This is a genomic window from Mycobacterium sp. E735 (genome assembly GCF_001666955.1).
Classification (GTDB): Bacteria; Actinomycetota; Actinomycetes; order Mycobacteriales; family Mycobacteriaceae; genus Mycobacterium.
Genome location: NZ_LZIX01000098.1, coordinates 1 through 48912 on the forward strand (window position 1 = coordinate 1; position 48912 = coordinate 48912).

Annotated in this window: 45 protein-coding genes and 2 pseudogenes; 20 read left to right on the top strand and 27 right to left on the bottom strand. The window is 67.2% G+C overall.

Annotated elements, in window-relative coordinates:
- Positions 1-14: 14 nt before the first annotated feature.
- Positions 15-449, top strand: a pseudogene (locus A5704_RS27505) (fatty acid synthase subunit beta domain-containing protein); the annotation flags it as partial.
- A gap of 60 nt (positions 450-509) precedes the next feature.
- Here the strand turns inward: A5704_RS27505 and A5704_RS08060 are convergent.
- From A5704_RS08060 to A5704_RS08070, 3 genes and pseudogenes are all read right to left on the bottom strand, one after another.
- Positions 510-2345, bottom strand: a pseudogene (locus A5704_RS08060) (fatty acid synthase subunit beta domain-containing protein); the annotation flags it as partial.
- 543 nt (positions 2346-2888) lie between these two features.
- A complete protein-coding gene (locus tag A5704_RS08065) occupies positions 2889-3611 on the bottom strand; it encodes a DUF1906 domain-containing protein (protein WP_067888373.1) in 723 nt (240 codons plus the stop codon).
- Between the two features lie 60 nt (positions 3612-3671).
- A complete protein-coding gene (locus tag A5704_RS08070; RefSeq protein WP_067760535.1) occupies positions 3672-4571 on the bottom strand; it encodes a MerR family transcriptional regulator in 900 nt (299 codons plus the stop codon).
- A 40-nt stretch (positions 4572-4611) separates the two neighbouring features.
- Between A5704_RS08070 and A5704_RS08075 the strand changes: the two genes are divergently transcribed.
- A complete protein-coding gene (locus A5704_RS08075) occupies positions 4612-5760 on the top strand; it encodes an aromatic ring-hydroxylating dioxygenase subunit alpha (RefSeq protein WP_067888376.1) in 1149 nt (382 codons plus the stop codon).
- 58 nt (positions 5761-5818) lie between these two features.
- Here A5704_RS08075 and A5704_RS08080 read toward each other — a convergent pair whose 3' ends face one another.
- Entirely contained in the window at positions 5819-7165 is a 1347-nt protein-coding gene (locus tag A5704_RS08080; RefSeq protein WP_067888380.1) for a secreted hydrolase, read from the bottom strand.
- 96 nt (positions 7166-7261) lie between these two features.
- Between A5704_RS08080 and A5704_RS08085 the strand changes: the two genes are divergently transcribed.
- Positions 7262-8728: an aldehyde dehydrogenase gene (locus A5704_RS08085; protein WP_067760529.1), complete on the top strand. Its 1467-nt coding sequence runs from the start codon at positions 7262-7264 to the stop codon at positions 8726-8728.
- 157 nt (positions 8729-8885) lie between these two features.
- On the opposite strand, the gene A5704_RS08090 is transcribed toward A5704_RS08085, so the two are convergent.
- The 5 genes from A5704_RS08090 to A5704_RS08110 all read right to left on the bottom strand — a co-directional run bounded on the left by A5704_RS08090 (position 8886) and on the right by A5704_RS08110 (position 13108).
- Entirely contained in the window at positions 8886-9335 is a 450-nt protein-coding gene (locus A5704_RS08090) for a MaoC family dehydratase (RefSeq protein WP_067760527.1), read from the bottom strand.
- Positions 9332-9805 carry a MaoC family dehydratase N-terminal domain-containing protein gene (locus A5704_RS08095; protein ID WP_067760598.1) on the bottom strand — a complete coding sequence of 158 codons (474 nt, stop codon included), beginning with the start codon at positions 9803-9805 and terminating at the stop codon, positions 9332-9334. The genes A5704_RS08090 and A5704_RS08095 overlap by 4 nt, the downstream gene beginning before the upstream one ends.
- A 56-nt stretch (positions 9806-9861) precedes the next feature.
- Complete coding sequence (locus A5704_RS08100) at positions 9862-10287, bottom strand: nuclear transport factor 2 family protein (RefSeq protein WP_067760525.1); 426 nt, start codon at positions 10285-10287, stop codon at positions 9862-9864.
- A 95-nt stretch (positions 10288-10382) separates the two neighbouring features.
- Positions 10383-11969, bottom strand: a complete 1587-nt coding sequence (locus A5704_RS08105) for an AMP-binding protein (RefSeq protein ID WP_067888383.1) — start codon at positions 11967-11969, stop codon at positions 10383-10385.
- Positions 11970-11980: 11 nt separating this feature from the next.
- Positions 11981-13108, bottom strand: a complete 1128-nt coding sequence (locus A5704_RS08110) for an aromatic ring-hydroxylating dioxygenase subunit alpha (RefSeq protein ID WP_156670260.1) — start codon at positions 13106-13108, stop codon at positions 11981-11983.
- 102 nt (positions 13109-13210) lie between these two features.
- Here A5704_RS08110 and A5704_RS08115 point away from each other — a divergent pair, with 102 nt between their 5' ends.
- Positions 13211-14497, top strand: coding sequence for a cytochrome P450 (locus A5704_RS08115; RefSeq protein WP_369807448.1), 1287 nt, complete (start codon positions 13211-13213; stop codon positions 14495-14497).
- An 8-nt stretch (positions 14498-14505) separates the two neighbouring features.
- On the opposite strand, the gene A5704_RS08120 is transcribed toward A5704_RS08115, so the two are convergent.
- Complete coding sequence (locus A5704_RS08120; RefSeq protein ID WP_046185638.1) at positions 14506-14697, bottom strand: ferredoxin; 192 nt, start codon at positions 14695-14697, stop codon at positions 14506-14508.
- A gap of 18 nt (positions 14698-14715) precedes the next feature.
- The gene (locus A5704_RS08125) at positions 14716-17100 is read right to left on the bottom strand and encodes a CoA transferase (protein ID WP_067760519.1); all 2385 of its coding nucleotides are present in this window, start codon (positions 17098-17100) and stop codon (positions 14716-14718) included.
- A gap of 99 nt (positions 17101-17199) precedes the next feature.
- Between A5704_RS08125 and A5704_RS08130 the strand changes: the two genes are divergently transcribed.
- Positions 17200-18021, top strand: coding sequence for a FadR/GntR family transcriptional regulator (locus A5704_RS08130; protein WP_067760517.1), 822 nt, complete (start codon positions 17200-17202; stop codon positions 18019-18021).
- A 10-nt stretch (positions 18022-18031) separates the two neighbouring features.
- Positions 18032-18751: an SDR family oxidoreductase gene (locus tag A5704_RS08135; protein WP_067760515.1), complete on the top strand. Its 720-nt coding sequence runs from the start codon at positions 18032-18034 to the stop codon at positions 18749-18751.
- On the opposite strand, the gene A5704_RS08140 is transcribed toward A5704_RS08135, so the two are convergent.
- On the bottom strand, positions 18714-19580 hold the full coding sequence (locus A5704_RS08140; RefSeq protein ID WP_067760513.1) for an LLM class flavin-dependent oxidoreductase: 867 nt from the start codon (positions 19578-19580) through the stop codon (positions 18714-18716). The two genes, A5704_RS08135 and A5704_RS08140, sit on opposite strands and share 38 nt — an antisense overlap.
- Positions 19581-19658: 78 nt before the next feature.
- Here A5704_RS08140 and A5704_RS08145 point away from each other — a divergent pair, with 78 nt between their 5' ends.
- From A5704_RS08145 to A5704_RS08165, 5 genes are read left to right on the top strand one after another with little or no spacing between them, the layout of a single operon-like run.
- Positions 19659-20732 carry an acyl-CoA dehydrogenase family protein gene (locus A5704_RS08145; protein WP_067760511.1) on the top strand — a complete coding sequence of 358 codons (1074 nt, stop codon included), beginning with the start codon at positions 19659-19661 and terminating at the stop codon, positions 20730-20732.
- A complete protein-coding gene (locus A5704_RS08150; RefSeq protein ID WP_067760509.1) occupies positions 20729-21826 on the top strand; it encodes an acyl-CoA dehydrogenase family protein in 1098 nt (365 codons plus the stop codon). Before A5704_RS08145 ends, A5704_RS08150 begins: the two co-directional genes overlap by 4 nt.
- The gene (locus A5704_RS08155; protein ID WP_197499217.1) at positions 21823-22980 is read left to right on the top strand and encodes an acyl-CoA dehydrogenase family protein; all 1158 of its coding nucleotides are present in this window, start codon (positions 21823-21825) and stop codon (positions 22978-22980) included. The genes A5704_RS08150 and A5704_RS08155 overlap by 4 nt, the downstream gene beginning before the upstream one ends.
- Positions 22977-23912 carry an acyl-CoA dehydrogenase family protein gene (locus A5704_RS08160; RefSeq protein WP_067760507.1) on the top strand — a complete coding sequence of 312 codons (936 nt, stop codon included), beginning with the start codon at positions 22977-22979 and terminating at the stop codon, positions 23910-23912. The genes A5704_RS08155 and A5704_RS08160 overlap by 4 nt, the downstream gene beginning before the upstream one ends.
- A complete protein-coding gene (locus A5704_RS08165; RefSeq protein WP_067760505.1) occupies positions 23909-25411 on the top strand; it encodes a class I adenylate-forming enzyme family protein in 1503 nt (500 codons plus the stop codon). The genes A5704_RS08160 and A5704_RS08165 overlap by 4 nt, the downstream gene beginning before the upstream one ends.
- Positions 25412-25420: 9 nt before the next feature.
- On the opposite strand, the gene A5704_RS08170 is transcribed toward A5704_RS08165, so the two are convergent.
- On the bottom strand, positions 25421-25828 hold the full coding sequence (locus A5704_RS08170) for a hypothetical protein (protein WP_231968929.1): 408 nt from the start codon (positions 25826-25828) through the stop codon (positions 25421-25423).
- 117 nt (positions 25829-25945) lie between these two features.
- On the opposite strand from A5704_RS08170, the gene A5704_RS08175 reads away from it, so the two are divergent.
- The 3 genes from A5704_RS08175 (at position 25946) to A5704_RS08185 (ending at position 28744) form a co-directional block, all read left to right on the top strand.
- The gene (locus A5704_RS08175; RefSeq protein WP_067760503.1) at positions 25946-26308 is read left to right on the top strand and encodes a hypothetical protein; all 363 of its coding nucleotides are present in this window, start codon (positions 25946-25948) and stop codon (positions 26306-26308) included.
- Between the two features lie 77 nt (positions 26309-26385).
- Positions 26386-27414 carry a hotdog fold thioesterase gene (locus A5704_RS08180; RefSeq protein ID WP_067760501.1) on the top strand — a complete coding sequence of 343 codons (1029 nt, stop codon included), beginning with the start codon at positions 26386-26388 and terminating at the stop codon, positions 27412-27414.
- Between the two features lie 124 nt (positions 27415-27538).
- Positions 27539-28744 (top strand): amidohydrolase family protein, encoded by a 1206-nt coding sequence (locus A5704_RS08185; protein WP_067760499.1) that lies wholly within the window; start codon positions 27539-27541, stop codon positions 28742-28744.
- Positions 28745-28748: 4 nt separating this feature from the next.
- Here A5704_RS08185 and A5704_RS08190 read toward each other — a convergent pair whose 3' ends face one another.
- Positions 28749-29243, bottom strand: coding sequence for a DUF421 domain-containing protein (locus A5704_RS08190; RefSeq protein WP_067760497.1), 495 nt, complete (start codon positions 29241-29243; stop codon positions 28749-28751).
- Positions 29244-29510: 267 nt separating this feature from the next.
- On the opposite strand from A5704_RS08190, the gene A5704_RS08195 reads away from it, so the two are divergent.
- Entirely contained in the window at positions 29511-29888 is a 378-nt protein-coding gene (locus A5704_RS08195) for a hypothetical protein (RefSeq protein ID WP_067888386.1), read from the top strand.
- On the opposite strand, the gene A5704_RS08200 is transcribed toward A5704_RS08195, so the two are convergent.
- From A5704_RS08200 to A5704_RS08210, 3 genes are read right to left on the bottom strand one after another with little or no spacing between them, the layout of a single operon-like run.
- Positions 29851-30150, bottom strand: coding sequence for a hypothetical protein (locus A5704_RS08200; protein WP_067760495.1), 300 nt, complete (start codon positions 30148-30150; stop codon positions 29851-29853). The genes A5704_RS08195 and A5704_RS08200 overlap by 38 nt on opposite strands.
- Position 30151: 1 nt before the next feature.
- Positions 30152-31645, bottom strand: a complete 1494-nt coding sequence (locus A5704_RS08205; protein WP_067888389.1) for a molybdopterin-dependent oxidoreductase — start codon at positions 31643-31645, stop codon at positions 30152-30154.
- Positions 31646-31658: 13 nt separating this feature from the next.
- Positions 31659-32159, bottom strand: coding sequence for an oxidoreductase (locus A5704_RS08210; RefSeq protein ID WP_067888392.1), 501 nt, complete (start codon positions 32157-32159; stop codon positions 31659-31661).
- Positions 32160-32379: 220 nt separating this feature from the next.
- On the opposite strand from A5704_RS08210, the gene A5704_RS08215 reads away from it, so the two are divergent.
- Positions 32380-34347: a SpoIIE family protein phosphatase gene (locus A5704_RS08215; RefSeq protein WP_067785207.1), complete on the top strand. Its 1968-nt coding sequence runs from the start codon at positions 32380-32382 to the stop codon at positions 34345-34347.
- Here A5704_RS08215 and A5704_RS08220 read toward each other — a convergent pair.
- The 6 genes from A5704_RS08220 to A5704_RS08245 all read right to left on the bottom strand — a co-directional run bounded on the left by A5704_RS08220 (position 34344) and on the right by A5704_RS08245 (position 40477).
- Entirely contained in the window at positions 34344-35585 is a 1242-nt protein-coding gene (locus A5704_RS08220; RefSeq protein WP_067888395.1) for an acyl-CoA dehydrogenase family protein, read from the bottom strand. The genes A5704_RS08215 and A5704_RS08220 overlap by 4 nt on opposite strands.
- A complete protein-coding gene (locus A5704_RS08225; protein ID WP_067784014.1) occupies positions 35582-36724 on the bottom strand; it encodes an acyl-CoA dehydrogenase family protein in 1143 nt (380 codons plus the stop codon). Before A5704_RS08225 ends, A5704_RS08220 begins: the two co-directional genes overlap by 4 nt.
- A gap of 89 nt (positions 36725-36813) precedes the next feature.
- On the bottom strand, positions 36814-37785 hold the full coding sequence (locus tag A5704_RS08230) for an alpha/beta hydrolase (RefSeq protein WP_067888398.1): 972 nt from the start codon (positions 37783-37785) through the stop codon (positions 36814-36816).
- Positions 37786-37929: 144 nt separating this feature from the next.
- Positions 37930-39078, bottom strand: a complete 1149-nt coding sequence (locus A5704_RS08235) for an amidohydrolase family protein (RefSeq protein ID WP_067888401.1) — start codon at positions 39076-39078, stop codon at positions 37930-37932.
- A complete protein-coding gene (locus tag A5704_RS08240; protein WP_067760480.1) occupies positions 39075-40112 on the bottom strand; it encodes an amidohydrolase family protein in 1038 nt (345 codons plus the stop codon). Before A5704_RS08240 ends, A5704_RS08235 begins: the two co-directional genes overlap by 4 nt.
- A gap of 5 nt (positions 40113-40117) precedes the next feature.
- Positions 40118-40477, bottom strand: a complete 360-nt coding sequence (locus A5704_RS08245; RefSeq protein ID WP_082950250.1) for a Rieske (2Fe-2S) protein — start codon at positions 40475-40477, stop codon at positions 40118-40120.
- Between the two features lie 151 nt (positions 40478-40628).
- On the opposite strand from A5704_RS08245, the gene A5704_RS08250 reads away from it, so the two are divergent.
- Together A5704_RS08250 and A5704_RS08255 are read left to right on the top strand one after the other, a co-directional pair.
- Entirely contained in the window at positions 40629-41855 is a 1227-nt protein-coding gene (locus tag A5704_RS08250; protein WP_067888404.1) for a cytochrome P450, read from the top strand.
- A gap of 9 nt (positions 41856-41864) precedes the next feature.
- Positions 41865-43022 (top strand): Zn-dependent alcohol dehydrogenase, encoded by a 1158-nt coding sequence (locus A5704_RS08255; protein WP_067760476.1) that lies wholly within the window; start codon positions 41865-41867, stop codon positions 43020-43022.
- A gap of 17 nt (positions 43023-43039) precedes the next feature.
- Here the strand turns inward: A5704_RS08255 and A5704_RS08260 are convergent, their stop codons facing one another.
- A complete protein-coding gene (locus tag A5704_RS08260; RefSeq protein WP_197508464.1) occupies positions 43040-43537 on the bottom strand; it encodes a cupin domain-containing protein in 498 nt (165 codons plus the stop codon).
- A gap of 166 nt (positions 43538-43703) precedes the next feature.
- Between A5704_RS08260 and A5704_RS08265 the strand changes: the two genes are divergently transcribed.
- Together A5704_RS08265 and A5704_RS08270 are read left to right on the top strand one after the other, a co-directional pair.
- Positions 43704-45029: an FAD-binding oxidoreductase gene (locus A5704_RS08265; protein WP_197508465.1), complete on the top strand. Its 1326-nt coding sequence runs from the start codon at positions 43704-43706 to the stop codon at positions 45027-45029.
- Positions 45030-45145: 116 nt separating this feature from the next.
- On the top strand, positions 45146-45676 hold the full coding sequence (locus tag A5704_RS08270) for a TetR/AcrR family transcriptional regulator (RefSeq protein ID WP_197508466.1): 531 nt from the start codon (positions 45146-45148) through the stop codon (positions 45674-45676).
- On the opposite strand, the gene A5704_RS08275 is transcribed toward A5704_RS08270, so the two are convergent.
- The 3 genes from A5704_RS08275 to A5704_RS08285 all read right to left on the bottom strand — a co-directional run bounded on the left by A5704_RS08275 (position 45648) and on the right by A5704_RS08285 (position 48810).
- On the bottom strand, positions 45648-46400 hold the full coding sequence (locus A5704_RS08275; protein WP_067888415.1) for an SDR family NAD(P)-dependent oxidoreductase: 753 nt from the start codon (positions 46398-46400) through the stop codon (positions 45648-45650). The genes A5704_RS08270 and A5704_RS08275 overlap by 29 nt on opposite strands.
- A complete protein-coding gene (locus A5704_RS08280; protein WP_082954804.1) occupies positions 46397-46837 on the bottom strand; it encodes a VOC family protein in 441 nt (146 codons plus the stop codon). The genes A5704_RS08275 and A5704_RS08280 overlap by 4 nt, the downstream gene beginning before the upstream one ends.
- A gap of 68 nt (positions 46838-46905) precedes the next feature.
- Positions 46906-48810, bottom strand: coding sequence for a YhgE/Pip domain-containing protein (locus tag A5704_RS08285; protein ID WP_067760470.1), 1905 nt, complete (start codon positions 48808-48810; stop codon positions 46906-46908).
- Positions 48811-48912 lie beyond the last annotated feature (102 nt).

Below are 48912 nucleotides of genomic sequence, written 5' to 3' on the forward strand. Positions count from 1 at the left end.
ACCTCGACGACCTGTTGCTGGCAACGTATTCCGAGCTGCGGTCGCGCTCCAACATCACCGTCTGTGTCGGCGGTGGAATCGGCACGCCCGAGCGGGCGGCCGAATACCTGTCCGGGCGCTGGGCGCAGGAGTACGGCTTCCCGCTGATGCCGATCGACGGCATCCTGGTGGGCACCGCGGCGATGGCGGCCAAGGAGGCCACCACGTCGCCGTCGGTCAAGCGGATGCTGGTCGAGACGCAGGGCACCGACCAGTGGGTGGGCGCCGGAAAAGCCGTGGGCGGCATGGCTTCCAGCCGCAGCCAGCTGGGCGCCGACATCCACGAGATCGACAACAGCGCTTCGCGGTGCGGGCGGCTCCTCGACGAGGTCGCCGGTGACGCGGAGGCCGTCGCGGCTCGCCGCGACGAGATCATCGCGGCGATGGCCAACACGGCCAAGCCGTACTTCGGCGACGTCGCCGACATGACCTACCTGCAGTGGCTGCAGCGCTACGTCGAGCTCGCCATCGGGGAGGGCAACTCCACCGCCGACACAGACGGTGATGTTGGAGCGCGACCGCAGCTCGGAATACGTTGCCAGCAACAGGTCGTCGAGGTCTTCCCAGGAGTGGTGGCCGCCGGCGCGCCCACCCTCGATGTGCATGATCACCGGCTTGGTGGGCACTTCGGTCGCGATCCGGATGACCGAGCGGATCTGCTCGACCGTGCCGGGCTTGAACACGACGTGGCTGATGCCGACGTCGTTCAGCTCCTCGATCAGCTCCACGGCGTCCTCGAGGTCGGGGATGCCGGCACTGATGACGAGGCCATCGATCGCCGCACCGGACTGACGCGCCTTCTGCACCAACCGCTTTCCGCCGACCTGCAGCTTCCATAGGTACGGGTCGAGGAACAACGCGTTGAACTGATAGGTGCGGCCCGGCTCGAGCAGCGTTGCGAGCTCATCGACGCGTGCGCCGAAGATCTCCTCGGTGACCTGCCCACCGCCGGCCAGCTCGGCCCAGTGCCCCGCGTTGGCCGCGGCGGCGACGATCTTGGCGTCCACGGTCGTCGGGGTCATGCCCGCGAGCAGGATCGGCGAGCGTCCGGTCAACCGGGTGAACTTCGTCGAGAGCTTGACCCGGCCGTCGGGAAGGCTCACCACCGTGGGGGCGTACGTCGACCACGCCCGCGCCACCTCGGGGACGGCCCCGACGGTGAAGAGGTTGCGCTGCCCGCCGCGGGTCGCGGCGGGCACGATGCCCACACCCAGGCCCCGGATCACCGGCGCGGTCAGCCGGGTCAGGATGTCACCGGGCCCCAGGTCGAGGATCCAGCGCGCACCGGCGTCGTGCACCCGGCCGATCTCCTCGACCCAGTCGACGCGGCGCACCAGGATGGACTCGGTCAGCTCGCGCGCCAGCGCGACGTCGAGCCCCACCTTTTCGGCCCAGCCGCCGACGATGTCGATGCCGTCGGCCAACCGGGGCGTGTGGAAGCCGACCTCCACCTGCACCGGGTCGAAGACCGGTGCGAAGACGTCCCCACCGCGAAGCTTGTTCTTGCGCTCGGCCTCTTCCTTTTCGGAGATCTGCTGGCAGTACAGCTCGAACCGGGACAGCTGTTCGGGGGTGCCGGTGATGACGACCGAGCGCCGGCCGTTGCGAATCGACAGCACCGGCGGCAACACGGTGCGGACGTCCTGCGCGAACTCGTCGAGCAGGCGGCCGATGCGCTCGGGGTCGGCGTTGGTCACCGACACCATCGGTGGGCGGTCGCCGAGCACGGAGATTCCGCGCCGACGAGCCACCAGCGTCCCGGCCGCACCGATCAGCTGGGCCATCGCCAGCAGTTCGGCGTCGCGGGTACCGGCGGCCTTGAGCGCCTCGACCGCGAGCACCCCTTGCGAATGCCCCGCGACGGCCACCGGCGGGGTGTCGTTCAAATCCATGCCTTGGCGCGCCAGCGCGCGCACGGCGGCGATCTGGGTGAGCAGCACGCCGGGAATCGACACCGCGGCCGACGTCAGGTGCTTGTCCGACGGGACGGGGTCCTCGGCCGCGAGCGCCCGCACCCAGGTGAGCGGCTCGAAACCGATCGGGCGCACCACCACGAGCTCTTTGGCCACCGGCTCGAGCAGCAGCTCCACCTCACCGACCAGCGTTGCCAGGTCGGCCTCGATCCCGGCCGACGACACCAGTTCTTCCAGGGTTTCCAGCCAGGCGCTGCCCTGGCCCCCGAATGCGACGGCGTACGGCTCGCCGGCCGTCAGACGGTCGACCAGAGCATGGGTGTCCCCGGCAGGTGCGTGGGGGCCTTTCCCGTCGCGATCGGCGGACACCCGGTCGTGCTCGTGGATCGTCACGTCTATCTCCCTCAATGCGTCATGTACGTCTTACGTATCAGTGCTTTCAGCCGGTCCGAAGGGGACAGGAACTCGAGAGAGTCCGTCGATTCCGCATCGAATCGCGACCGAAAATCCGTCTGACCGGTGTGTTGTCGGCGGGCCGTCCGCATGGGTGGAGCGGCGCGGCGGACTGCATCGGCTGTACTAAGAGTGTCATAAGGATCGACCCCCGTTTCGCGTGGTGATTGGTTACTGGTGAGTTCTACGCATGGGTAACCGTGTCGTGGGTAACACCGGTCTGAATCGGCGGCGCGGGCCCCGCGAACAAACCCGCTGCGTGCAGGTGGTTACGGTCGAGTAGCTATAACTGCGCTGATCAAGGCAGTTTTGTTATGTAATCGTTATGTAAAAATTTCGAGCCGTCGAGCCGCGTCGATCCCGCCTCGGCCGCGTCGCGCGGGCGGCATCCGCGCCCGCCGCCGCCAGAAATGAGCGAACGAGTGTTTGCTGGGATCTCTAAGACTCGCGGCCCGACGGTGGCGGGTGACGGAAACCCGGCGGCTAGGCCCACTGGCCGAATTGCGGCTTGAGGATTTCGTTGATGTCCACCCCGACGCCGCCGACGCTGCGTTTGTCGATCTCGACCTGATGCAAATGGGCGGCCGGGTGGGCGAATCCCTTGGGTGACCCCCAGTTGTGCTGCCAGAAGTACGAGCCCAGACCGTCGTGCAGCGCCCAGTCGATGGTCTTCGAATTGGCGTACACACCTGTGCGCTGATGACCGATCACCGACTCCCAGGACCGCAGGTAGGGCGCGATCAGCTGTTTGTACTGGTCGTAAGAGGGGTCGTCGTCGATGGAGGCGTAGATCGGTGCGCTGGCGGGGCCGCCGGCGGCGGCGTGCAGTTGCATCCCGCGCTGCGCGTGCTGGAGCCCGGCGCTGGCCCCGCCGAGCCAATCGGCGGTGTCACCCTTCCCGTACTGATAACAGGAGACGATCTTCAGCCCGTTGCTGTTGAGGTCACGCGCCTCGGCGACCTGGATCGGCTTGCCCAGCATCCAGTTGCCGCCGGGTCGCCGGTCCGATACGTACCTGATCGAGCCCACGGCACCGGCGGCCCGGATCTGACTGGCTGGGATGACGCCGGCCGCGTAGTCCAAGAGGGTGCCGAGCGACGCCGACGCCGGTGTGGCGCCCATGGACGCGCCCGCGACGCCCAGGCCCACCAAGGCCGGGGTCGCGGCCGCCAGTCTGAGGAGGTCGCGCCGCGAAACCGATGACACAAGCGACAGGGTACGACAGTAACCCCATCCGACACATTGACCACACTGGTCACATCTGCATCACGGTGCCGCATCCTGGGTTTGGGGTGACGCCGCCGTGGGCAGCACGATGACGCTCACGCCGTCCAGGCCGCGGCCGGCGGTCTGCCGGGCGATCTCGTCGAGGAAGTGTGCGGCCGCCGGGTTGATCGATCCCGCCCAGGCCCGGAAGCCCTGGACGATGACGGGGTCGCGCTCGAGTGACGGTTGCACTCCCCGCAGCACGCACACCACGTCGTCGGGCAGTGGGTCGGCGAGCTGGTTGTCGATCCAACGCCGGGCGAGCTCCGTGGCCGCGCCGTCGTCGGCCAACTTGATGACCTCGCCGGCGAGGTCACGCAATCGATCGAACAACACCTGGCGCCCCGGCGTCTCGGCCAGTTTCGCCAGCAGGGTGCTGGCCGCCGCCGGCAGGACCATCTGCCCGAAGAGCACCGGAACCGGCAGGTCCCACTCCTCGAACAGGTCTGCGTACATGGCGGCGACGGGCTCGGACAGCGGCGCGCTGAGCCGCCCGATGACCCCGATGCTGTCGCGGTGGGTGGTCGCGAGCCTGCGCAGGATGTCCTCGTTGACGTCTTCGGCGGGACAATCGGTGGCGGCACGGGAGCGATCGATGGCCGCGATCAGCTGGTCCAGCCGGTCGCGCTGACGCATCAACAACGTGCGGTGCTCATCGAGCACACCCGCCAACGTGGTGCGCCCACCCGCGATCAGCCGCTGGATGTCGTTGATGCTGACGCCGAGACTCCTCATCAAATCGATGCGCAACAGGTCGAGCACCTGCTCGACGTCGAAGACCCGGTAGCCGTTGGACAGATGCTCGGCGCGCAGCAGGCCGATTTTCTCGTAGTGGCGGATGCGACCGGAAGCGATCCCGGTCAGGGCCGTGACGTCGCCGATCAGCAACTGCTCAGCCACCCCTTGACCTTACAACTGTGGCAAGGTCTGTACTGATCAGATGGAACGCGACCAGCTGATCGACCTCACCCGCCGCGCCTTGAAGTTGGCGCGCGACAGGACCACCGATCTCGCCCCGCAGGAGCACCGGGTCGAGGCGCGGGCATACACGTCGACCGAGCGCCACGTCCAGGACCGCGCCCTGGTGATGGCCAGCCCCCAGTTGGTCGGCTATGCCTCGGAGTTACCCTCCCCCGGCGCGTATTGCACCAAGACGGTGATGGGCCGGTCCATCTTGTTGACCCGCACGGCCGACGGATCGGTCAAGGCGTTCAACAACGTCTGCCTGCACCGCCAGTCGCAAGTGGCGACGGGATGCGGCAGCGCAAAGCGATTCACCTGCCCGTACCACGCGTGGACCTACGACAACACCGGGCGCTTGGTCGGCCTGCCGGGTCGGGAAGGGTTCCCGGACATCAGCGTCAAAGTCGACGGCCTGACCGAACTCCCGGCTGCCGAGTTCGCCGGATTCCTCTGGATCGCAATGGATCCCGGCTCTCCACTGGACGTCGCCGCACACCTCGGCCCGCTTGCCTCCGAGCTCGATTCGTGGGGCATCGGGCGGTGGTCGCCGCTGGGCGAGAAGGTGCTCGACTGCCCGATCAATTGGAAGCTCGCGGTCGACACCTTCTCGGAGAACTACCATTTCGCCACCGTCCACCAGCAGACCTTCGCCACGATCGCCCGCAGTAACTGCACGGTCTTCGATTCGTTCGGTCCGCACCACCGGTTGATCTTCCCGCTCAACACGATCCTGCGGCTGGACGAGGTCCCCGAAGATCGGTGGGATCCGTTCCAGAACATGGTCGTCATCTACGCGCTGTTCCCCAACATCGTGCTGTCGGTCACCATCGCCAACGGCGAGCTGTTCCGGATCTACCCCGGCGATCGACCGGGGAACTCGGTCACCGTGCACCAGAATTCGACACCGCTGGATCTGACCGACGAATCGGTGGCGGCTGGCGCGCAGGCGGTCTTCGAGTACGCCCACGCCACCGTGCGCGACGAGGACTACCGCCTCGTCGAGGGCCTGCAGGCCAACCTCGATTCGGGCGTTCGCGACCACTTGCTGTTCGGCCGCAACGAACCCGGGCTGCAACATCGCCACATCGCCTGGGACCGGGCGCTCGCCGAGGTTCGCGACACCTAAACCGCGCACACGACACGCCGCAGAACGTGTGCGTGGCTTCAGTCTCGATGCGGCTCCCTCAATCGTCGACGGTCAGCGCCGCCACGAGGTCATCCAATAGCGTTGCCAAATCGTCGCTTTGGGCGGCGCGCACCGTGGTCAACAGCCCGACCGCTTCCTGTCGGCGTCCCCGGGCCAACAGCTGCACCAGCAGGCCCGCGGCCGTCTGCAGGTCCCGGTCGGCGGGTTCGAGGTTCGCGACGGTGGTGGCCAGCACCTCGACCAGCTCCCAGTCCCGATACAGGGCCAGGGAGCGCTCGTTGAACGCGAAACCGGTCACGGGCGTGCCCCACAGGGTCCCCCTGTAGCGGTACGGGCCCTCCATGTATTCGATGGGCAGGCCGTGCGCGGGCGCGGGCACCAGTGGTTCCCCGACGATGTCGAGTTGCATGGTGCGGCAGGTGATCCGGTGGCGATCCGGCATATATCGGGCGGCCGCATGCGGCCGCACCAACGGCTGCACCGCCTCCGGCCATCGCACATAGCTGCTGACCGTGACCTCGACGTCTTCGGCGCACTCCGGCGGGATGGCCGGGTCGGGATGACTCATCGTCACACCGGTAAACGGCTGCAGCGCATTGGCGTTCGTGCGATCAAACTGCCGCCAGATGCTCAGGTCCACGCCGTTGTCGAAGTTGATGGTGCGCCATTCATGGGACCGGGCCCGCGGGTCTCCCCCGGTCCCGCCGCCGCCCGCGTACTTCGGGAACCACTGCCGGTCGATGTGACCGCTGCTGCCGGAAACCTGTTCGACGACATCGCCCCAACGCAGCGTGCCGGTCATCGCAATGCCGGTCTGGAAGTACGAGTAGGTCTCGGTTTGGCCGAAGCAGCAGATCTTCCCGTTGTATGTCGAGGCGCCCACCGGTGTCGGTGCGCGCGTTGGCGTTACGGCCAAGTCCAGGCGCATCGGACGACCCGACTGATCCTCGCCGACCAGGCTGACGCGATAGGTGTAGGGCAGCAGCTCCCCGTCGGCGTCGCGACACGTGGTCCACGACGCGGTGCCGGCCCCGCTGGAGTAATGGATGTCCAGATAACCCGGCGCCAGGCTGAGCTTGCGCTGCGCACCGGGCTTCATGTTGGCGGGCGGCATGTCGTAGTCCGTGTAGGTGCCGTAGTCACCGGTGGCGAGATCGAACAGCGCCAGCGTGTAGAAGTCCGCGACCACGGTCCCGCCGGGCCGGTTCTTGTTGAAGATGGTCAGGAAGGCAAACGATCGGTCGTCCTCGGCGGCATCGAGCTGCCCGGCGATGAACCAGGTGTCCGATTCCTGGTCCGGGTGTTCGCCCTCGGCGGCGGGAAAGTCCAGCTGGCTGTCGCCGGGCACCAACTGGAACGGGTAACTGCGCCAATCGCTGGTCATATGGGGCCTCGCTGCTTTTTTCGCTATGTTAGCGTCAATAGCGAAATCACGGTCACTGCGCCATGTGCGCGCGCCCAACCGTCGAGGAAGTGCCCGATGACAGCAATTGCCGACCACCGGTCCTACAGCGAACTCTTCATCGGGGGGCAGTGGCGTAAGCCCGCCAATCCCCAACAGCTCGCCGTCATCTCCCCGCACTCGGAAGAGCCGGTCGGACACGTCCAGGTGGCCGGGCCGGAGGACGTCGAAGCGGCCGTCGCCGCCGCGCGCCGCGCCTTCGACCACGGCCCGTGGCCGCGGATGTCCCACGCCGAGCGGATGGCCAAGGTCGAGCAGCTCGCCACGATCTACGGCGGCCACATCGAGGAGATGGCCGACCTGATCACCGACGAGATGGGCTCCCCGCGCAGCTTCAGCCGGATGGGCCAGGGGGCGGCTGCGGCGACGCTCATCCATCTGGCGCTGGCCGCCGCGCGCGACTTCCCGTGGGAGGAACGGCGCCAGGGCGTGCTCGGCGAAGTGCACCTGCGCAGGGCCCCGGTCGGGGTGGTCGGCGCGATCGTCCCGTGGAACGTGCCGCAGTTCCTGATCATGCCCAAACTGATCCCGGCGCTGATCGCCGGGTGCACCGTCATCATCAAACCCGCGCCCGAAACTCCCCTGGACGCTTTGTGGTTGGCGGAGATGATCGAGCAGCTGGACCTGCCCGAAGGGGTGGTCTCGGTGTTGCCCGGCGGCCCCGAGATCGGCGAGGCGCTGGTGCGTCATCCGGGTGTGGACAAGATCGCGTTCACCGGGTCGAGCGCCGTCGGCCGCCGCATCGCCGCTCTGTGCGGCGAACAACTCAAGCGGGTGAGCCTGGAATTGGGCGGTAAATCCGCGGCGATCATTCTCGACGACGCCGACATCGGCAAGACCGTCGCCGGATTGAAAACCGCAGGCCTGATGAACAATGGCCAGGCCTGCGTCGCCCAGACCCGCATCCTGGTCAGCGACCGGCGACACGACGAGGTCGTCGACGCGCTCGCCGACATGATGTCGGCCCTGCAGGTCGGCGATCCGGCCGATGACACCACCGACATCGGACCCCTTGTCGCGCAACGGCAACAACGCCGCGTCCAGGACTACATCAAGTCGGGTCAGGCCGAGGGGGCCCGCGTGGTCCTCGGCGGCCTGGACAGCCCTTCGGACCGCGGCTGGTATGTGCGGCCGACGCTCTTCGCCGACGCCACCAACGACATGCGCATCGCCCGGGAGGAGATCTTCGGCCCGGTGTTGACCGTGCTGCGCTACCGCGATGAGGACGACGCGATACGCATCGCCAACGAGACCGACTACGGTTTGGCCGGTTCCGTGTGGACCTCCGACATCGCACACGGCATGGAGATTGCGGCGGGGGTGCGCACCGGCACGTACGGCATCAACATGTACACGCTCGACATCGGCGCCCCCTTCGGCGGCTTCAAGCAATCGGGCATCGGACGCGAGTTCGGCCCGGAGGGGCTCGACGAATACGTCGAGTTGCAGACGTTGGTGTGCAAGGGGCAGTTGCCGCCGCTATAACCCGCCGTCAGTGCCCTGCCCGTGATCGGGGGCATATGGCGATTGCCATTTGCGATATCACCGGTGATATCACAATCCGAACCCGTCCCATGGTCGCGGCCATCGCTACGCCGTCTCCGGCCGCCATGACGGGTCGCGGCCCGGCGGTGCTACGTCGTCATCGGCCACTGGCGGGCAGCTGCAGGGTGAGCTCGACCGGGCAGCACAGCGCGCCGTGCTGATTGGTCACCTGGATCTCGATGTCCACGAGACAGCGGGGCGGGTCCACGGAGTCGTCGCGACGCTTGGCCACCGCGCGTCCCCGACCGATCATGGTGTCGCCGGCGTAGACCGAACCCGTCAGCCGCAAGGAGCGCCGCACCACGCGGCTGCTCGGGCCCGCCCAGTCGGTCGCGACACGGTCGGCGAAGCCGGCGAGGTGCATCGTGTTGACGTAGATTGTCGGATTGCCCTGGCGCCGCGCATATTCCGGGTCAAAGTGGCCCGGGAAGTAGTCCCACGTCGCTCCGGCGTTCTCGACCACTCGCTGGTAGCTGATGTGGTCGACCACCTCGGGCAGGTCTGCCGGAACGGTGATCGCGTCGAAGTCCAGGCCGTCGTCGCTCACGGCGATCCCCCCGGGGTGAACCGAAACAACGTGTTGCGGCACGTGGCGACCACCGTCTGGTCCTGGCGGCGATAGGTCTCCAGCGTCTCGACGAAATGGCCGACGCCCAGCCGCGTCCGCTTCTCCGGCGACACCGACACCAGTTCCTCGACGACGGTGAGCACGTCACCTTCGACGATGGGCTCGAGGAACTCGACGTCGTTGGCCGCGTTGATGAAGGTGGTGCCGGGCAACGGCACCCGCAGGACCAGGGACGCCGCCGGCGGCCTGCCCTGTGGCAGCCACGGCGGGGGGATCAGCCAACCCATCAACATCGCTGGGGGCGCCGGCAGCCCGCCCCACGTCCGGTTCGCGAAGTCGGCGTCCCAATAGGACCGATTGCGGTCGTGGACCATCGCCGCGAACAACTGGATGCGCGCGCCGCTGACCGCCGTGGCCGCGGTGCGGGGCTCGCTGGCCGCGCCGACCATCCGCAGCGCGTCTTCGTAGGTGCCGAAGGCCAGCTCGTAACTCAGATCCACGCCGCTCACATAACGAGCGGGTGCCTGCTGGGCACCGAATCCCATTGCAGCGTGCGGGAAGTGAAGTACCAGCCGCCACGCTCATAGATCAGCGTGTCCCGGAAGATCCCGGTGGCCCGCAACGTGGTGTCGCCGTACATGGCGGCGAAAAGCACGGCGACACAATGCTGTGTCGCGTTGACCCCGTCGACGCGGATCTCGTGGTCGAGGGTGACAAGCCGTTGTCCGTCACCTCCGTCGAACGCCGCACGCAGGTCGTCGAACGTGTCGCCGTCGCGGTGGTAGGTCGCGCCGGAGTGGCGGAACGTGGCGATCCAGCGCTCGCGGTCGCCGTCGGAGTAGGCCCGGTTGTGCCGGGCGTTCAGATTGAGGATGGCGGCTCGACCCGTGGCGGCCTGCAGCATTTGCTGTTCCTGATAGGACATGGTCATTGCGGTCTCCAGACTCTCCCGGGAAACGACTGCCAACGAGCGGACGGACGTAACATTAAAGTAACTTTCCGACGATTACGTAACATTAACGTAACTTACCGGCTAACGTTATAGCCCTGAGCTTCACGATCCCACGCCTCCTGAGTCACCCCCCGCTCGCGTAACAGGTCTTTGCGTATCCGCCCGATGACGTTCTTCGGAAGTTCGCGGACGGTCTCCACGAATCGCGGCACGCAGAAGTACGGCATCCGGGCCGCGCAGAAATCGAGCAGCTCGGTGTAATCGACTGTGGTCCCGGGCCGCAACGTCACCACCAGCAGGATGTCGTCCTCGCCCAACGAGCTGGGCACCCCGACCGCGGCCGCTTCGGCCACGGCGGGATGGCTCATGACGACGGCCTCCACTTCGACCGAGGAAACGTTCTCTCCCCGCCGGCGCAACGAATCCTTGCGGCGGTCGACGTAGGTCAGGTTGCCTTCGGTGTCGAGCCGGCCGAGGTCGCCGGTGCGAAACCATTCCTGGTGCGGAACCACCCGTGAGCCTTCGCCGACATAGCCTTCGCTCATCACACCCGGGTACCGGGCCCGGCAGGCGATCTCCCCGACCGCACCGGCGGACAGCGGGTCGCCGGCTTCGTCGACGATGCGTACGTCGAAGTTCGGATTCGGCCGCCCCGACGTCCCGGGGACCCCCTCGTCGGCCAGGGCCTTGACGGCGATCGGGAACGCCTCGGTCATCCCGTACATCGTGACAATCCGGCAGCCGTAACGGTTTTCGATGTCGCGATACGCCTTGGCGTCGATCGGAGCCGCGGAGATGAATCGCAGTGGCAGCTGCGCGTCCCGGGGGTCCGCGGGCAGGTTGTGCAGCATCGACACCATGGCACCGGCGCCGGCGAAGCCGATGGCGCCGCGGGCACGGATGTCGTCCCACACCTGGCCGGGGTGAAACGCCTGGGCCAGCACGGTCGTCGCGCCGAACAGCATCGGCGCCAACACGCTGGGAGCCGCGCTCAGGTGAAACAGCGGCATCGCCGTCCAGAGCACCTCCCCGTCCCGCAGTTCCCAGGCCGACGCGACGGTCGCGGCCACGGTGAACAGGTAATGCCATGTCGTGGCAACCGCTTTGGACGGGCCGGTGGTGCCCGACGTGAAGAACAGGCATCCCACCTCCCCCGCCGCGGTGTGCGCCCCGGCGACCGCCGGCCCCCCGCCGCGGTTCAATGCCGCCCGGAGTGAATCATCTTGCAGCACAACGCTGGGCGCGGCTTCCAGCGCGTCGGCAACCTCGTCGACCCTGGGCCGCCGCTCGGCATCCGTGAGGATCACCTTGGCCTGCGACAACCGCAGGGCGTGCAGCAGGAAGTCTGCCTTGTTGGCGGCGTTGACGGCCGCGCTCACCGCGCCGAGGCGCGCCGCACCCAGCCAGAAGTACACCCACTCCGGGCACGTTGCGGTGAACAGCGCCACGCAGTCACGCGGGCCAACGCCGAAGTCCGCGAGCATGTTCGCCGCGGCGCAGGACCGCTGCCGCATCTGCTCGAAGGTCACCTCGACGCCGGCGATCGACATCATCACCCGGTCGGGATATTGCTCGGCGCGCCGGTCGAGCACCGCCGGCACGGTGAAATCGTCGACGCCGAAATCGGAGGGCCCTAACGGCGCGCTCCGGTCGGGGTGCATCGGCTCGCCGATTAGGCTTTCGCGGCCGCCGGATCGGGCTCACCGGCTGCGGTGTAACCGAAGTCGGACGGCGAGGCCTCGGTGCCGGGGTAGAAGCGGTGCGCCCACCGGCGAAGGGCCGCATAGTCGTGCGCCTCTTCGGGAGCCAGGTTCGGCTTCTCCAGGTACTTCATGTTCTCCCACGTGAAGAAGTCCTGTTTGATGACTTCTTGCTGCAGCGCCAGGAATTTGGCCGCGCGACCGGTCGGCACGTCGCCCGTATCGCCGGGCTCGCGGACCGACGCCTGTGTGTAGAAGTAGTCGGTGTAGTCCTCGTCGACCGGCGTTTGCCCCGTGACCTGCACGGTGGCCACCAGCTCGCTCGGGAAGCGGACCACCCCCAGCCCCAGGGAGTAGTTGTCGTAGATGATCTTGGCGTCGACCGGCCCGTTGGGGGTCAGCCAGGTCGACGCGCGCCCGCCGCCGAAATGGGCGTTGACGGTCGCGTGCAGGTGATACCCGGAGACCTCGAACGACGCGGTGGTGGCGGGATTGGCGGCCTTGTGCACGTATTGCACGTGGTACGGGTCGGCGGCGTTCTCGATGATCATCTGCGGGTGCACCTTCACCCGGTTGAGCATCTGCGTGTGCGGGTGCAGCGGGTAATACTCGTTGGTTTCCAGTTCGGGCAGCACCGGCGGCTGCCAGTACGGTGCCCGCCCGTGCCGCTCGTGCCAGGCGAGGATGAAGCCGTACCACTCCACGGTCGGGTAGGTGCGGATGCGGACGTTGTTCTTGCAACCGATCTTGCTGTAGGGAATCAGCGCATTCGTGCCGTCACCCCGCCAGCGCCAGCCATGCCAGGGGCAGACGATGTTGTCGCCTTCCACCGTGCCGCCGACGCCCAGGTTGGCGCCGAGGTGTTGGCAATAAGCGTCCATCACGTGCACCTGGCCGGACTCGGTGCGGAAGATGACGAGTTCCTCACCGAAGTAGTGCGCCCGCTTGACCGCCCCGGCGGCCAGGTCGGAGCCGAATGCCACGATGAACCAACCGGTCGGGAACCGATAGGTCGACAGCGCGATGCCGGCCTGTCCGAACTCGCGTTCCGAGGGATCTCCCGCCGGATCCGAAGCCGGGTCCGAAATTGTATGCGTCACGAGCTCTCCATATCCCGCCCTGCCCAGGCGAGCCGAGCGCAACTGGGCCGCCCTTCGATCACCGCGGTTCGACGACAAGGTCTATTTTTACTATTTTAAGCATTGAACGTCAACGCGGCGCCAACGCGTCCGACAGAGCGGGGTTTGAAGATGACGGCTGCGGCGGTGGACCTTTCCGACTTCGCCCTGTGGCGCAACGGGTTTCCCGACGACCTGTTCGCTGACCTGCGGCGCAACACGCCACTGTTCAGGCACGAACTGACCCCCGGCGTGGCCAAGACGGTGCACCGCGATTTCTGGGTGGCGACCCGACACCGGCACGCCGTTCGCCTGCACCGCGACACCGAGTCGTTCACCGCGGCCGACGGGCCGCTGATTCAGCCGGTCGCGATGTTCTCGTCGTCGCCAACGATCATCACGCTGGACCCCCCGGACCTGAACAAACGCCGCAAACTCATCTCAAATGCGTTCAATCCGCGAGCGATCGCAAAGCTGGAGGACGGCATCCGGGCGCGCGCGGCGCGGATGATCGACGACCTGCTCGCCGCGGGCGGCGGCGACTGGATCTCCGACGTCGCCGACGCATTGCCGATGACCGTGATCGGCGACATCATCGGCATCCCCGATCAGGACCGACCGCGCGTATTCGACCTCTTCGACCGCATCCTGAAGGCGCTTGCGCCCGAAGCCCGTCCGACCGGGCAGGTGGAACTCGAGCTCTTCGCCTCGGTCTTCGACTACGCCATGGAGCTGACCGCCGAGAAGCGGCGTAACCCGACCGATGACATCTGGAGCACCCTGGCGTCGGCGGTGATCACCGGCGACGACGGTGTGGAATTCAGGTTGCCCCCCAACGAACTCGAATTCTTCTTCTTCGTCCTGGCTTTCGCCGGCAGCGACACCACCAAGAACGCACTCGCGATCGGGCTGCAGGCCTTTCTCGCCAACCCCGAGCAGATCGAACGCTATCGGACGGACGAGGGCCTGCGCCCGACCGCGATCGAGGAGGTGTTGCGCTGGGCGTCACCGGTGGCCTATTGGACGCGCACCGCGAAGGTCGACGTGGAGATGGACGGCCAGCACATCGCCAAGGGCGAGCGGGTGGTGTCGATGCTGCGGTCGGCGAACCGTGACGAGGAGGTCTTCTCCTCGCCATTCACCTTCGACATCGGCCGTCAACCCAACCCGCACGTGGCCTTCGGTGGCGGGGGACCGCACCATTGCCTCGGCGCGATGCTCGCGCGGGCGGAACTTCGCGCGGTCTTCGACGAGCTGTTGCTGCGCTGCGACGAGATCGAGATCGGGCCGGCCACGGTGGCTTATCCGAACCTGATGACCAACATGTCGATCTACGACGAGATGTCGATCTCGCTGACCGAGCGGCGCTAGCCGCCAGGTCAGTCGATCAGCCGCAGCGCGGCCTTGGGGCACTGGTCCACCGCGGCCCGCACGTCGATCTCGAGCCGCGGCGGCACGGGTCCGTCCGCGATCTGCACCACGTCCTCGTCGCCCAGCTCGAAGACTTCCGGCGCCAGCGATTCGCAGAAACCGTTGGCCTCACAAAGGTTTTCGTCAACCGTCACGCGCATCAGATGCCCTCCACTTCTCTAGAGGCCCTTGGGTCGGGTCCCGATCACCCCGCTGCTCGCGAGGCGCGTCAGTTCTTCGTCGGTCAGCCCGCACCGATCACGCAGCACGTCCTCATTGTGCTCGCCCAACCGCGGCGGTGGTCGCAACAGCCAGCTGTCCTGGCCGGAAAGCCGCGCGAACGGTGGGCAGGGGTACAAGCCCGCGCCGGTGCTGGGGTGGTGCAGCGTCTCCAGGAAGCCCCGGTGGCGCAGTTGGAGATTGTCGGTGACCAGCGACGGCGACACGACCGGAGCGGCGGGTATGCCCGCGGCTGCCAAGCGCTCCACCGTCGGGTCACGCGGTTGCCGGCCGAACCACTCCGCTAGCCGGCGATCGAGGTCGTCGGCCCGCTGACACCGCCCCGTGACGGTGGACAGCTGCTCGTCACACCACGCCGGTCGATCCATCAACTCGACCAGCGCATGCCACTGCCGGTCGTCGCGCACGGTGACCGCGATCCAGTCGTCCTCCCCGGCGCAGCGGTAGATGTTCTGGATCGCATCGCCGAAACCGCGGTTACCCCGCCGGGTCAGCGTCGTCCCGAAGACCTCCGACTCGATCGCCTGTATCGCGGTGGCGTTCAGCACCGTTTCCAGCATCGGCAGCTCGACGAGCTGGCCCGATCCGGTGCGGTCGGCGAAGTTCAGCGCGGCCAGCACGGCGAAGGCGGCGTGCACGCCGGCCAGCGGGTCGCATGCCCCGCGCGGCGTGACAGGCGGGGTGTCGGGCAGTCCGGTCACCCACGCCAGGCCGGCGATCTGCTCCATGGTGGGGGCGAATCCGACCCGGTCCCGCCACGGGCCGTCCAGCCCGAAGGCGGGCATGCGGGCGACTACGAGCTTGGGGTTGACGTCCAGCAGCACGTCGGCGGTCAGGCCGAATTGCTCCATCACCCGGGGTGAGAAGTTCTCGATCACCACGTCTGCGCCGGCGGCCAGCTCGGTGAACAGGCGCCGCCCGTCTTCGGATCCCAAATCCAATGTCACCGAACGCTTGTTGGTGTTCATGGCGTGGAAGACCCAACCGTATTCCCACCAATCGTCGACGTCGGTGCGCATGCCGCCCGAGTAGCGGATGCCGTCGGGCCGCTGTATCGATTCGACCTTGACGACGTCGGCGCCGAACGCGGCCAGCAGGTGGGTCGCCGCGGGACCGGCCCAGAACGCAGTCAGGTCGACGATGCGCACACCGGACAGGGGAAGATCCGTCGCCGGCGACACCACGGCCATTTCTCTTGGAAGCGGAGCGTTTTCATCGTCAGCCTCGCCCAGGGCGGGGGCTACGCGCGGTGGGGCGGGCGCGCACTCCGACATCAGCCACGGCGCTCGCGGCTGGTGAAAGCCGGCGGGGTTGGCCACGAAGGCGCCGCGCTGCGTCACGTACTCCATCTCTCGGATCGTGGAGCCGTTGCCGAGCGCCGCGATGGGCAACCGGAACAGTTGGCCGAGCTCGACGATCTCCTCGACGGTCCGTTCAGCCAGCCAGGGGCCGATCTGTTCGCGGATCAGGTCGCGGTAGGCCCACCGGCCGATCTGGAAGCGGAGCTGTTCGATCTCCTCCAGCTGCGGGCACTCGACCATCGCGACGAAGTCGAGCCATTGCTGGCCGGTGACCATGGTGATCCCGACGTAGCCGTCCTTGGCGGGCTCGATCGACGGGACTTCCAGCGTGCGGCGAACCGGCGGCACGCGGAGCAGCTGAGAGTGCAGCCATTCGCTGCTCTGCATCGCGGTCAGGGCCTCGAGCATGGACAGGTCGAGGTGCTCGCCGGGTCCGCCGCGTTCGACGCGGCGGCGCACGGCCAGCACGCCGAACGCGGCATACACGCCGCCCATGTACTCCCCTAGGTCGCCGCCGATGGAGATCGGCGGCCCGGCGGGATCACCCCGGAAGCCGGGCGAGCCCGCCCACGCCTGCAGGGTGAATTCGCTGGCGGCTCGCCCGGCGTACGGTCCGGTCCAGCCGAAGTCGGAGATCGTGACGATGATCGCGCCCGGAGCCGCGGCCAGCAGCAGCTGCGGGTCGACGCCCAGCGACGCGGCCCGCTCGCGCCCGGCCGTGAGCACCACCACGTCCGCCGCGGCGAGTTCCGCGGAAAACCGCGCGGAGCCGGGCGGGCACGTGATGCTGCGCTTGCCTGCGCTGAGATACGCGAAAAACGGCGAGCTCTGCCCGTCCGGCACCGGTGACCGCGTCGCGGAGTAGTGGCGGAGCCAATCACCCTGCGGCGGTTCGATTTTGCGCACCTGCGCCCCGGCATCGGCCAGCAGCTTCCCGCAGTAGCTGCCGGCGATCCGGTCACTGATCTCGACGACACACAGGTCGTGCAGCGGTGTGGGCCGGCTGTCGGACCGCTCGCTCACTTACACCCGCCCTCCCGATCGACACGCGATCGAAGAAGCTATTTATACCATTACTGCTAAAATAGCTAAGCCAGCGAGTTGATTGGTTTCGAGGATCGGATGACCGACTTGGGAATTGGGCGCGACGCCCGTCGCCGATTGTCGGCGCCGCGGATCGCTGAGATCGTAGCCGACGAATTGCGCCGCCAGATCATCAACGGCGACCTGGCGGACGGCGACCTCCTGCCGCGCCAAGAGGTCCTCGTCGAGCAGTTCAACGTGAGTTTGGTTTCGCTGCGCGAAGCGCTGCGCATCCTCGAGACCGAGGGCCTGGTTTCGGTCCGGCGGGGTAATCGCGGCGGCGCGGTCGTGCACGCGCCGGCGAAGACCAGCGCCGCGTACATGCTCGGGCTCTTGCTGCAAAGCGAGTCGGTCGCGGTCGCCGACCTCGGTATGGCGTTGCAGGAACTCGAGCCCGCGTGCGCCGCGCTGGCCGCCCGGCGGCCGGACCGCGCGGACACGCTGGTTCCAGAGCTCAACAGGGTGAACGACGCCATGGCCGAAAACATCGAGGACGGCGCGCTGTTCACCGAAATCGGCCGGGAATTCCACGATCTCGTGGTGCGCGGTTGCGGAAACCACACCATCATCGCGGTGGTCGGCAGCTTGGAGACGCTGTGGACCAGCCACGAACAACAGTGGGCGGACGAGAGCGCGGCCCGGGGCACCTACCCCTCGCTGGCTCAACGCCGCGCCGTCCTCGGCACGCATGTCAAGCTGACCGAGACCATCGCGGAGGGCGACGTCGACAGGGCGCGCCGCATCGCGGGTCGCCATCTCGCCGACACGCAGACCTACGTGCTCTCGGATCGGCACGACCAACGTATCCACGCGCTGTCGCCGCAGGCTTTGTCGCGGACGCGGGATTTCCGGCAACCCTAAGAGGCGCCCCTTGAGAACCGCATTGGTCACCGGCGGCAGCGGCGGGATCGGCAAGGCGTGCGGTCGCAAGTTGGTCGAGCTGGGTTACGACGTGGTGCTGGCCGCGCGTCGCGAGGCTCCGTTGCGTGCCGCCGCCCAGGAGATCGGCGCGCGTCACCTGGTGGCCGACGCCTCGGATCCGGACGGATTCGTCGCGGCCACAAGCGCTTTGGAAAGCATCGACCTGGTCGTCCACGCCGCGGGCACGCTGGGCGGAACGTACGCGCGCAAGCAGACGTTCGAGCAGTGGCGGACCATCATCTCGGCCAACCTGGACTCGTGCTTCGTGGTCACCTCCGCCGCGCTGCCAAAGATGCGTGCGGGTTCGCGGTTCGTGTTCATCTCGTCGTCCGCGGCGCACGAACCGATGATGGCCCGCACCGCCTACTCGGCGTCCAAGGCCGGCATGAACGCGTTCGCCCGCGCCCTGGCCCTGGAGGTCGACCGCGACGGCATCGCCGTGCACCTCGTGACGCCGGGACCGGTGGAAACCGAGATGCTGCAGGATGTGCCGTTCGAGATGTACGCGATTCGGGTCTCCGACGTGGCGGACGCCGTCGCGTGGCTGGACACCGTCGACCCGTCCCTTGACCTGCCGGAGGTCCGGCTCAGCGCGGTGCAGCGCGGGCCGTTCGCCCGGCCGCCGGTCGTTCCTACCGAGGCGCGGCGGCGCCGCCAGGGAACGCCTTGATCACCGATTCGCCGAATTCGTGCAGGGAATCAGGCTTCGCGAAGTCGGTGAACCACACGTAGAACCGCTCGACCCCCTGAGCGGACAGACCGTCGAAGTGACCGATCAACTCGTCGGCGTCGCCGCACACCAGGCCGGAGCCCAGGTTGCCGAATCGGCGGAAGCTCACCTCGCGCACGGCCTTGGGATCGCTGGCGGCCCGGACAAATCCCACCATCTGCTGGATCGATACCCGGGCGGACCCCGCTTCCGGGGCCAGCTTGGGCAGCCGGTCGAGGTGGTTTGCCGGCACATTCCACCAATCCGCATGCCTGCGAACGAGTTCCATCATCCGCGGTCCCGTTCCGCCGAGGACCAGGGGTATCGGATGGGACCGGCGGGGGGACTGCGCGGACTCCCCCGTCCCGTCGCCCCAGTACTGCCGGATCAGCTCGAGATGCCGCCCGAGTTGCGCGACCCTGGCCTTCGGATCTTGCTGACCCACAGCGAATCTGGTGAACTCCGTGGGCCAGGATCCCGCACCCAGGCCCAGATCGAACCGGCCCTCGGATGCGTCGGACAGGGTGACGGCCTGTTTGGCCAGCACGGCGGGATGGCGAAACGCGTCGCACAGCACCAGGTGGCCGATCCGCAGTCGCTCCGTCTTGGCCGCCACCCAGCCGGCAATCCCCATTGCTTCCCAGATGCTTTCGTCGGGCAACCCCGGCGCCTCGAGGTGATCGATGAACGCCAGGCCGTCGAAGCCGCTGTCCTCGGCGTGCCGGGCCCGCTCCACGATGTCGGCCGCCGACAGCCGAACCTGCGGCAGGAACAAATACCACTCGACCATGCGCCCACCTATGCGTCTATTCCCGTGCGATTGCGGACCGGGCCGCTAGTTTACTATTTTTATTATGTTAGGGGTCTTATGGATGTTGGACTGAACGCGGAGCAGCTGTCGCTGCGCGAGACCGTGCGCGACATCCTGCGTGCCGAGTGCCCGCCCGACTCCGCCCGGCAGGCGATGACGGATCCGGAGCGGTGGCGGACGCTGTGGAAGACGGTCGTCGACCTCGGTTGGACGGAATTGGCCGCCCCGGGGACCGGCGACTACGGACCGGTTGAGCTCGCGCTGGTGCTCGAGGAATGCGGTGCGGCCATCGCGCCGATCCCGCTGTTGAGCAGTGTCGGGCTGGCCGCCGGCGCGTTACGCGACGCGGGCCTCGACGCGGTTCTCGACGACATCGCCGGCGGCGTGGTCGCCACCCTGGCCGTGCACGCCAAGGGATCTCGGCTGCCCGGGGCGCCGATGACGCTGCGCGCCGGGCGCCTGCGCGGACGGGCGGTCGCGGTCCCCAACCTGTCGCGCGCCGAGCTGCTCGTCACGCTGGCGCGGGCCGACACCGCCCCCGATGGCGCCGTGGTGGCGGTCGCGCGCTGCGGCGACGGGGTGACCGTCATCCCCGGCGAGTCGACCGACCCCGCGCAGCCGCTGGCAGACGTCGAGGTCGACGCCGAGCCGCTGGCCATCGCACCGGTCGACACCGAGCGAGCGTTGACGGCGCCGTTGGTGGCCGCGGCCGCCGACCTGGTCGGCACGGCGAGCGCCGCCTTGAACCGGGCCGTCGAGCACGCAAAGACGCGCCGCCAGTTCGGCACGCCGATCGGCGCGTTCCAGGGGATCAAGCACGCTTTGGCCGACAACTACGTCGGGCTGGAGCGCGCCCGCAGTCTCACCTACGCCGCGGCGGCCCGGCTGGGCGACCCGACCACGGCGCCCGCGGAAGCGTGGACCACCGCGGCGCTCGCCAAGGCGGCGGCCGGCGATGCGGCGGCCACCTGCGCGAGAACCGCGGTGCAGGTGCACGGGGCGCTCGGGCAGACCTGGGAGCACGACGCCCACCTCTACGTCCGGCACGCATGGCAGGCCGCCGCGATGCTGGGCGACAGCCGCGCCCTGTACCACGAAGTGGGACGCCGTTTCGCGGGCGGCGCGGCATGACCGGGGTGGTCGAAGAATTCGGCGCCTGGCTGACGGACTTCCTGCCGAACGACTATTACGAAAACTACCGCGAGTACCGCTGGGATCTGCCGCTGCGGCGTGATTACCAGCGGGCGGCCTTCGAGGCCGGATGGATTCAGCCGACCTGGCCGAAAGAACACGGCGGTCGATCGCTGGGCCTGCGCGACGCGATGGAGGTTCGGCTCGAGGCGGCGATGCGCTCGGCGCCCAAGCTGCCGAACATCGCGGGTCCCAACGTGGCCGCGCCCGGCATCCGCCAGTTCGGCACCCCGGCGCAGATCGAGCGGTTGCTCGTCCCGCTGCTGCGCGGTGAGGAATGGTGGGCGCTGGGCATGTCCGAACCGGAGGCCGGGTCGGATTTCGCCGGTCTGCGCACACGCGCCGAACGCGATGGGGACAGCTTCCGGGTTAACGGCCACAAGATCTGGACCACCCAAGCCCATGAATCGCGGTGGTGCACACTGTATGCCCGCACCGACCCGGAAGCCCCGAAACACCGCGGGATTTCCTGCCTGATTCTCGATCTGCACTCGCCCGGGGTGCGGATCGAGCCCATCCGGATGGCGTCGATCTCCGACGAGACGTTCTGCGAGGTCTTCCTCGACGACGTCGAGGTGCCTGCGGACAACCTGCTGGGTCCATTGCACGGCGGGTGGAACGTCGCCCTGTCGTCGCTGCACCATGAACGCCAGATGATCTGGATCATGAACTGGGTCGAGATCAAGCGAGGGCTCGAGTCGGTGCGCAACGCGCAGCCGACCGCGGACATCTGCGCGGAACTCGGTTCCCTGCTCGCCGACGCCGAGGCGTTGCGGGCCACCGGGTACCGCGCCCTGGGCAACGAACTCGCCGGACGACCGAGCCCCGAGGCCGACTCCATGAAACTGCTCGGATCCGTTACCTTGCAGCGTGTTTGGGATCTCGCCGCGGCTGCGCAAGGAACGCAATCGCTGAGCGACCCGGATCTGCTCTTCGAACGCCAGGACGCGCTTGCCGCGACCATCTACGGCGGGACATCGGAGGTCCAGCGCAACATCATCGCCGAGCGGGTGCTCGGGCTGCCGAAGGGATGACAACGATGGATTACGACCTCGGCGACGACGCCGCACAACTGCGGAATCACCTGCGCGAGCTCGTGGCCAACCACATCCCCGCCGACTTCTTGGGCGCCTGCACCGAGAACCCCCGGGATCTGGCCACCACCGAGACCTTCTGCAAACTGCTGGCGGCCGAGGGACTGCTGGCGCTGGCCTGGCCGAAAGAGCATGGCGGCGGCGGGGGTTCGGTCTGGCAGCAGACGGTGCTGCGCGAGGAGATGTGGGCCCAGCACGAACCACGTGGTCCCCAGTACATGGGGGTCAACTGGGTCGGCCCGGCGTTGATGCGCTACGGCACGGCCGAACAGAAGGCCAGGCACCTGGCGGCCATCGCCGCGGGAGATGTGATCTGGTGCCAGGGCTTCTCCGAGCCCGAGGCCGGTACCGACCTCGCCTCGTTGCGCACCCGCGCCGTGCCGGACGGGGACGGTTGGCGCATCACCGGCCAGAAGGTGTGGACGTCCTATGCGCTGATGGCATCCTGGTGTGTGCTGGCGGCGTGCACCGATCCCGAGGCGCCAAAGCCCAAGCGGCTCACCCTCTTTCTGATTCCGATGGACCGCCCCGGCTTTACCGTCCGGCCGATCGGGTCGATGCTGGGACCACATCACCTCAACGAGATGTTCCTCGACGACGTGCAGGCGCTTCCCGGCGACGTCCTCGGCGAGGTCGGCGACGGCTGGCGGGTCATGCGCGAGGCGCTGGCATTCGAGCGCGTCGGCATCGCCCGCTACGCGCGCTGCGAATCATTGCTCGACCGGATGAGCACCCAGCTCGGGGACGACTGGTCCACGCTGCCCGAGTCGCTCCGCTCCCGCTGGGTCCGGGCGCTCGTCGATCTTCGGGTGGCCCGGTTGCTGGCTTACCGGGCGGTGTCGTTGCAGGACGACCCGGCGGCGGGCGCCGCGGCCAGTGCCGCCCGCATCGCCACCACGACGTGCGACCAGCAGGTCGCCGAGCTGCTCTTCGACGTGCTGGGCCCGATAGCGCTGGACAGTGGCAGCGGCGCCGCGCTGCACGGGGCAATCGAAGACCATTGGCGGTACGCACAGGCCGCCACCGTGGCGTCGGGCACCATCGAAGTGCAGAAGATGTTGGTGGCCCGCGACGTGTTGGGAGAGCACCGGTGAAAACTGATCTGCCACAAGACATCAGCGACTTCGCCGCGGTCGCGGCCAAGCGGTTCGCCCGGCTGGGCGGCCCGCAGGCGGCGTTGCGCGCCGAGACCGACGACACCATCCGGGACGCGGCGCGCGCGGCCCTCACCGAGGTCGGTGCGTTCGAGCTCGATGTGCGGTCGGCACCCGACGACCTGCTGGCCGCCGCCGTGCTGTGCCGGGCCGCCGGCGCGATGGTGTTGCCCTATCCCCTCGTCGAGGAGCTGCTCGCGATCGACGGCGCCCGCCTGGCCCTGGTCAACCCCGAGGCGCCGCGCATCGACCACGGCGACCTACCGGGCGACTGGATCGCCGCCGACCTGGACGGCAACCGCTACCCCCCGGAGCCGGCGTCGCGGACCAGCGCCAAACTCGGCCCGTTCCTGGTGCCCGCTTCCCTCGGCGCACCCGATGGAATCGTCCCCGCCGACGACATTAACCTTCATCTCGTGCTTGGATCATGGCGGATTCTGGGATCCGTTCAGCAGGCGCTGCACATCGTCACCGATCATGTGCGCGCCCGCGTGCAGTTCGGTAAGCCGCTGGCCGATTTCCAGGCGGTCAGGTTCGCCGTCGCGGAGGCCGCCGTCGCCGTGCGCGGGCTGCACGAGTTGGCCAAATACACCGTCTGCCGGCCGGAGTCGCTACCGCTGCCGGTCCGCTCGGCTGATGCACTCGTCCTGCGGCTCAAGGCATCCGACACCGCGCGTCAGGTGCTGCGCACCTCCCATCAGCTGCTCGGCGCCTTGGGTTTCTGCGATGAGTCCGACGTCAGCGTGCTCGACCGTCACACGCAACCGCTGATCCGTTTGCCGCTGGGCGCCGAGGCGCTCGCGTTGCGACTGATTCCCGGTGTCCCGGATGGCTCGTTGGAGACACTGTTCAGCGGGCCGGTATCGGCGTGAGCGCCACCGAACCGATCGCGGCCGAAGGGGCGGCCAACCCGTTAGCGGACGGAATCCCGTTCGGCGCCAAGCTTTCCGAGCTCGCCGAGGAGCGCGGCGACGACACGGGCGTAACCATCGTCGCCCTCGACGGCACCACGAAGTCGCTGACGTTCGGTGAGCTGGACGCGCGCGCCAACCAATGGGGCCGCGCGCTTTCCGCAAAAGGTGCCGGAACCGGTTCCCTTGTCGCCCTGGCGATCCCGAACTCGATACACCTGGTCCTGGCCACACTGGGCTGCTGGAAGATCGGCGCCGTTCCAGTTCCCATGCACTGGGACCTGCCCGAATGGGAGCGCGATCGGGTACGCGAGGTGATCGATCCCGCCGTCGTCGTCGACGAGGTGAGCCGCTGGCGCCTGGATGCCCAGGCCGGTGCCGAGTCCGCTGAGGCTCTGCCCGACGCCATCTCCCCCAACGCCAACGGCATCTGCAGCAGCGGGTCGACCGGCATACCGAAAGTCATCCTGAGCCTGGCGCCCTCGCTGTGGACCCCCCAACACGGCGAGCCCTTCCTGTCGAACTGGACGCCCGTCGCCCAGCCGCAGACCATCATGGTGCCCGCGCCGATGTACCACACCAACGGGTTCGCCACCTTCTTCTTCCTGCTGGCCGGCGACCATCTGGTGATACTCGAAAAGTTCGATGCTGCCCTGGCTTTGGATGTCATCGAACGCTTCCGGATCACCAATTTCACGGCCACGCCCACAATGCTGGCGCGCATAGCGGCCCGGCCCGACGTCCGGGAGCGCGACTTGTCCAGCATCGTGTTCATTCTGCAGGGCGCCGCTGTCATGCCGCCGTCGCTCATGCACACCTGGTTCGAACTGCTGAGCCCGCAGCAGATCGTGTCGGCGTACGGCATGACCGAGAACCTCGGGCTCACCGCATTGCGGGGCGACGAGTGGCTCGCCCACCCGGGTAGCGTCGGCCGCGGTTTCCGGGAAACCGAGATCCGGATTCTCGACGCCGGAACGAAACCGCTCGGGCCCGGCGAACACGGCGAGATCTACCTGCGCGCACCGATGAGCGCGGGGTCGCGCTATATCGGCGGCGCGGCGCCGCTACCGACCACCGAAGACGGCTTTCGCTCCGCCGGCGACATCGGCTACCTGGACGAGGACGGTTATCTCTACATCGTCGACCGCCGCGTCGACATGATCATCACCGGCGGTGCCAATGTCTTTCCGGCGGAAGTAGAGTCGGCTCTGGCGGGTCATCCCGACATCGCCGACGTCGTCGTCATCGGACTCACCGACCCGCAGTGGGGTCGCCGGGTGCACGCGGTGGTGCAGCCGGCCGACGGCGCGGTGCTCAGCGAAGAACAGGTGATCGAGTACGCGAAGAGCCGGCTCGCCCACTACAAGGCGCCCAAGACCGTGGAGTTCGTCGACGCGATTCCCCGCACCGCGGCGACCAAGGTGAATCGCTCGGCGATGATCGAGGCCCGTGGCGGCTGAAGGCCAAAGTCAGCCTACGGCGGCAATCCCTGCGTTGGATATGGTGAAGCCGCGACCCGAGCTCACAGTGCACGTCACGCCGTCCGTCTCCGACCGGCAGCTGAACGGCCCGGCTCCAGCCGTCTTCCCGTAGCCGAGGCTCGGCGTGCCTTCCGGCGGGTTGGCCAGACAGCTTTCGCCGGTGCAGCGGGACAGGACGCCGGCGGGGTCCATGGTCACCGACTGCGGCGGGGAGATGCTGAAGCAGAACGCCTCGTCGGGGATGCCGTGGCGCTGGTAGTCGATCTCGCAGCTGATGTTGCGCGACGGCGACAGGAAGGCCACGTAGTTGTCCTGGTCGGCGGCGGCCGGCGGGGCGAACGTCGGCGTGCATGCGGCCAGCACGGCCGCCGCGGCGGTCAGCGGTTTTGTCAACACGGTCACAACATTAGGGCCTGTCCGGGACGCCGACCGTGTCGACATTGTTGCGCCGTAATTGGGATCGGTAACCGGAACCGGAGGCAAGACTTTCGCCAATCAAGCGAAAGGAACGTCGTGGACACCATCCGCACCCTGAAGAAGCTCATCGCCGGCGCACTGCTTTCGGGTGGCCTGGCGGTCACCGCGACCGGGCTCGCCGCGGGCCCCGCCCAGGCCGACAATCCGGATTGGGGCCCTGCGCATCAATGGTGCCCGGGGCAACCCCTGCCGGCCACCGGCAACCACGTCACCGACCCTTTTCGGGGCTGGGACATGAACGTGTGCCACACCTACTACTACCTCTGGCCCGGGATGGGCAACGTCTCGAGCATGATCTGGGACGGGGACAACCCGCCGCCGAAGCCGCCACCACCGCCGGCCCTCATCAACAAAGACAACTGCCAGCAGATACTCGGAATCTTCTGCCCCAGGGCGTGAGCGCACATCGGCCGGGAGGCGCGGTAACCTCATTCTCATAGCGCGAGCAGCGCGCCGAGGAAGGGGACGAAGCGCTCATGGCCGACCTTGGCGACGACGGCGAAGTGACCCGCGGCGACCGCTTCATCAAGACGGCCGTCGAAATCTTGGGCGAAACCGGCCGCACCGACTTCACGGTGCAGGAGGTCGTCGGCCGGTCCAAGACGTCGCTGCGCGCCTTCTACCAGCATTTCAGCAGCAAGGACGAATTGCTGCTGGCACTGTTCGACCGGACCATCGCCCAATCGGTCCAGGCCTGGCGCGCCGAGACCGAGGGGCTGGACAGCACCGCGGCGCTCAAGCTGGTGATCGACCGCATCAGCCAGCAACCGGAATCAAGCACACAAGACAGCCTCAATCGCGCCTTGACCCTCTATAACCAGCACCTGGCCGAGACCCGCCCCCGCGATTACGCGCGGGTCCTCTCCCCTTTGCATCGCCTGATCCGCGACATCGTGGGGCAGGGCATCACCGAGGGCGTGTTCAACCCGGGACTGGACGTCGCGGCGTCGGCCGCCATCGTGATGCAGACGGTGATGGGCGCGCAGCGATTGCATTGGCTGGGTGCGGAATTGAACGGGACGCCGGTCGACGTCGGGCACCTCTACGAGTTCTGCAGTCGCGCCCTGGGCATCCGGGACAGCGAGGAGTCGAACCAGCTGTCGCTGTCCGAGCTGTTCGCCCAGATCGGCCTGCGGCCGGGAACCCGCGACGGTGAATTCGCGATGACGATGCCGGTCAGTCCCGCCGTCGTCAACACCTCGGGCGCGTTGCAGGGCGGCCTGATCGCGACGCTCGTCGACGTGGCAGGCGGGCAGTTCGGCCTCGAATACCTGACGCCGGGCACCACGATGACCACGGCGGACCTCTTCGTTCGCTACCTTCGCCCGATCCGGCAGGGCTTGGCGTTCGCGGTGCCCCGGATGCTGCGATCCGGCCGGCGGGCGATGGTGATGCAGGTCGACATCTACGGCGAGGCGGACGACGAGCTCCTCGCGACGGCGACCGTGAACTTCGCCGTCATCGACGGAAAAACACCGGAGATCCCCACCTGGCCGGGCACCTAGCCGGCGTCATCGGGCGTCACGCCGGCGACGACCGGGCCCAATGGGCGCTACACGCAAGGCCCTCATGAGTGGTAACGTCATTACCACCTACTGAGAACCCCAGATTTGCCCCGAGGAGATCGCCATGCCGTCTCGCGAACTTTCCTTCCCCGTGTTCGACGCCGACAACCACATGTACGAGCCGCAGGAGGCCCTGACCAAGTTCCTGCCGGAGAACCGCAAACGCGTCATCGACTACGTCCAGGTGCGTGGCCGCACCAAGATCGTGGTTCGCGGCCACATCAGCGAGTACATCCCCAACCCGACGTTCGAGGTCGTCGCCAAGCCGGGCGCCCAGGAGGATTACTTCCGCAACGGCGCGCAGGGCAAGAGCTATCGCGAGATCCTCGGCGAGCCGATGAAGGCCATCCCCGCCTTCCGCGAGCCCGGCGCGCGGCTGGAGGTCATGGACGAGCTGGGCATCGACTACGCCCTGATGTTCCCGACGCTGGCCAGCCTCGTCGAGGAGCGCATGAAGGACGACCCCGAGATGACCCACGACGTCATCCACGCGCTGAACCAATGGATGTACGAGCAGTGGTCGTTCAACTACCAGGACCGCATCTTCGCCACCCCGGTGATCACGCTGCCGATCGTCGAGCGCGCGCTCGAAGAACTCGAATGGTGCCTCGAGCGCGGCGCCCGTACCGTCCTGGTGCGCCCGGCGCCCGTGCCCGGCTACAAGGGCAGCCGGTCGTTCGGGCTCGAGGAGTTCGACCCGTTCTGGCAGGCCTGCATCAAGGCCGAGATCCCCGTCTCGATGCACGCCTCGGACAGCGGCTATTCGGAGTTCGCGAACGTGTGGGAGCCCGGCGACGAGTTCCTGCCGTTCAAGCCGACCCCGTTCCGCAGCCTCGTGATGGGTCACCGGCCGATCATCGACGCCATGGGTGCGCTGGTGTGTCACGGCGCGCTGTCCCGCAACCCCGAGCTGCGGATCCTGTCGATCGAGAACGGCGCCGACTGGGTGCCGGACCTGTTCAAGGGCCTCAAGGGCGTCTACAAGAAGATGCCGCAGTCGTTCAGCGAGAACCCGATCGAGGCGTTCAAGCGTTGCGTCTACATCACCCCGTTCTGGGAGGACCGGTTCACCGAGATCGTCAAGATGGTGGGCACCGACCGGGTGTTGTTCGGCTCCGACTGGCCGCACCCCGAAGGCCTGAAGGACCCCATCTCCTTCGTCGACGAGCTGACCGACTTCGACGAGGCGGACATCGCCAAGATCATGGGTGGCAACCTGATGAAGCTGATGAAGGTCTCCGCACCGGCGAAGAAGCCCGTCTCGGCCTGATCGGTCACTCGGCGGAATCGCCGTCGGCGATGACGGAAACCACACCCTTGGTTTCGAATAAGGCGAGGCGGACGTGGGCGGGCGTTCGGTGACCGTGTTGGCGCAGTATCGCGTCCAGGTCTCCCCGAGTTAGCCTGCAGCGCTTGAGGTTCTTTTCGTCCACTTCGCCGTCGCTGATCAGCACCCGAACCGGTGGATCCACGAGGCGGCGCACCCAGGGCTTGAAGCGCAGCCGCGCAACGAGGTCGTGGGCGCCGATCAGGGTGAGCAGGGCGGCGACCCCGGTAAGCCACGAAGTGTCGGCCGCCGTCGCGGTGCGCCCGACGATGGCGCCGACGGCGACTGCGGTGACCCAATCGAACGGCGTGAACTCAGCGATCGTGCGCCGCAGCATGAGCCGGAAAGCGGCTGCGGCGGTGACGAATAACGCGAGCGCCTTGAGTGCCGCGTAGGCCGCTGGCCGCCACCCGCTGTAGAACTGCAGCAGTAGGTCACTCATCGCCGCCGCCTGCTCGCACTGCAATTACGAGACGCGGCCGCGCCGGGCGAGGACCAGGGCGCGTTGACGATCGACACCGAGGCCCTTAGCCCAAAGTTCGATGATCCCGCCGGGCTCACTCATGGCAGTCCTCCTTGCGCGCATGGTCGTTGCGGTCCGGGGACCGCCCCGCGACCGGCAGTACCCGCGGACGCCGCGTGTAAACGACTGTCGCTGGGTATTCGCCAGACTGGCGCACGTTCGGCGGCCGCGACGATGGGAGGACAGATGAGTGTGGCATCGGAAGGCCGGGCGCCGGTGACCATCGACGCCGATGTCGAACTACTCGCCGCCCAGATTCAGGCACTCGAAGCGCTGGGACGAAAGGATCTGGTCGAGGACGGCGAGGTCTACGACTTCAGCGTCCGGTGGGGCGCTGTGCTGGCGGGCCGGCTGCCCCGACTGGTCCATTACAGCTCCCTCGGTCTGCTCGATGACGCGGACCGGCACCGATTCGAGTCGCTGTGCGCTGACCTCAGCAGGGTCTCCGAAAGTGCCGAGCGGTTGGGACTTCCGCGCCCCGTCCTATCGGACGACAGGGCCGCGACGACGAAGACGCATCGTCGTCTCAGGATGCGGTCGCGTTCCCCGATGCGCCGTAGCTGAGAAACTCCTTGTCCGGCAACACGATCCCGGTGCGCGGTTTGGCACACTCCGGATTGCGACATGTCAGCGCCACCATGTAGGCATCGTCGTCCTCGTTCAAGAACAGGAATCCGAGGTATAGCGCGCGGCCGACGTCGAAGGCGGTGCCACCGCACCGCTCGCAGTGGCCACCCTTGGCGTCGATGCATTCCAGCACGCGATGCCGCGCAGCCGAATTCAGCTCGATGAGCTCCGGCCGCACCGTCGGGTCGTGGTCGGTCACCTCAGATCTCCACGTCCTTGTCGTAGTGCACGTGGTCCTCGCGCCAGCCACCCAGGCCGTGACCGATGCCGGAATAGTCGTTGATGAACTCGATCCCGTTGATCCACTTGACCATCTTGAATCCCACCTGTGTCTCCACCCGCAACCGCAGAGGGGCGCCGTGCTTGATGGGCAACGGCCGGCCGTTCATCTCGTATGCCAGCAGTGTCTGCGGCTTGTAGGCCAATTCGAGGTCCATCACCTCGTAGAACTGGCCCCCGGGAGTCTCTGCCGCCGGTTCGTCACGCCCGGTGTCCTGCATGCTGAGAAAGCAGATGTATTTGGCCTGCGGCAACGGCTTAACGAGATCCGCCAGCGCAGCCAGCGAGATCCCGCTCCACTCGCCGATACTGGTCCAACCCTGCACACAGTTGTGCATCGTCCGCTGCGTCTGCCGCTCGGCGAGCGCCCGCAGCGCGGCTAGGTCGAGGGTCACCGGATTCTCCACGAGGCCGCCGACCGCTAGCCGCCAATCGACGAAATTGTGGACCGCCATCACCTTGTATTCGGTACTGGCGGGCGGCTTTCCGTTCACTCGGTGATCTTCGGTCAGCTTGCGGGCCGGGTAGTCCTGCCGCGAATTCAGCGGGCGCAGCAGGAGCAGCCGAACCCGGGTGACCACGCCGCCGAGGACGCTTTGCACTTGGGTGGGATTGCGGAGGCTCCACTTCGTGGCCGCGATGTGGACGGCGATGATCGCTCCGATGATGACGAACGACAGCGCGGTGGCCCAGTACACGTTGCGCACGGATCCGAAGATCATCGACGCCATCAGTTGACCCCAGCCCCAAAAGAAGATCATCGAGAGATGGATGACGATGAAGACGACGAAGGCCAGCAATCCCAGGAAATGCAGGCTCCGCGCCCACTGCCGGCCGCCCCACATCCGCACGTACCACGGAAAGCGCGCCTCGATCGCCGGTGACTGCGCCGCCCCGGTCAGGATTTGGAATGGCGCCAGGAGGAAAACGACGCCGGCATAGGTCAGCTTCTGAATGGCGTCCAACGGCTCGCCGGGCAACAGCGGCGGCAGGTTGAAGGACAGGTAGGTGACGATGTCGTCGACGGCTTCGGGAAAGATCGACCATGAATAGGGCCAGTACCGGTGCCATTGACCGGTCGCGAAAAGCAGGACGTAGTACGACAGTCCGAGCAGAATCCAGCCGATCACCGAGAAGAAGTGCCAATGGCGTCCCATGCCCAATTTGTTGTGACCGGGAAGCGCGACCAGTGAGCTGTAGGACTCTTCTTCGTCGAGGGTGTCGTATAGCCGGTGCCGCGGCATGACTTTGCGGGTGAAACGCGCCCATTCGCTGCCCGGTTTGCTGTCGTCGTGCCAATACAACTTGGGGTGGGTGCTGAGGATCTCGATGCCGCTGCGGATGATCAGCGTGACGAACAAGACGTTGAGCCAATGGTCGACCCGCAGCCACACCGGATAGTCGAGCGTCGTCATGCCTGAGCTCCAGTCAGTCGTGCCACTGTTGCCGTTGCGGGTAGGCCACGTTGACTCCCGAGAGCACGGTCGCGTGCACCGCAACGAAGGCTGCGGCGAGCGCGAAAGCGAATGTGCCCGGGGTGAAGTCCCATCGGCCCGTCACCGCGTCCAGCCCGCCGAGGGTGACCCATCGGCTGATCAGGTAGACGGCGAGAAAGGCCAGGCAGAGCAGACTCCCGAGGTACCAGCCCGCCGCAGGCACACGCGGTTTGAGGGCGAACACCATCGCCGTCATCGCCGACAGGCAACCGATCACCACCAGGCCCGCGTAGACGGCGAAGTACCAGGGCGCCGGCGAAAGCGTGGCGAAGACGTAGGCATGCAGGGCCACCAGGCCGCCCAGCAGGGCAGCGCCCAGCGCGGTCACCGTCCGCGGCAGGTTGAAGGCGACCCAACCGTTGAAGGTGAGCACCGATGAGGACCAGATGCTTCGCCAGAACGAGATCAACCGCCCTGGGCCGACATTGACCATGGGCGCGTGATACCCGCGCCGAGTAAATACAAACAAGCCTGGTTTAATCACTCGACCCGTGCCGGGACACCGAAGAGCCGCACGCCACGCTAGGAAAACCGTTGCACCGGGCACGGGGCCGCCATTGCTAGTCTTGATGTCTGTGCCTGGCCAGTGCTCAGCGCTTTTGGGCCAGCTTGCGGGACTCGGTCCGAGGAAGGGTCCGTAGGAGGGACGGCCGATGGCGGCCCAGAGAAACTGGGACAAGACCGTGGGTGCGGCCGACGACGTGCGCCGCATTTTCGAGAATGTCCCCGCGCTGTTGGTCGGCCTGGAGGGGCCCGACCACCGATTCGTCGCGGTTAACGCCGCCTACCGGGCCCTGAGTCCCCCGGTCGACAGCATCGGGCTCCTGGTGCGCGAGGTCTATCCGGAGCTGGAGAGTCAGCAAATCCTGCAGATGTTCGACCGGGTGTATCAAACGGGCGAGCCCCAGTCGGGAACCGAGTGGCGCGTGCAGGCGGACTTCGAGGGCTCCGGGACGGCGCAGGAACACTTCTTCGACTTCATCGTCACCGCGCGGCGCGCCGACGACGGCTCGATCGAGGGGGTGCAACTCGCCTTCGTCGACGTCACCGACCGGGTGCAGGCGCGACTGGCCGCCGAGTCCCGCATGGCGGAGTTGTCCGAGCGGTACCGCAACGTCCGCGACTCGGCCACCGTCATGCAGCAGGCGCTGCTGGCCCCGTCGGTGCCCGTCGTTCCCGGCGCGGACGTGGCCGCCGAGTACCTGGTCGCCGCGCAGGACACCGCCGCCGGCGGCGACTGGTTCGATGCGATCCCCCTTGGGGATCGACTGGTTCTCATCGTCGGCGACGTCGTCGGCCATGGCGTCGAGGCGGCCGCGGTCATGTCGCAGTTGCGCACCGCGCTGCGGATGCAGCTCCTGGCGGGGTATCCGGTCGCCGAGGCGCTGGCGGCCGTCGACCGCTTCCACGAGCATGTGCCCGGGTCCAGGTCGGCCACCGTGTGCGTGGGGTCGCTCGACTTCGGCACCGGCGAATTCCAGTACTGCACCGCCGGGCACCCTCCGCCATTGCTGGTCAAGGCGGAGGCCGACGCGCGCTACCTCGAGCCGTCCGGCGGCGGCCCGCTCGGCAGCGGCACGGGTTTCCCGGTGCGCACGGAGTTCCTCGACGTGGGCGACGCGGTCATGCTCTACACCGATGGCCTGATCGAACGCCCCGGCCGGCCGCTGATGGCCAGCACCGCCGAATTCGCCGACCTGGCCGCGAACATCGCCGGCGGTCAGGGCGGGTTCGTCATCGAGTCGTCGGCGCGGCCCATCGACCGGATCTGTTCGGAGACTTTGGAACTGCTGTTGCGGTCGACCGGGTACAACGACGACATCACGCTGCTTGCGGCGCAACGGCGCATGCCCCCGCCGCCTCTGCAGATGACGCTGGACGCCACGATCCACGCCGCACGCACCGTGCGCTCCCGGCTGCGTCAGTGGCTGTCCGACGTAGGCGCCGCGGCCGAGGACATTTCGGACATCGTGCACGCGATTTCGGAGTTCGTCGAGAATGCGGTCGAACACGGTTATGCGACAGAGGTTTCCGACGGAGTCGTCGTGGAAGCGTCGCTGGCGGGGGACGGCAGCCTGCACGCGTCGGTCATCGACCACGGGCAGTGGAAGGATCACCGGGAAGGCGAGCAGGGCCGCGGCCGCGGCCTTGCCATGGCCGAGGCCCTGGTGTCCCACGCGCACGTCAGTCACGGGCCCGGTGGTACCACCGCCAGCTTGACGCACCGCCTGTCGCGACCGGCCAATTTCGTCACCGACACGCTTGTCAGCCGGGGAGATCGGCCGAAGTCGGTCGACTCCGAGTTCGTCTCCTTGGTCACCGAACCGGGCCGCATCGCGGTCAGCGGCGACGTGGACTCCACCACGGCGTCCACGCTGGATCGACAGATCGCGGTCGAAAGCCGTTCCGGCGTAGCGCCGTTGACGATCGATCTCAGTGCCGTGACCCACCTCGGATCGGCCGGTGTCAGCGCGCTGGCCGCCGCCCGCGACCGCGCGCAGCGGCAGGGCAGCGAGTACGTTCTGGTGGCCCCGCCGGGAAGCCCCGCGCACCATGTCTTGTCGCTGGTGCAGCTCCCCGTCGCCGGAGGGCTCGCCGAGAATCTCGTCGCGGAGGGCTAGGGGCGGTCGGACCGCTGGCCGTGCCGCACCTGCTTGAACGGCACACCGCGGTCGGCAGCGAACTCCCGCGGGAACCCCAGCACCCGCTCGCCGATGACGTTGCGGGCCATCTCCGTGGTGCCACCGCCCATCGCCACGGTCTGGCGGGACAGGTAGCGCAGCCCGGTTTCCAGGCCTTCGCCGGGTTCCCCGACAACGCCGGCGCTGCCGGCGATCGTCATGGCGGTGTCGACGTTCACGAACACCGTCTCGGCGTGGAACAGCCTGATGAGTGTGCCGCCGGCCGGCGGTAGGGTGCCGTCTCGGACGCTGCGGTACACGTGGCCGATCAGCTGCTCGGCCACCGCGCGCTGCACCAGCGCGCGGCCGGCCAACTGCTCGACGCGTTCGTTACCGGCCTGGCCCGTCTTCTCGATCAGGCTCACGTAGTCAACGGGAATCGTGTGGCCGCCCTCGCTGCCGCTGCCGCTGGCGAACTCGGACCCCTGCCCCACCGCCCGGCGCTCGTGGTACAGCTGCCGCGACGCCACCGCCCAGCCGCCGTCGACCTCGCCGACGACGGCGTCGTCGCCGACGTCCACCCCGTCGAGGAACTCCTCGCAGAATTCGGTGGAACCGCTCAGCATCGTGATGCGGCGCAAGGTGATTCCCGGGTGCGCGATGGGCACCAGGAACATGGTCAAGCCCTCGTGCTTGGGGACGTCCCAATTGGTGCGGGCCAGACACAGCCCGTAGTCGGCGGCGAACGCGCTGGTGCTCCACGTCTTGGCGCCGTTGAGTATCCAGCGGTCGCCCTGACGTTCGGCCCGGGTGATGACGCCGGCCAGGTCGGACCCGCCGCTGGGCTCGGACAACAACTGAACCAGCACTTCGTCACCGCGCAGCGCCGCGGCGATGTGGCGCTTCTTTTGCTCCTCGCTGCCGGTGTCGAGCAGTGTGGCACAGCAGATGGTGAACGTGGGGGTGTTGAGGATCAGCGGCATTTCGTAGGTGAGGGATTCGGCGTCGAAGGCCTTCTGATACTCGTAGTCGAGTCCGAGTCCACCGTACTCACGGGGAAAGCAGATCCCCGCGAATCCTCCTTCGTACAAGCGCTTTTGGAGTTCCCGAGCCCGAAGCCAGGATCGCTCGTCGTCGCGCGGGGCTGGCGGGGGTGACTCGGGATCGATGGGGGGCATATTGTCCGCCAGCCATGCCCTGGCCCGGGCCGCGAAGTCGGCAACGGATTCGGTCGTCATGGGTCCGAACGCCCCGCCTTCTCGTGCTCGTACACCCGCAGGTTGTGTTCCTCGGGCGTCCCGAACATGGAGCGGTACAACGTGACCCGACGCAAGTAGAGGTGCAGGTCGTGTTCCCAGGTGACGCCGATGCCGCCGTGCATCTGCACGCAGGCCTGAACGATCTGGCCGGCCATCTCACCCACGTAGGACTTGGCGATGCTGGCAGACAGCCCCGCCTCTGGCGAGTTCGCCGCGACGTCGGCGACCGCCGCGGCCGTAGTGGCGCGGCAGGCTTCGAGCCACAGCTTCATGTCGGCGAACTTGTGCTTGAGGGCTTGATAGGACGCCAACGGGCGCCCGAAGGTGTGCCGATCCAGCGCCCACTGCACGGTCAGGTCGAACACTGTCTGCAGGATCCCGACCACCTCGGCGCACTGCAGGACCTGGGCGATTTGGCCCTGCCGGTCGACGAGCGCGGCCGTCTCGGCGGCGGTGCCCACGGCCGCGGATCGCTCCACCACCACGCCGTCGAACCGCACCCTGGCGTATTGCTTGACCATGTCCACCGACTGCTGCGGGACCACCGTGACGCCGGGCGCATCGGTCGGGACCAGGAACTGGCGCACCTCGTCACCGCAACGCGCCACCACCAGCAGCACCGCGCTCTGCGCGCCCGCCTCGACCCGGTCCTTGGTGCCGTCAATCCGGTAGCCGGAATCGGTGGGGGTGGCCGTCACCGAGGGGTCCAGCGGCGCCCATCCGCGGCCGGGCTCCGAAACCGCCCACGACGCCACGGTTTCGCCGGACATCAACGCATCGATGGTCGCGAGGTGGGGCTGCCGGTCCGCGCACCCGACGAGCGCGGCCAGCACGGCGCTAACCGGATACAAGGGTCCCGGCGCCACCGTCTTCCCGAGCTGTTCGGCGACCAGTGCCAGATCCGCCAAACCGCTCTCCGTAATGCTGCCGCCGCCCAATTCCTCGGGCACCAGCAGGCTGGTCCAGCCGAGCTCCGCGGCGCGCAGCCACCAAGCCGGATCGAAGGACTCCCCCGCGGCCTGCAACTCGCGCACGCGGCGCAGCGGCGCTTCCTTTTCCAGGAATGCTTGGGTTGTCGAGGTGAACAGCGTCTTTTCGGGAGAGTCGAGTGTCGTCATGCTGCCTCTCGTGGAGGAATCGCCGGCGTATCGATCCTAGCAACGAGCGCTACGGTAAGAGCTACCGGAGTGCCCTCGATAGCGCACCGCTACATGGCGAACACACGGCGCAGCGAGCGCGCGTGCAGCGCCCGGTTCTCCTGCGAAACAACCCAATCGGGAACCAACGAGTCGAACCCATTGAACGCCGCTGCGATCACGTGCAATTCGGTGTGCACGTAGGCGTGCAACAGCCTGTTCGCGTAGTCGATGGCCTCGTCGCGGCACGGATCGATCTCGGCGCAGCTGATGAAGGTGGGCGGTAGGCCCTCGAGGTTCGCCCGGTGCGCGGGCACGTGCTGACCGTTGGCGCTGGCGTGCCCAAGGTAGTGCCCCCATGCCCGGCTCACCGCAGGCCCGTTGAGACCCGGGGTGCGCTGAAACTCACGCCGCGACTGGGTGGCGTCGGAGTCGAGCATCGGCTGGTGCAGGATCTGCACCAGGATCTGGGGGCCTTCGTCATCGAACATGCGCTGGCTCAGGCCCGCGACCAGGGCCGCGCCCGCGTCGCGGCCCATCACCGCGATGCGGTTGACGTCCACGTTCAGGTCCGCGCAATTCCGGATGGCGTAGTAGAAGCCGGCCTCGACGTCGTCCAACGCCGCCGGGCAGGGGTGCTCCGGGGCGAGCCGGTAGTCGACCGAAATCAACAGGCAACCGCCTGCCCTGGCCAACTCCACGCACTGCGCGTGATCGGTGTCCAGATTTCCGGTCACGAAGGCTCCGCCGTGGGCGTACAGGACGAGCGGCGAGCCTGACTCGGCCCGATCCAGGTTGGGCCCCCGGTAGAGACGAAGATTCAGCTGGTGGCCGCCCGGGCCGGCGATGGTGCGGGTCTCGATGGCGACATCGGCGGTGTCGACGTCCGCGGCGCGCTCGGCGGCGAGTCGGCCGGTGTGTTCGCGTTCGGCGGGCAGCGTCTCGGCGCGGAATTCGACGACGCCCAGTGCGGTGGCGGCCTCCCGGAGCACGGGGTCGATCCGGGTAAGGCCCTGCGGGCGCGTCAGATTCGTTTGTGTCATACCCTCTCCGCTTCCGGGCTCACCATGCGGGCTCGTCGGATCCCGGCGCGGGACGTGCCGGAAACCCTCTTCAAGGTAGACCTGTGATCAGGTGTGGTGAAAGACGAGGCGCTTGTCGCTGGAGCCCCGGCCATGGGCCCCGACTCAGCGTTCCCCGGGAAGCGCCTTGACCGTCGCCGGCAGCCCATAGAGGGCGGTCGCGTTGCCGCGCATGATCCGCTCGCGCTGGTCGGCCGGGAATCGGTTGATCGCGTAGGACGGCGCGTCGTAGCTCCAGTGTGGGTAGTCCGTCGAGAACATCAGGTTGTCGCCCATGTCCATCATCTCGAGGTACTCGCGGAACTGCACGGTGTCGGTGTCTTCCAGCGGCTGGGTGGTGAACCGAACATGTTCGCGCACATAATCCGACGGGCGCCGGCGCACGTGTGGCAGGTCGCGGCGGCGGGCCTCCCAGATGCGGTCCATCCGCGACATGACCGGCATGGCCCAGGTGAAGCCGCCTTCGACGAACACCACCCGCAGGTCGGGGTGACGGTCGAACGCGCCGTCGAACACCAGGCTCATCAGGTGCGAGACGTACAGCAGCGGCCAGGCGGCGAAGAAGTCGTGCCAATGTGCCGGATTGCCAACCGGATACAGCGGGATCAGTTCGAAGGGCGTCTGCCCCATCAGGTGCGTCGCCACCGGGAATCCGTTGCGGGCCGCGGCTTCGTACAGCGGGTCGAAATGCGGGTTGCCGAAGGGGATCCCACGAGTCTGGGGCGTCATCAGCACCTGGGCCATGTACGGGTGGCCCGCCCAGCGCTCGACCTCGCGCGCCGCGCGCTCGGGCGTCTGCGCGCTGACGCTGATCGATCCGCGCCAACGGCCGTGCCGGTTGTTCTTGTCGAGCCAGACGTCGGCGAGCCAGTCGTTGTAGGCGGACTTCAGCGCGTGTTCGGCTTGCGGCAGCTGGGCGTCGCACATCGGCTCGAGGGTCGCGATGCTGACACCGGCATCGAGCAGCAGCTGCTTCGCAGCGAATTCCGGGTCGCTGCCCGCGACGCCCCCGTCGGGCGGGGCGGCGTCCAGTCGCAGCGACATCGTCTTGTACGAATCGGGTGTGTCGTAGAAATGCGGCACCGGGGCGACCGCGTTGCCGGTCGGCCAGATCTTGTCCACCCATTCGGCCGCCGCGTATGACTTGAGCACCTCGGTCGAGACGGGCAGCGGGTGCACATCGGTGTCGACGATGGTGACCGCTATTTCGTCTTCTCGACCCGTTGCGGAGTCGATCCGCTCGATCGTCGTCATCGGACACGCTCCTTCAATCCGTAGAGCTCGCTGGCGTTGCGCCACAGCACCTTGTCTCGCTGCGCGGCGTCGAGGCCGTCGGCAACGCTCTCGGGTGGCGAGGTGGACCAGTGGGGGTAGGCCGACCCATACATCAGCAGGTCGGACTTCCCGGTGAATTCAATCCAGCGCTGCGTGTCGGTGGCATCGGTCGGCCCGTCGAACGCCGAGGAGCAGAACCGAACGTGGCCGGGCAGGTATTCGCTCGGGTAGCGGTCCACCCACGGGGTCTGATCCCGCATCGAAACCCAGAAGGTGTCGAGCCGCCAGATCAACGGGGTGAGGATGTCGTAGCCGCCGTCGGCGAAGACGAACTTGAGGCCGGGATGCCTGCCGAACACGCCCTCGACGATGAGGGTGGCCAGGTGCACGAAGTAGTTCAGCGGCATGAACGCCGCATAGCCCGGATAGGTGTGGGCGTGTCCGGCGAAGGTGGGCGGATAGTCGACGCCGTTGCCGCCGTTGATGTGCACCGCCACCGGCAGCCCATGGGCGGCGGCGGCCTCCCAGATCGGCTCGAACATCGGTTTGCCGTACGGTTCGCGCGACTGCATCGGGACGCCGACCTGTACCAGCTTGGGGTGGTCGGCCAACCGCTCGATCTCCGCGACGGCGCCCCTGGGGTCTTCCGGGTTGACGCGGATGGTGCCCCGGAACCGATCCGCGGGGTCGGGCTCGAGCCAGCGGTCGAGCAGCCAATCGTTGACCGCAGCACAGATGCGGCTGTTGAGCAGGTAGTCGGCGATGTTGCCCCGGGTCAGCGGGTTGAGGATGGCGTACTCGACACCGCGTTCGAAGAGGTGCCGGCTGACGGTCTCGGGATCCGATCCCGGGTAGTGGTCACCGTAGAGGTCTTGCCGGTAGTCGCCGCCGGGCGCTTGGTACCACTGCTGTTCGACGTCGGGAATCGACCGCAACTGGTGAGCGGCAGGTAGATAGCGCCGTATCTCCGCGTTGTAGCGGAAATGCGGTTGCACGTTGGCGTCGATGATCATGGGGCTCATGCGGTCAAGAACACCTCCCCGTCGGTGACGTCAACCGGGTAGGTACGGACGCGGCGCGTCGGATCGGCGAGGTTTTGTCCGGTGGTGATGTCGAATTCCCAGTTGTGCCAAGGGCATCGGACAATTTGACCGTCGCGGACACGGCGCAGGCCGCCGGGTTCGTCCGGGGCGAACTCATTGGTGCCACCGATCAGACCCAGGCAAAGCGGGGCGCCCTCGTGCGAGCAGTAATTGACGATCGCGTACAGCTCGCCCCGCACGTTGTACACGCCTACGCCGAACTTGCCGACGTCGACCAGCTTCATCTGGCCGGGCGGCAGGTCGTCCAGTGCGCACACGAATCGTCGCTCCGGCATTTGCATCACCGCCTTCGACGCCACGCAGCATCAATACTGTGCCCGTTACGGTAACCACGACAAGCCCGTTGGGCTTACTTGCTATTTATACTATGATAGCTAAATTCCCAGCGTACCAATCCGCTTACCGGCTGCTCAGGAGGAGCGCTGAATGACGCTCAGCACCGACCCCGCCAACCAGCCCGTCACGCTCGACTTCACCGGTGAAACCAGCCCGTACCCGTTCTTCGAGTACATGAGGCATACGGACCCGGTTTGGCACGGCGCCCTGGCCGACCACTCGCAGATGCCGGAAGAGCTGCGACCGAAAGACGAGTGGGTGCTGTTCGGTTACGACCCCCTGTTTCAGGCCTTCCGCGACGACCGGATCTTCAGCTCCCACAAGTACGACGAGACGATCGGTTTGGTGATGGGCCACACCATCCTGGCGATGGGCGGCAAGGAACACCACGACCACCGCAACCTGGTGGCCAAGGCCTTCCGCGCCACCGCGCTGGAACGCTGGGAACCGTCGGTCATCGGGCCGGTATGCGACCAACTGGTCGACGAAATCAAGAACGACGGCCAGGCGGACCTCGTCAAGGCGGTGACGTTCGAGTTCCCCACCCGGATCATCTCCACGCTCCTCGGCCTGCCCCCTGAGGACCTCGACCTCTTCCGGCGGTTGTCCCTCGACCTCATCTCCATCCCGACCGACATCGTGGCCGGGCTCAACGCCGCAGCGGAGTTGCACGGCTACTTCCTCGATCAGGTCGAGCAGCGGCGGCGCAAACGCACCGATGACATCATCGGGGACCTGGTGGCCGCCGAGATCGACGGCGAGAAGCTTTCCGACGAGGCCATCATCGCGTTCCTGCGGCTGCTGCTGCCTGCCGGGCTGGAGACCACCTACCGCTCGTCGGGCAACCTGCTCTACCTGTTGCTGACCCACCCGGAGCAGCTGGCGCTCGTCTACCAGGACCGATCGCTGATCCCGATGGCGATCGAGGAGGGCCTGCGCTATGAAACCCCGCTGACCATGGTCATGCGGACCACGACCGAAGAGGTCGAGATCGGCGGCAAGACGATCCCGGCCGACGCGCAGATCGACATGTGCATGGGATCGGCCAACCGCGACGAGAGCCGCTGGACCGACCCGAACACCTTCGACATCCGCCGGCCGCGCCAGGCGCACATCGCATTCGCCGGCGGCATCCACATGTGCCTCGGCATGCATCTCGCCCGCCTCGAGACGCAGGTGATGCTGAACAGCCTGTTCGATCGCGTCAAGGATCTGACCTTCGTGGCCGACGACGGGACCGGACAGGAGTCCAAGATCGTCGGGCTCACCTTCCGCTCCCCCAACAAGCTTCCGGTCACCTTCTCCCCGGTCGCATGAGGAGGCCGCTTGAAAACTAGAGGAGCGCTCCTGCACGACGTCGGCGGGCCGTGGTCGGTCGAAGAATTCGAGCTCGACCCACCCCGGGCCGGCGAAGTGCTGGTCGAGATGGCGGCGGCCGGGCTGTGCCACTCCGACGACCACATCCTCAAAGGCGACATGTCGGCGCCCAACGAGGTGATGCGATCGCTCGGCCTGCCGACGATGTTTCCCACGATCGGCGGCCACGAGGGCTCGGGCATCGTGCGGCAAGTAGGCGAAGGAGTAACGGATTTCGCGCCCGGCGACCACGTGGTGATGTCGTTCGTCGCGGTGTGCGGGCAGTGCCGCTGGTGCGCGACCGGCATGGAGTACATCTGCGACGTCGGCGCTTTCACCCTCACCCCGGGGATGCCCACCGACGGCACCTTCCGTCATCACACCGCCGACGGCCGGCCACTGGGGCATCTGGCGAAGGTCGGGGCATTCGCCGAACACACTGTGGTGTCGACGAATTCGCTGGTGAAAATCGAGCCGACCCTGCCGCTGGCTCCGAGCGCGTTGCTGTCATGCGCCATTCCGACCGGCTATGGTTCGGCCGCCAACCGTGCCGGTGTACGCGGCGGGGACACCGTCGTGGTCATCGGTGCGGGCGGGATCGGGACTGGCGCGATCCAGGGCGCGCGGATCAGCGGCGCCGCTCAGATCGTCGCCGTGGACCCGGTGGAGTTCAAGCAGAAATCGGCGCTGCAGTTCGGGGCCACCCACAGCGCGGCCACGATCGCCGAGGCGCAGGACATGGTGCGGGACTTGACCTACGGCGTCATGGCCGACGCCGTCGTGGTCTCGCCTTCGCTGATCACCGCCGCCGACGTCCGCGACGCGCTGCAGCTCACCCGCAAGGGCGGGACGTGCGTGCTCACCGGAATGACGTCACAGCTCACGCGGTCGGTCAAGATCGACCTGCAGGACTTCATCCTGATGAACAAGACGCTGGCCGGAACGATATTCGGATCGTGCAACCCGAGGGCCGACATCTCCCGCCTCGCCCGGCTCTATCAGACCGGGCAGCTTCAGCTCGACGAAATGATCACCCGCCGCTATCGCCTCGACGAGATCAACGACGCCTACGACGACCTCCGCAACGGCAAGATCATCCGGGGCATCATCGATTACGGAGTCGGGTGAATCACCGCCGGTCCAGATCATCTGCAGGCTCGCGGTGGGTCAGCCGCCTCGGCGGGTGACGTGCCCACCGGATCGATCAGCAGCAGCTCGAGCACTACCGAAGTCGTTCCGCGATTGCGGCCATCGTGCACATGGGCCGGACCACTGAGCTCAATAAACGAGTCGCCCGGCCGGTAGATGCCATCGACGGTGCAGTCGTTGCCGTAGTGGTACAAGGTACCTTGCTTCACCACCGCGATCACGGTGCCCGGATGCCAGTGCCAACCTATGGCACCACCGGGGGCAATCGTGGTATCGCGAACGACGAATGTTCTTCCCTCGGTTGAGGTTTGCGCTATCACTTCGTAGCCGACGCCGGTAGGTGGTCTTGCATCAGATCCGATCAGCGCGCAGGCGAGCCACGCCGCGATGGCAAGTAGCGCCGCTGAGGAGATGAGGTTTCGGACTATCGCTCCGGCAAATTCGTTCCCATGCCGATCTGATCTGCGCCACACGCGTCGCAATCCGCGATACACCCGCACCCTTCTTCCTTGTGACCTAGCGCATATCGCCCATCCGAAAGATCGGTATGGTAATACCGTATCACTGTACCTATTGAAAGGACCACCCGTGGAGAAGTGGGGCGACAAACTTTCTGAACTGCAAGCTGCCGTACAGGGTCCGGTCGAGACGGAGAGGACCTTGGGCTACACGCAGGAAGTGGCGGTCTTCAACACGGCCGTGCAGCATCGCCCCGCCGTCGTGGTGGGTGCGGCCAGTGCCGGCGACGTGTCGACGGCGGTGACGTTCGCGGCGCGCCATGGCCTCAAGATCGCCGTCCTCAATACCGGGCACGGACCATCGCTCGCCGCCGACGGCGACACGCTGATGATCACCACGAGAAGGATGTCCGGCATCGCGATCAACGCCGAGACCCGGTTGGCGCGAGTCGACGCCGGCGTGCGGTTCGGGGCGCTGGTGGAAGCCGCCGCCGAGTACGGACTGGCTCCGCTGCCCGGATCCTCACCCGGCGTCGGCGTCGTCGGCTACACCCTCAGTGGCGGCGCCAGTCTGACGATGGGACGCAAATACGGTTGGGCCGCCGACCATGTCACCCGCATCGACGTGGTGACGGGCGACGGCCAGTTGCGCCGGGTGTCCCCGCACTCCGAAGCCGACCTATTCGGCGCATTGCTGGGCGGCAAGGGCAACTTCGGGGTCGTGACGGCGATGGAGTTCTCCCTCTTTCCCGTGACGACGCTCTACGCGGGATCCATCCTCTACTCGGGCCGACACGCCCGCCACGTATTGGACGCCTACCGGGAGCTCACGGCCACAGCGCCCGACGAGCTGTCGACGAGCCTGGCTCTGCTGAATCTGCCTCCCCTGCCCGGCCTTCCGCCCTTCATGCAGGGCCAGCTGACAATCTCACTACGCGTCTCCTTCGCCGGAGACGATGCCGTCGGGGCCCGGCTGATCGATTCGATGCGCCAGGTCGCGCCCGCGCTGGCGGACACCGTACGAAGCATGCCCTACACCGAATTCGCGTCGATCAGCAATGATCCGACGGACCCGGCGGCGGCGGTCGAACACTTCGGCCTGCTCCGGGAGCTGACCCAAGACACCGTCGCCGCGATCGTCGATGTCGTCGGGCCGGACTCCGGCAGCCCCATCAACATCGTTGACATCCGACACCTGCAAGGCGCCTTCGGCAAGCCGGCGCCGTTCCCCAACGCCGTGGGTGCGCGGGACGCAGCCTTTGCCTTCTTCGGTCTGACCGTCGTGCCACCCGGGCACGACGCGGTGCATCGCATGCACTGCGGTTCCGGGCTTCTCACCGCGCTGAAGCCGTGGCTGCACGAGCTGGCCAGCCCCAGTTTCCAGGGCCCCAGCGACGCGACCGAGGAACGCGCCCGCAAGGCCTACGAGCCCAGGGTGTACGACAGGCTCAGGGTGGTCAAGACGAAGTACGACCCGCACAACAGGTTTCGCCTCAACCACAACATCCCGCCCCACGGCGCGGGCTGAATGGCGATTGCATTATGTCGGTATAGCCGTACCATACAGCCATGACTATGCAGCGGCGAACTCGCCGGGCGGGCGGAGCGCGTCGAGTCGAGGTGACCGAGACAGTCGCGACCGTCTTGGCCGAACGTGGGTACGAGAACACCCGCTTCGCCGATGTCTCGGCGGCCAGCGGCATGGCCATCAGCACGCTGCAAAACTACTTCGGCTCGCGTGAGGACATGCTTATCGAGGCCATCAGGCACGCCACCGAAGTCGAGGCGGTCGCGCTCGAGGCCGTCGCCGAGGCCGAGCGGGATCCGTGGAATCGCCTGGTTACCATGATCGATCGAAACCTCAACACTCCTTTGAGCAATCACCAATTGTTAATTGAGGTCTGGCGTTCCAGCATGCGCGATGCGGAATTGCGTGACTACAGCGAAAAGGGCTGGGCGCGCTACCGCGCACCGTTCGTGAAAGCGGTGACCGAGGGCCGCGACTCGGGGGCCTTCGCGCCCATCGCCAGCCCCGACGAAGTCGTCGACCTGTTACTGGTCTGGCTTGCCGGCGCCATGGTTCCCCGGACCTTGCACTTTCGAAACCCGACGGCGGATAAATTTCGGACCGCGCTGCTGCGCCAAGTCACTCTGATGCTGGGGCGGGCCGGGTGAGCCTGCGCAGTCGCTGCACTTGGCCGTAGGCGTCAATCGGACTGTGTAGGGCCAGGCCGCCGTCGGCGTGCACGATTTGTCCTGTCACCCAGGGCAACTCGAGGAGGCCCACGATCGCCCCGGCCACGTCGTCTGCCTCCCCCAGCCGGCCGAGCGCCGTGCGTTCGGACAGTGCCTCCACCCAGCCGGGGAGCTGCTCGGGCTTGGCCAGCATCGGTGTGCGTGTGACGCCCGGCCCGACGGCATTCACCCGGATGCCGTGCACGCCCCATTCCACGGCGGCGACCTTCACCAACATGTCCACCCCGGCCTTCGACACGCAGTAGGCGCCCATGTCCCGGTCGGCGACGGTGCCGCTGATACTGGAAACCGCGACGATCGAGCCGCCCACCCCGGCGTCGACCATCGCTTGCGCCCCGGCACGGATCGTCAGCCAGGTGCCGGTGAGGTTGACGCCCAACACCCGGTTCCATTCCGCGGGCGACTGTTCGAGCAACAGCCCCGAAGCACCGACCCCGGCGCAGGCGACGATCCGGGTGGGCGCGCCATGCTCGCTCACCGATTGTTCCATCGCGGCCGACACGGCGTCGGGATCGCTGACGTCACAGACGATGTCCGCATCGGCGAGATCCCACACGACGACGTCGTGAGCCGCATCGCGCAACCGTCCGGCAACTTCACGCCCGATTCCGGACGCACCGCCCGTGACCAGCGCGGTGCTCATTTCGCCCGCCCGATCAGCTCAACGAGTACCCCGTCCGGCGCTTCGATCACCGCCATCGCGACGGTCCTTCCGTCCGGGGCCACGACATCGATGCGCCGCACGCCGTCGGTGAAACCCAATGCAGCCAAAGCGGCGAGCGTTTCGTCGACTTCACGCTGCAGTGAGAGCAACATGAACCCGTGCCGTAACGCGGTCGAATCCGGCAGTGCCTCAAGGGCGCCGGCCACCTCCACCAGTTCGACAAACCCGCTGCCCGATGTCTGCGGATCGCCGAGAAACACCGATCGCAGCCGATCGCTCCCGGCCCCGAACAGTTCCGGCCAATCGCCGACGAAGTCGTAATCCATCAACTGGCTCAGTCCGAGGCCTTCGCACCAGAATCGGAGCGACCGTTCGACATCGGAGGTGCAAATCGCCGAATGATGCACACCTAACATGGGCTTCCTCTCGATTGCAGAGCTTGCCCACCATCATGCAACGTCGATTGTTGACGCGGAACGTTTGCCTACATCTTGATCGCCGGGATCAGCCTGGTGAGGTTCCACAGGCGATCTCGCCGTGCGGACAGCGATGAGATTGCCAGCGCGACAGCCGTTATCGCAACCAGCACGGTGATCGCTTGCCAGAGCCGTCCGTCGATGCCACCGAGGATGAGCTGGCGCAGCCCGTTGACGCCGTAGGTCATCGGGTCGAAGCGGTGCAGGACCTGGAAGGGCCGCGAAGTGGTCTCCACGGGGTACATGCCGCCGGCGCTGACCAGCTGCAGCATCAGCAGGGCCATGATCAGCACCCGTCCCACCGCTGGGCCGACGAGCGCGTTGATCGCCTGCGTGGCGGCCACGAATGCGGCGGAGATGAGGATCATGAACCCCAGCATCGCGACCGGATGCACGGCACGCATGCCGAGGGCGAACCGGACCACGCAGTAGAGGACGATCGCCTGGAACAGCGCGATCGTGGCCGCGGGCAGATAGCTGGCGAGCACCACCCGGATTTCGAGCACCTCCGCGGCGATCGCGCGACTCTGCAAGGGCCGCAGCACCATCCACAGCACCAATGCGCCGAAGAACAGCGCCAGCGTCAGGAAGAACGGGGCCATGCCGGTGCCGAAGTTGGGTGCGGCGTTCTCGTGCGAGGCTGCGAGCTGCACCGGCCCACCGATGGTGTCTGCGACCGCGTCCTTTTGCTGAGTCGTCCAGTTGGGCAGCTGGTTGGCCCCCTCGCCGAGCTTGCCGGCCAGCTCGGCCGATCCCGCCTTGAGTTGGTGCGCCCCGTCATCGAGCTTGACTATGCCGCTTGCCAACTCGGCGTTGCCGGAGGACAGCTGCTGGGCGCCGTCGCGGAGCTGCGTGAGCTTGTTCGTCAGCTCCTGCCCCTTGTTGCCGACCTGGTCGAGGGCCGAACCCAGCGGGCTGCCGGGCGTGCGCAGGGCGGAGGTCATCGCGATCGCGGCGTTTTGCGCGTCGGTGAGGCGTTGGCGGATCTGCGGCGTGAACTGATGGCCACGCAGTTGATCCTGGATGCTGCGCAGGTTGTTCGCCAAGGGATCCTGGCGCGCGGCGAGCTGATCGATCACCGGCGACAGCGCGTCAGCGGCACCGTCTTGTGCGGTGGCGATGGCGCCGATCTGGTCGTTGGCCTGCTGCAGCGCGGCAGCGCCCTGTTGCAATTGCTGCGTGTCGCCGCCGACCTGTGACAGCGCCCGGGTCACCGCGAGCAGCGGGTCGGTGGCCTGGTTGATTCCGTCGGACAATTGCTGGGCCCCGGCGGCGAGGCGCGCCGAGCCGGACCTGGCCGTGTCGAGGCCGGCGGCCAGCTGCCCGGCCCCGTCGTCGAGTCGAGCGGCGCCCTCGGCGGCCTGCTTGATGCCCGCGCCCGACGTAACCACCACGGACAGCATGTGATTGACGGCCTGGCCGGAGATCCGGCTGGACACCGCGTTGAGCACCTGGCTGATGGCGGTGCGGCCGATGCTGGTGGAGATGTAGTTGTTGGCGTCGTTGTAGACGGCGATCAGGTTGGCCTTCTTGGGCTGCCCCGTCACCGGCGACGCGATCGCCGCGCTGAAGTCCGGTGGCAGCTCGACCATGAAGTAGTACTTGCCGTGGTCGACTCCGTTGCGCGCTTCGGCCAGGTCCACGACGTGCCAGTCCAACCCGCCGTCCGCGGTCAGGCTCTTGGCGATCTCCTCGCCGGCGTTGAACTGCTCGCCGGAGACGACGGCGCCGCGGTCGGAATTGACCAGGGCCACCGGCATTTTGTTGGTGTGGCCGAAGGGATCCCAGAACGCCCACAGGTACAGCGCCCCGTACACCAGCGGCAGCAGCATCAGCACCACGATCGCCACGCGCGTCAAACGGCTGCGACCGAAACGCTTGATCTCCGAGCCGAATGCAAGTCCAGCCAACATCGTCAATCTCCTCCGGTCAGGACGCGGCGATCGTGAAGCTCGTGCTCGGGTGCGTCGGTGCCGAGCGGGTTGGTGACTCCGACGACGACCGTGCGCTGCTGG

Coding starts and splice junctions, on each gene's coding strand:
- A5704_RS08075 (WP_067888376.1), top strand. CDS start 4,612: ATGGAACGCGACCAGCTGATCGACCTCACCCGCCGCGCCTTGAAGTTG.
- A5704_RS08080 (WP_067888380.1), bottom strand. CDS start 7,165: ATGACCAGCGATTGGCGCAGTTACCCGTTCCAGTTGGTGCCCGGCGAC.
- A5704_RS08085 (WP_067760529.1), top strand. CDS start 7,262: ATGACAGCAATTGCCGACCACCGGTCCTACAGCGAACTCTTCATCGGG.
- A5704_RS08095 (WP_067760598.1), bottom strand. CDS start 9,805: ATGGTCGGCGCGGCCAGCGAGCCCCGCACCGCGGCCACGGCGGTCAGC.
- A5704_RS08100 (WP_067760525.1), bottom strand. CDS start 10,287: ATGACCATGTCCTATCAGGAACAGCAAATGCTGCAGGCCGCCACGGGT.
- A5704_RS08105 (WP_067888383.1), bottom strand. CDS start 11,969: ATGCACCCCGACCGGAGCGCGCCGTTAGGGCCCTCCGATTTCGGCGTC.
- A5704_RS08120 (WP_046185638.1), bottom strand. CDS start 14,697: ATGCGCGTGACGGTTGACGAAAACCTTTGTGAGGCCAACGGTTTCTGC.
- A5704_RS08130 (WP_067760517.1), top strand. CDS start 17,200: ATGACCGACTTGGGAATTGGGCGCGACGCCCGTCGCCGATTGTCGGCG.
- A5704_RS08140 (WP_067760513.1), bottom strand. CDS start 19,580: ATGGTCGAGTGGTATTTGTTCCTGCCGCAGGTTCGGCTGTCGGCGGCC.
- A5704_RS08145 (WP_067760511.1), top strand. CDS start 19,659: ATGGATGTTGGACTGAACGCGGAGCAGCTGTCGCTGCGCGAGACCGTG.
- A5704_RS08150 (WP_067760509.1), top strand. CDS start 20,729: ATGACCGGGGTGGTCGAAGAATTCGGCGCCTGGCTGACGGACTTCCTG.
- A5704_RS08155 (WP_197499217.1), top strand. CDS start 21,823: ATGACAACGATGGATTACGACCTCGGCGACGACGCCGCACAACTGCGG.
- A5704_RS08180 (WP_067760501.1), top strand. CDS start 26,386: ATGGCCGACCTTGGCGACGACGGCGAAGTGACCCGCGGCGACCGCTTC.
- A5704_RS08185 (WP_067760499.1), top strand. CDS start 27,539: ATGCCGTCTCGCGAACTTTCCTTCCCCGTGTTCGACGCCGACAACCAC.
- A5704_RS08190 (WP_067760497.1), bottom strand. CDS start 29,243: ATGAGTGACCTACTGCTGCAGTTCTACAGCGGGTGGCGGCCAGCGGCC.
- A5704_RS08195 (WP_067888386.1), top strand. CDS start 29,511: ATGAGTGTGGCATCGGAAGGCCGGGCGCCGGTGACCATCGACGCCGAT.
- A5704_RS08205 (WP_067888389.1), bottom strand. CDS start 31,645: ATGACGACGCTCGACTATCCGGTGTGGCTGCGGGTCGACCATTGGCTC.
- A5704_RS08210 (WP_067888392.1), bottom strand. CDS start 32,159: ATGGTCAATGTCGGCCCAGGGCGGTTGATCTCGTTCTGGCGAAGCATC.
- A5704_RS08215 (WP_067785207.1), top strand. CDS start 32,380: ATGGCGGCCCAGAGAAACTGGGACAAGACCGTGGGTGCGGCCGACGAC.
- A5704_RS08220 (WP_067888395.1), bottom strand. CDS start 35,585: ATGACGACCGAATCCGTTGCCGACTTCGCGGCCCGGGCCAGGGCATGG.
- A5704_RS08225 (WP_067784014.1), bottom strand. CDS start 36,724: ATGACGACACTCGACTCTCCCGAAAAGACGCTGTTCACCTCGACAACC.
- A5704_RS08230 (WP_067888398.1), bottom strand. CDS start 37,785: ATGACACAAACGAATCTGACGCGCCCGCAGGGCCTTACCCGGATCGAC.
- A5704_RS08235 (WP_067888401.1), bottom strand. CDS start 39,078: ATGACGACGATCGAGCGGATCGACTCCGCAACGGGTCGAGAAGACGAA.
- A5704_RS08240 (WP_067760480.1), bottom strand. CDS start 40,112: ATGATCATCGACGCCAACGTGCAACCGCATTTCCGCTACAACGCGGAG.
- A5704_RS08245 (WP_082950250.1), bottom strand. CDS start 40,477: ATGCCGGAGCGACGATTCGTGTGCGCACTGGACGACCTGCCGCCCGGC.
- A5704_RS08250 (WP_067888404.1), top strand. CDS start 40,629: ATGACGCTCAGCACCGACCCCGCCAACCAGCCCGTCACGCTCGACTTC.
- A5704_RS08275 (WP_067888415.1), bottom strand. CDS start 46,400: ATGAGCACCGCGCTGGTCACGGGCGGTGCGTCCGGAATCGGGCGTGAA.
- A5704_RS08280 (WP_082954804.1), bottom strand. CDS start 46,837: ATGTTAGGTGTGCATCATTCGGCGATTTGCACCTCCGATGTCGAACGG.
- A5704_RS08285 (WP_067760470.1), bottom strand. CDS start 48,810: ATGTTGGCTGGACTTGCATTCGGCTCGGAGATCAAGCGTTTCGGTCGC.